This window comes from Microbacterium sp. NRRL B-14842 (assembly GCF_050470785.1).
Genome location: NZ_JBFLUM010000001.1, coordinates 1680080 through 1736819, shown reverse-complemented (window position 1 = coordinate 1736819; position 56740 = coordinate 1680080). Strand labels below are relative to the sequence as shown.

At 70.4% G+C, this 56740-nt stretch carries 53 protein-coding genes (2 of these 53 cut by a window edge); 41 read left to right on the top strand and 12 right to left on the bottom strand.

All coding sequences use genetic code 11. The features are described from left to right. The 16 genes from prmC to AB1285_RS08635 form a co-directional block, all read left to right on the top strand. On the top strand, nt 1-772 hold the 3' portion of the coding sequence (gene prmC, locus AB1285_RS08710; protein WP_187663816.1) for a peptide chain release factor N(5)-glutamine methyltransferase. It extends 89 nt beyond the left edge of the window; only the last 772 of its 861 coding nucleotides appear in the window; its start codon lies off the left edge, out of view; the stop codon is at nt 770-772. 52 nt (nt 773-824) lie between these two features. Continuing rightward, the gene (locus AB1285_RS08705; RefSeq protein WP_187663817.1) at nt 825-1520 is read left to right on the top strand and encodes an L-threonylcarbamoyladenylate synthase; all 696 of its coding nucleotides are present in this window, start codon (nt 825-827) and stop codon (nt 1518-1520) included. Further along, nucleotides 1517-2689: an MraY family glycosyltransferase gene (locus AB1285_RS08700; RefSeq protein WP_370428766.1), complete on the top strand. Its 1173-nt coding sequence runs from the start codon at nt 1517-1519 to the stop codon at nt 2687-2689. The genes AB1285_RS08705 and AB1285_RS08700 overlap by 4 nt, the downstream gene beginning before the upstream one ends. Next, nucleotides 2686-3204, top strand: a complete 519-nt coding sequence (locus AB1285_RS08695) for a hypothetical protein (protein ID WP_370428767.1) — start codon at nt 2686-2688, stop codon at nt 3202-3204. Before AB1285_RS08700 ends, AB1285_RS08695 begins: the two co-directional genes overlap by 4 nt. A gap of 144 nt (nt 3205-3348) precedes the next feature. Continuing rightward, nucleotides 3349-4137, top strand: coding sequence for a F0F1 ATP synthase subunit A (gene atpB, locus AB1285_RS08690; protein WP_187664137.1), 789 nt, complete (start codon nt 3349-3351; stop codon nt 4135-4137). Between the two features lie 43 nt (nt 4138-4180). Then, the gene (gene atpE / locus AB1285_RS08685) at nt 4181-4417 is read left to right on the top strand and encodes an ATP synthase F0 subunit C (protein WP_025103147.1); all 237 of its coding nucleotides are present in this window, start codon (nt 4181-4183) and stop codon (nt 4415-4417) included. A gap of 27 nt (nt 4418-4444) precedes the next feature. Beyond that, the gene (locus AB1285_RS08680) at nt 4445-5023 is read left to right on the top strand and encodes a F0F1 ATP synthase subunit B (RefSeq protein WP_060922506.1); all 579 of its coding nucleotides are present in this window, start codon (nt 4445-4447) and stop codon (nt 5021-5023) included. Next, nucleotides 5023-5814: a F0F1 ATP synthase subunit delta gene (locus AB1285_RS08675; protein ID WP_187663820.1), complete on the top strand. Its 792-nt coding sequence runs from the start codon at nt 5023-5025 to the stop codon at nt 5812-5814. The genes AB1285_RS08680 and AB1285_RS08675 overlap by 1 nt, the downstream gene beginning before the upstream one ends. A 47-nt stretch (nt 5815-5861) precedes the next feature. Then, a complete protein-coding gene (atpA, locus tag AB1285_RS08670) occupies nt 5862-7502 on the top strand; it encodes a F0F1 ATP synthase subunit alpha (RefSeq protein ID WP_370428768.1) in 1641 nt (546 codons plus the stop codon). 19 nt (nt 7503-7521) lie between these two features. After that, entirely contained in the window at nt 7522-8418 is an 897-nt protein-coding gene (locus tag AB1285_RS08665) for a F0F1 ATP synthase subunit gamma (RefSeq protein WP_187663821.1), read from the top strand. A 26-nt stretch (nt 8419-8444) separates the two neighbouring features. Beyond that, nucleotides 8445-9899, top strand: a complete 1455-nt coding sequence (atpD, locus tag AB1285_RS08660; protein ID WP_187663822.1) for a F0F1 ATP synthase subunit beta — start codon at nt 8445-8447, stop codon at nt 9897-9899. A 2-nt stretch (nt 9900-9901) separates the two neighbouring features. After that, entirely contained in the window at nt 9902-10162 is a 261-nt protein-coding gene (locus AB1285_RS08655) for a F0F1 ATP synthase subunit epsilon (RefSeq protein ID WP_370428769.1), read from the top strand. Between the two features lie 75 nt (nt 10163-10237). Next, on the top strand, nt 10238-10984 hold the full coding sequence (locus tag AB1285_RS08650; protein ID WP_370428770.1) for a YaaA family protein: 747 nt from the start codon (nt 10238-10240) through the stop codon (nt 10982-10984). 136 nt (nt 10985-11120) lie between these two features. Beyond that, nucleotides 11121-11930: a large exoprotein gene (locus tag AB1285_RS08645; RefSeq protein WP_370428771.1), complete on the top strand. Its 810-nt coding sequence runs from the start codon at nt 11121-11123 to the stop codon at nt 11928-11930. A 243-nt stretch (nt 11931-12173) separates the two neighbouring features. Continuing rightward, nucleotides 12174-12971, top strand: coding sequence for a PP2C family protein-serine/threonine phosphatase (locus AB1285_RS08640; protein ID WP_187663825.1), 798 nt, complete (start codon nt 12174-12176; stop codon nt 12969-12971). A gap of 57 nt (nt 12972-13028) precedes the next feature. Further along, nucleotides 13029-15794, top strand: coding sequence for an FtsK/SpoIIIE domain-containing protein (locus AB1285_RS08635; protein ID WP_370428772.1), 2766 nt, complete (start codon nt 13029-13031; stop codon nt 15792-15794). A 31-nt stretch (nt 15795-15825) separates the two neighbouring features. On the opposite strand, the gene AB1285_RS08630 is transcribed toward AB1285_RS08635, so the two are convergent. Then, on the bottom strand, nt 15826-16821 hold the full coding sequence (locus AB1285_RS08630) for an asparaginase (RefSeq protein WP_259953683.1): 996 nt from the start codon (nt 16819-16821) through the stop codon (nt 15826-15828). Between the two features lie 84 nt (nt 16822-16905). Here AB1285_RS08630 and AB1285_RS08625 point away from each other — a divergent pair, with 84 nt between their 5' ends. After that, entirely contained in the window at nt 16906-17403 is a 498-nt protein-coding gene (locus AB1285_RS08625; protein WP_370428773.1) for an OsmC family protein, read from the top strand. Between the two features lie 9 nt (nt 17404-17412). Here AB1285_RS08625 and AB1285_RS08620 read toward each other — a convergent pair whose 3' ends face one another. Beyond that, nucleotides 17413-18192: a lysophospholipid acyltransferase family protein gene (locus AB1285_RS08620; protein ID WP_259953685.1), complete on the bottom strand. Its 780-nt coding sequence runs from the start codon at nt 18190-18192 to the stop codon at nt 17413-17415. A gap of 124 nt (nt 18193-18316) precedes the next feature. On the opposite strand from AB1285_RS08620, the gene AB1285_RS08615 reads away from it, so the two are divergent. Continuing rightward, on the top strand, nt 18317-19279 hold the full coding sequence (locus tag AB1285_RS08615) for an FKBP-type peptidyl-prolyl cis-trans isomerase (RefSeq protein WP_187663830.1): 963 nt from the start codon (nt 18317-18319) through the stop codon (nt 19277-19279). 42 nt (nt 19280-19321) lie between these two features. Next, complete coding sequence (gene dxr / locus AB1285_RS08610; protein WP_187663831.1) at nt 19322-20404, top strand: 1-deoxy-D-xylulose-5-phosphate reductoisomerase; 1083 nt, start codon at nt 19322-19324, stop codon at nt 20402-20404. A 12-nt stretch (nt 20405-20416) separates the two neighbouring features. On the opposite strand, the gene AB1285_RS08605 is transcribed toward dxr, so the two are convergent. The 3 genes from AB1285_RS08605 to AB1285_RS08595 all read right to left on the bottom strand — a co-directional run bounded on the left by AB1285_RS08605 (nt 20417) and on the right by AB1285_RS08595 (nt 23476). Further along, nucleotides 20417-22033 (bottom strand): Mur ligase family protein, encoded by a 1617-nt coding sequence (locus tag AB1285_RS08605; RefSeq protein ID WP_187664138.1) that lies wholly within the window; start codon nt 22031-22033, stop codon nt 20417-20419. Nucleotides 22034-22127: 94 nt separating this feature from the next. After that, nucleotides 22128-22802 carry a YcnI family protein gene (locus tag AB1285_RS08600; protein WP_429977461.1) on the bottom strand — a complete coding sequence of 225 codons (675 nt, stop codon included), beginning with the start codon at nt 22800-22802 and terminating at the stop codon, nt 22128-22130. A gap of 89 nt (nt 22803-22891) precedes the next feature. After that, a complete protein-coding gene (locus AB1285_RS08595; RefSeq protein ID WP_187663833.1) occupies nt 22892-23476 on the bottom strand; it encodes a hypothetical protein in 585 nt (194 codons plus the stop codon). 66 nt (nt 23477-23542) lie between these two features. On the opposite strand from AB1285_RS08595, the gene AB1285_RS08590 reads away from it, so the two are divergent. Then, nucleotides 23543-24856 (top strand): M50 family metallopeptidase, encoded by a 1314-nt coding sequence (locus tag AB1285_RS08590; protein WP_259953691.1) that lies wholly within the window; start codon nt 23543-23545, stop codon nt 24854-24856. 15 nt (nt 24857-24871) lie between these two features. Here the strand turns inward: AB1285_RS08590 and AB1285_RS08585 are convergent, their stop codons facing one another. Then, nucleotides 24872-26755, bottom strand: a complete 1884-nt coding sequence (locus tag AB1285_RS08585) for a chorismate-binding protein (RefSeq protein WP_366236566.1) — start codon at nt 26753-26755, stop codon at nt 24872-24874. Between the two features lie 210 nt (nt 26756-26965). On the opposite strand from AB1285_RS08585, the gene ispG reads away from it, so the two are divergent. The 3 genes from ispG to AB1285_RS08570 are packed head-to-tail and all read left to right on the top strand — an operon-like array spanning nt 26966 to nt 29361. Further along, nucleotides 26966-28096, top strand: a complete 1131-nt coding sequence (gene ispG / locus AB1285_RS08580; protein ID WP_096714651.1) for a flavodoxin-dependent (E)-4-hydroxy-3-methylbut-2-enyl-diphosphate synthase — start codon at nt 26966-26968, stop codon at nt 28094-28096. Nucleotides 28097-28110: 14 nt separating this feature from the next. Continuing rightward, complete coding sequence (locus tag AB1285_RS08575; RefSeq protein ID WP_370428937.1) at nt 28111-28443, top strand: nuclear transport factor 2 family protein; 333 nt, start codon at nt 28111-28113, stop codon at nt 28441-28443. A 51-nt stretch (nt 28444-28494) separates the two neighbouring features. Next, nucleotides 28495-29361, top strand: a complete 867-nt coding sequence (locus AB1285_RS08570) for a hypothetical protein (protein ID WP_370428936.1) — start codon at nt 28495-28497, stop codon at nt 29359-29361. A gap of 89 nt (nt 29362-29450) precedes the next feature. Here the strand turns inward: AB1285_RS08570 and AB1285_RS08565 are convergent, their stop codons facing one another. Together AB1285_RS08565 and AB1285_RS08560 are read right to left on the bottom strand one after the other, a co-directional pair. Continuing rightward, on the bottom strand, nt 29451-30122 hold the full coding sequence (locus tag AB1285_RS08565) for a nucleotidyltransferase domain-containing protein (RefSeq protein ID WP_370428935.1): 672 nt from the start codon (nt 30120-30122) through the stop codon (nt 29451-29453). A gap of 103 nt (nt 30123-30225) precedes the next feature. Then, nucleotides 30226-31641, bottom strand: a complete 1416-nt coding sequence (locus tag AB1285_RS08560; RefSeq protein WP_370428934.1) for an RNB domain-containing ribonuclease — start codon at nt 31639-31641, stop codon at nt 30226-30228. Nucleotides 31642-31719: 78 nt separating this feature from the next. Between AB1285_RS08560 and AB1285_RS08555 the strand changes: the two genes are divergently transcribed. Then, a complete protein-coding gene (locus tag AB1285_RS08555; RefSeq protein WP_292794245.1) occupies nt 31720-32490 on the top strand; it encodes an isocitrate lyase/PEP mutase family protein in 771 nt (256 codons plus the stop codon). 39 nt (nt 32491-32529) lie between these two features. After that, entirely contained in the window at nt 32530-34290 is a 1761-nt protein-coding gene (locus tag AB1285_RS08550; RefSeq protein WP_370428933.1) for a proline--tRNA ligase, read from the top strand. A gap of 22 nt (nt 34291-34312) precedes the next feature. Here the strand turns inward: AB1285_RS08550 and AB1285_RS08545 are convergent, their stop codons facing one another. Continuing rightward, complete coding sequence (locus AB1285_RS08545; RefSeq protein WP_187663842.1) at nt 34313-34816, bottom strand: pyridoxamine 5'-phosphate oxidase family protein; 504 nt, start codon at nt 34814-34816, stop codon at nt 34313-34315. Nucleotides 34817-34950: 134 nt separating this feature from the next. Between AB1285_RS08545 and AB1285_RS08540 the strand changes: the two genes are divergently transcribed. The 6 genes from AB1285_RS08540 to AB1285_RS08515 all read left to right on the top strand — a co-directional run bounded on the left by AB1285_RS08540 (nt 34951) and on the right by AB1285_RS08515 (nt 43048). Continuing rightward, entirely contained in the window at nt 34951-35991 is a 1041-nt protein-coding gene (locus AB1285_RS08540) for a TIGR00730 family Rossman fold protein (RefSeq protein ID WP_370428932.1), read from the top strand. Between the two features lie 186 nt (nt 35992-36177). After that, on the top strand, nt 36178-37161 hold the full coding sequence (nusA, locus tag AB1285_RS08535; RefSeq protein WP_370428931.1) for a transcription termination factor NusA: 984 nt from the start codon (nt 36178-36180) through the stop codon (nt 37159-37161). A 62-nt stretch (nt 37162-37223) separates the two neighbouring features. Beyond that, entirely contained in the window at nt 37224-37478 is a 255-nt protein-coding gene (locus AB1285_RS08530) for a YlxR family protein (protein ID WP_083391685.1), read from the top strand. Nucleotides 37479-37572: 94 nt separating this feature from the next. Next, nucleotides 37573-40302, top strand: coding sequence for a translation initiation factor IF-2 (infB, locus tag AB1285_RS08525; RefSeq protein WP_187663846.1), 2730 nt, complete (start codon nt 37573-37575; stop codon nt 40300-40302). A 105-nt stretch (nt 40303-40407) separates the two neighbouring features. Beyond that, entirely contained in the window at nt 40408-40833 is a 426-nt protein-coding gene (rbfA, locus tag AB1285_RS08520) for a 30S ribosome-binding factor RbfA (RefSeq protein ID WP_187663847.1), read from the top strand. Nucleotides 40834-41041: 208 nt separating this feature from the next. Further along, nucleotides 41042-43048 carry a LuxR C-terminal-related transcriptional regulator gene (locus AB1285_RS08515; RefSeq protein WP_370428930.1) on the top strand — a complete coding sequence of 669 codons (2007 nt, stop codon included), beginning with the start codon at nt 41042-41044 and terminating at the stop codon, nt 43046-43048. A gap of 7 nt (nt 43049-43055) precedes the next feature. On the opposite strand, the gene AB1285_RS08510 is transcribed toward AB1285_RS08515, so the two are convergent. Further along, entirely contained in the window at nt 43056-43952 is an 897-nt protein-coding gene (locus AB1285_RS08510) for an A/G-specific adenine glycosylase (RefSeq protein WP_370428929.1), read from the bottom strand. Nucleotides 43953-44004: 52 nt separating this feature from the next. Here AB1285_RS08510 and truB point away from each other — a divergent pair, with 52 nt between their 5' ends. The 6 genes from truB to AB1285_RS08480 all read left to right on the top strand — a co-directional run bounded on the left by truB (nt 44005) and on the right by AB1285_RS08480 (nt 50283). Further along, entirely contained in the window at nt 44005-44898 is an 894-nt protein-coding gene (gene truB, locus AB1285_RS08505; RefSeq protein WP_268776456.1) for a tRNA pseudouridine(55) synthase TruB, read from the top strand. Then, on the top strand, nt 44895-45263 hold the full coding sequence (locus AB1285_RS08500; protein WP_268776455.1) for a hypothetical protein: 369 nt from the start codon (nt 44895-44897) through the stop codon (nt 45261-45263). Before truB ends, AB1285_RS08500 begins: the two co-directional genes overlap by 4 nt. 56 nt (nt 45264-45319) lie before the next feature. After that, the gene (locus AB1285_RS08495) at nt 45320-45757 is read left to right on the top strand and encodes a hypothetical protein (RefSeq protein ID WP_370428928.1); all 438 of its coding nucleotides are present in this window, start codon (nt 45320-45322) and stop codon (nt 45755-45757) included. Continuing rightward, nucleotides 45754-46704, top strand: a complete 951-nt coding sequence (locus tag AB1285_RS08490) for a bifunctional riboflavin kinase/FAD synthetase (protein WP_370428927.1) — start codon at nt 45754-45756, stop codon at nt 46702-46704. Before AB1285_RS08495 ends, AB1285_RS08490 begins: the two co-directional genes overlap by 4 nt. Nucleotides 46705-46905: 201 nt before the next feature. Next, entirely contained in the window at nt 46906-49050 is a 2145-nt protein-coding gene (locus AB1285_RS08485; protein WP_187663853.1) for a DEAD/DEAH box helicase, read from the top strand. Between the two features lie 204 nt (nt 49051-49254). Next, complete coding sequence (locus AB1285_RS08480; RefSeq protein WP_187663854.1) at nt 49255-50283, top strand: 6-phosphofructokinase; 1029 nt, start codon at nt 49255-49257, stop codon at nt 50281-50283. 197 nt (nt 50284-50480) lie between these two features. On the opposite strand, the gene AB1285_RS08475 is transcribed toward AB1285_RS08480, so the two are convergent. Together AB1285_RS08475 and AB1285_RS08470 are read right to left on the bottom strand one after the other, a co-directional pair. Then, on the bottom strand, nt 50481-51344 hold the full coding sequence (locus AB1285_RS08475; protein ID WP_187663855.1) for a DUF559 domain-containing protein: 864 nt from the start codon (nt 51342-51344) through the stop codon (nt 50481-50483). A 285-nt stretch (nt 51345-51629) separates the two neighbouring features. Next, nucleotides 51630-53723 carry a S9 family peptidase gene (locus tag AB1285_RS08470; RefSeq protein ID WP_259953726.1) on the bottom strand — a complete coding sequence of 698 codons (2094 nt, stop codon included), beginning with the start codon at nt 53721-53723 and terminating at the stop codon, nt 51630-51632. 154 nt (nt 53724-53877) lie between these two features. On the opposite strand from AB1285_RS08470, the gene AB1285_RS08465 reads away from it, so the two are divergent. The 4 genes in view from AB1285_RS08465 to AB1285_RS08450 are tightly spaced (at most 52 nt apart) and all read left to right on the top strand, a layout consistent with a single transcriptional unit that may run on beyond the window. Next, nucleotides 53878-55242 (top strand): inorganic phosphate transporter, encoded by a 1365-nt coding sequence (locus AB1285_RS08465; RefSeq protein WP_259953728.1) that lies wholly within the window; start codon nt 53878-53880, stop codon nt 55240-55242. Next, nucleotides 55239-55574, top strand: coding sequence for a peptidase (locus AB1285_RS08460; RefSeq protein ID WP_187663858.1), 336 nt, complete (start codon nt 55239-55241; stop codon nt 55572-55574). The genes AB1285_RS08465 and AB1285_RS08460 overlap by 4 nt, the downstream gene beginning before the upstream one ends. Nucleotides 55575-55621: 47 nt before the next feature. After that, nucleotides 55622-56551 carry a phosphodiesterase gene (locus AB1285_RS08455; protein ID WP_370428926.1) on the top strand — a complete coding sequence of 310 codons (930 nt, stop codon included), beginning with the start codon at nt 55622-55624 and terminating at the stop codon, nt 56549-56551. Between the two features lie 52 nt (nt 56552-56603). Further along, a protein-coding gene (locus AB1285_RS08450; protein WP_187663860.1) for an aspartate ammonia-lyase crosses the window boundary here: on the top strand, nt 56604-56740 show its start. The gene runs 1324 nt beyond the window's last position; only the first 137 of its 1461 coding nucleotides appear in the window; the start codon lies at nt 56604-56606; its stop codon lies off the right edge, out of view.

The following is a 56740-nucleotide window of genomic DNA, read 5'->3' as shown; positions in this document are numbered from 1 at the left end:
GCTGCTCGCCGGACACGTCCGAGGACAGCGCCGCGGGGAGGTGCAGGCGGCCATCGTCCGGGGCGACAGGCTCGACGACGACGACGCGACCGCCTTGGACGCGCTCGTCGCCCGACGCGCAGGCCGTGAGCCCCTGCAGCATCTCACCGGCACCGCACCGTTCCGGCATCTGGAGCTCGCGGTGGGCCCTGGTGTCTTCGTCCCCCGGCCCGAGACGGAGACCGTGGCGCAGTATGCGATCGACGCCCTTCTGGGATCGGGCGATCCGTCCCCCATCGGCGTCGATCTCGGCACGGGCAGCGGGGCGATCGCGCTCGCGATGGCGACCGAGGTGCCGCACGCCCGGGTGTACGCCGCGGAGATCTCCCCGGAGGCCCATGTCTGGGCCCGTCGCAACGTCGAGGGTGTCGAGAACCTCACGCTCGTGCTGTCCGATCTCGCCGATGCCTTCCCCGAACTGGACGGCACAGCCGCGGTCGTCATCTCGAACCCTCCGTACGTCCCCGCTCAGGCGATCCCGCGCGACCCCGAGGTCCGGCTGTTCGACCCCGCCCTCGCGCTCTACGGCGGAGAGGACGGGCTGGACGTCGTCCGTGTGCTCAGCACCAGGGCTCTGCGTCTGCTGCGGCCGGGGGGCACGCTGGTGATCGAGCACGGAGAACTGCAGGGCTCCCCGATCCGCGAGCTGCTCGCGGCTGACGGATGGCGGGCCGCAGCCACCCATCGCGATCTGACGCTGCGCGACCGCGCCACCACCGCCGTCCGCCCCTGATCAGCAGACGTCGAGCTCGTCCCGAACCCGCGCCGCGTAGAATCGAACCGTCATGTCCCCCATCTTCGACTGCAGCGACGAGGCGCAGCTGCTCGCCGGGATGCGCAATGCGCGCCAGGCGATCGGCCGCGGCGACCTCATCGTCATCCCCACCGACACCGTCTACGGCGTCGCCGCCGACGCCTTCTCGCCGCCTGCGGTGCAGCGCCTCCTGGACGCCAAGGGTCGCGGCCGCAATCAGCCGCCGCCCGTGCTCGTCGGCACGAAGGAGACGCTGACGGCCCTCGCGGAGGCTGTTCCGGAGCCCGTCCAGCGTCTCGTCGACGCGTTCTGGCCCGGGGGGCTCACGATCGTGCTGCCGGCGCAGCCCTCGCTGGTGTGGGATCTGGGGGAGACCAAGGGCACGGTCGCCGTCCGCATGCCCGAGGGGCGGGTGGTGCTCGAGCTGCTGGCCGAGACCGGACCGCTCGCGGTGTCCAGTGCCAACCTCACCGGCAAGGCGGCAGCGATCTCCGCGCTCGACGCGGAGAAGATGCTGGGCGACAGCGTCGCGGTGTATCTGGACGACGGCATGAGCAAGGACGGCGTCGCGTCCACGATCATCGATGCGACCTCGCTCGTCCGCCGCGCGGGTGACGCCGAGCAGGGCGTCGTCCGGATCCTGCGGGACGGCGTCGTGACCAGGGAGCAGCTGCGCGAGGTCCTGGGCGACCTGCTCGAGCCGGACCCGCAGGACGAGGATTCGTGAAGCAGTACCTCTTCACGATCATCGTCACCGCCGCGATCACCTTCGTGCTGACCTGGGCGGTGTGGCGGCTGAGCCTCCGCTTCAAGCTGTATCCCGGCATCCGCGAACGCGACGTGCACACCACGCCCACGCCCCGACTCGGCGGCGTCGCGATCTTCCTCGGCATCGTCGCCGCCTTCGCGGTCTCGGCCGTCAACCCGTTCTTCCAGAGCATCTGGACGCCGCCGCAGACCATGTGGTCGATCCTCGCGGCCGCTCTGCTCATCGCCGTGATCGGGGTCATGGACGACCTCTGGGACATCGACTGGATGATCAAGCTGGGCGCGCAGTTCCTCGCCGCCGGCATCATCACGGTGGGCGGCGGCCTGCAGATCCTCTCCCTGCCGTTCGGCGACCTGATCGTCGTGTCGAGCTGGCTGAGCATCACGATCACCATGTTCGCGATCGTGATCGTCATGAACGCCGTGAACTTCATCGACGGTCTCGACGGTCTCGTCGCCGGCGTCTGCCTGATCTCGAACGGCGTCTTCTTCGCGTACTCGTACATCTTCACGCGGGACTCGGGGGCGTCGAGCTACTTCAACCTCTCCACGTTCCTCGCCGCGGTCCTCATCGGCGCCTGCCTCGGTTTCCTTCCGCTGAACTGGAGCCCGGCGAAGCTGTTCATGGGCGACTCCGGTGCTCTCGTGATCGGTCTACTCATGGCGACCTCGGCCATCGCGATCACCGGGCAGATGGATCCGTCCGCCCTGGACCCGGAGCGCCTGGGACGTTCGCAGCTGGTCGGCGCCTTCCTGCCCATCCTGCTCCCGTTGCTGGTCGTGCTCCTCCCGCTACTGGACTTCGGCCTCGCCGTGCTGCGTCGGATGAGCGCGGGGCGATCGCCGTTCTCGCCGGACCGCAAGCACCTGCATCACCGGATGCTCGACCTCGGCCACCGCGACCGCGACGCGGTCCTGATCTTCTACGCCTGGACGGCCGTCATCTCCCTCGCCGTCCTCCTGATGTACGTCGGCGCCCGAGAGGACTGGCCCGGCCAGTACCTTCCGGGTGTCGCGTTCGGGGTCGTCGGCATCGCCGCATGCCTCGTCATCACCCTGAGTCCCACCCGCCGACGCAAGACCGCCGCGGGCGTCGCGCCCGACCCGATCCCCCTGGAGCCCCGATGAGTCCGAGCCCCGTTTCCAGCACCCCGATCCTGCGTCGCACCCTCGTCTGGTCGGCGGTGGCCACCGTCGTGCTGGCGCTCGTCGCCGGCGGGATCGGCTTCGCCGTCGCGCAGGGGGAGGGGCTGGTCAGCGGTCTCCTCGGTGTCCTCCTCGCCGCGCTGTTCCTCGGGATCACCGGGCTGAGCATCCTCATCGCCAACCGGTGGTACGGCGATCCGCTGTACGTGCAGCTCTTCTTCGCGATCGTGCTGGGCGGGTGGCTGCTGAAGCTCGGGGTCTTCGTCGTCGTGATGATCCTGCTCGCCGGACAGCCGTGGATCGAGCCGATGGTGTTCTTCCTGTCGATCGTCGCGGGGGTGCTCATGTCCCTCATCATCGACGTCGTCGTTCTCACCCAGATGCGGCTGCCGAACGTCAGCGACACCACGCTGCCCACCGAGGTGCCGGAGGACCGCGCCCCCGGAGTGGTGAACGATGCCTCCGACGGCCCTGCGGACGCGGCCCCGCGGTCTTAGGGCACCCTTGGATTCTGATAGTGTTGAGGAGTGCCCGCCGCTCGCCCGCGAGCGCTTGCGCTGTGTAGCACACCGACCATCGTCGCCCCGGTTCTGACCGGTGCCCCGAAGCTGGAGCCCGCGCTGTTTAATCTTGCTGCGACCCTGACCCCCCGACTCGCGTCCTCTGATGGCGAGTTCCACGGCCCTTCGATCGATGAGTTCTTCCCGGAGATCCTCTTCCACGTCGGACCCATCCCGGTCAACCGGATCCACCTGATCCAGTTGCTCTCGGTGATCGCCGTCGTCCTGATCCTCTGGCTCGGCACCCGCCGCATGAAGGTCGTGCCCGGCCGGTTCCAGAGCCTCGTCGAGATGGGCCTCGGCTTCGTCCGCGGCGGCATCGCGCACGACCTGCTCGGCCGCAAGGACGGCGACCGCTTCCTGCCGATCCTCACCACGATCTTCTTCATGGTGCTGTTCATGAACGTGACGGGAATCATCCCGTTCCTGAACATGCCGGGAACGGCGATCATCGCGGTGCCGCTCACGCTCGCCGTGGTCAGCTACGTCACGTTCATCTACGCCGGCATCAAGAAGAGCCCGAAGAACTTCTTCAAGAATGCGCTCTTCCCGTCCGGCGTGCCGTGGCCGGTCTACTTCATCGTCACGCCGATCGAGCTCATCTCGACGTTCATCATCCGCCCGGTGACCCTCACCCTGCGACTGCTGATGAACCTCGTCGTCGGCCACATGATCCTGGTCCTCTGCTTCGCGGCGACCCAGTTCTTCTTCTTCACCGCGGGCGGCGGCTGGGCTGCCCTCGGTATCGGAACCCTCGCCTTCGGCGGTGCCTTCACTCTCTTCGAGATCCTGGTCGCCGTCCTGCAGGCCTACGTCTTCACCGTCCTCACCGCGGTCTACATCCAGCTCGCGGTCGCAGAAGAGCACTGAGCGGGCGGGCAACAGCCCTCCCACCCAACGAAAGGAAAAACCCGTGGACGCAACTACGGTTCTCGCTGAAATCAACGGCCACCTCGCGGCGGTCGGCTACGGCCTCGCGGCCATCGGCCCGGCCATCGGTGTGGGCATCGTGGTCGGCAAGACCATCGAGGGCGTCGCCCGTCAGCCCGAGCTGGCCGGTCGCCTGCAGGTCCTCATGTGGATCGGTATCGCCTTCACCGAGGCGCTTGCGTTCGTCGGCATCGCCGTCGGATTCATCCCCTTCCCGTAATCCCCACCGACTTCTGAAGGAGACAGGATGCTGAACGCTCTTGTCACGAACCTCGCGGCTGAGGGTGAGGCGGCGAACAACCCGCTGATCCCCGCGTGGTACGACATCATCTGGTCGGGCTTCTGGTTCCTCATCATCCTCGCCGTCGTGTGGAAGGTCGCCCTTCCTCGTCTGACGAAGATGCTCGACGAGCGGTCCGCCGCCATCGAGGGCAACATCGCCAAGGCCGATGAGGCGCAGAAGCAGGCGGAAGCGGCTCTCGAGGAGTACACCCGACAGCTGGCCGAGGCACGCACCGAGGCCGGTGAGATCCGTGAGGCCGCCCGTGAGGACGGCAAGAAGATCATCGCCGAGGCGAAGGAGACCGCAGCCAGCGAGGCCGCGCGTCTGACCGCCACCGCGCACACGCAGATCGAGGCAGAGCGCCAGACGGCTCTCGTCTCCCTGCGCAGCGAGGTCGGCTCGCTCGCTCTGGACCTCGCCGGCGGCGTGGTCGGCGAGACGCTCTCCGACGACGCCCGCGCGGCCGCCGTGGTCGACCGCTTCCTCGCCGATCTCGAAGCATCCGACCTTCGACAGGCTCAGGTCCCGGGCGGGCAGTCGTAATGGGCAGCGCGACCGCTCAGGCACTCGCGGCATCCACTCAGACGCTTGCCGCAGCGAAGGACGTCACCCTCGAGACCGCGCGCGAGCTGTTCGCGGCCGCGCGGGCCGTGGGCGAATCGTCTCAGCTGAGCGGCGCGCTGGCTGACCCCTCGGCTCCGACCTCGGCGCGGCAGAACGTCGTGTCCGCGGTGTTCGGGCAGTACGGCTCCGCGGCGCAGGATGTCCTGCGCACCGCTGTCGCCGAACGCTGGTCGAACGCCTCCGAGCTGATCGACGGTCTCGAGGAGCTCGCGATCCGGGCGGCGACCATCGCCGAGCCCGGCGCGGACATCGAGGGCGAGCTCTTCGGCTTCTCGCGGGTGATCGCGGCGAACCCGGAGCTCGAGCTCGCGCTCGGCAGCCGGCTCGGGGGAGAGGACGCCAAGGCCGCCCTGGTTGAGCGTCTCCTCGTCGATGCCTCCGCCAGCGCTCCGACAGCCCTCATCGTCACGTCCCTCGTGCGTCAGCCGCGCGAGCGCCGGGTGCGGCAGCTGCTGAGCCGGGCGATGCGTATCGTCTCGAACCAGCGCGGTCGCCTCGTGGCCACGGTGCACACGGCGACCGAGCTCAGCGACGCGCAGCGCACGCGACTCGGCCAGACGCTCTCGCAGCGATACGGCGGCCAGGTGTCCCTCAACGTCGTCATCGACCCCAGCGTTGTCGGAGGCCTGCGTGTGCAGATCGCCGATGACGTCATCGACGGCAGCATCTCCGCACGACTCGCCGACCTTCGCCAGAAGCTCGCGGGCTAACACGACTTCGCGCGGGGAACCGCGCACCCAGATACAAAGGGAAGACAATGGCAGAACTATCGATCAGCCCCGACGTCATCCGTGACGCGCTGAAGGATTTCGCCGCCGCGTACGAGCCCACCGGGGCCGCGGCGACCGAGGTCGGCACCGTCATCGACGCCGCCGACGGCATCGCTCACGTCGAGGGACTTCCCGGCGTGATGGCGAACGAGCTCGTGACCTTCGCCGACGGCACCAAGGGTCTCGCGCTGAACCTCGACGAGCACGAGATCGGTGTCGTCGTCCTCGGCGACTTCACCGGCATCGAGGCCGGTCAGGAAGTCACCCGCACGGGTGAGGTCCTCTCCGTCCCGGTCGGCGACGGCTACCTCGGCCGTGTTGTCGACCCGCTCGGCAACCCGATCGACGGCCTCGGCGCGATCGCGACCGAGGGTGTCCGCGAGCTCGAGCTCCAGGCCCCCGGCGTCATGCAGCGCAAGTCGGTCCACGAGCCGATGCAGACCGGCATCAAGGCCATCGACGCGATGATCCCGGTCGGCCGCGGCCAGCGCCAGCTCATCATCGGCGACCGCCAGACCGGCAAGACGGCCATCGCGATCGACACGATCATCAACCAGAAGGCCAACTGGGAGTCCGGCGACGTCAACAAGCAGGTCCGCTGCATCTACGTCGCCATCGGTCAGAAGGGCTCGACCATCGCTTCGGTGAAGGGCGCGCTCGAGGAGGCCGGCGCTCTGGAGTACACCACCATCGTGGCGGCTCCGGCGTCCGACCCCGCCGGCTTCAAGTACCTCGCTCCGTACACCGGTTCGGCCATCGGCCAGCACTGGATGTACGGCGGCAAGCACGTCCTCATCATCTTCGACGACCTGTCGAAGCAGGCCGAGGCCTACCGTGCCGTCTCCCTGCTGCTGCGCCGCCCGCCGGGCCGCGAGGCCTACCCTGGCGACGTCTTCTACCTGCACTCCCGTCTGCTCGAGCGGTGCGCGAAGCTGTCCGACGAGCTCGGTGCGGGTTCGATGACCGGTCTTCCGATCATCGAGACCAAGGCGAACGACGTCTCGGCGTACATCCCGACCAACGTGATCTCGATCACCGACGGCCAGATCTTCCTGCAGTCCGACCTCTTCAACGCCAACCAGCGTCCTGCGGTCGACGTGGGTATCTCGGTGTCGCGTGTCGGTGGTGACGCTCAGGTGAAGTCGATCAAGAAGGTCTCCGGAACGTTGAAGCTGGAGCTGGCGCAGTACCGCTCGCTCGAGGCGTTCGCGATGTTCGCATCGGACCTCGACGCCGCTTCGCGTCGTCAGCTCTCGCGCGGTGCCCGTCTGACCGAGCTGCTCAAGCAGCCGCAGTACTCGCCGTACCCGGTGGAGGAGCAGGTCGTCTCGATCTGGGCCGGCACCAACGGCAAGCTCGACTCGATCGAGGTCGAGGACGTGCTGCGGTTCGAGCGCGAGCTGCTCGACTACCTGCGTCGCAACACGAAGGTGCTCGACAGTCTGCGGGAGACCAACGTGCTGGACGACGCCACCGTCGCCGAGCTCGACAAGCAGACCGACAACTTCCTCCTGGAGTTCCAGGGCGGCAAGGGCCACGCCATCGGCGCCCCTGGCCACGAGGAGCACGCTGCGGCCGAGGCCGAGGACGTCAACCAGGAGAAGATCGTCAAGGGTCGTCGCGCGTAACCGCGTGAGGTACTGATTCATGGGCGCTCAACTCAGGGTCTACAAGCAGAAGATCTCTTCTGCTCAGACGACCAAGAAGATCACGAAGGCGATGGAACTCATCGCGGCTTCGCGCATCCAGAAGGCGATGGCACGCGTCAAGGCGTCCACCCCCTTCGCGCGGGCCGTGACGAGGGCCGTGTCCGCCGTCGCGACGCACTCGAACGTCGACCACCCGCTCACCCGCGAGCCCGAGACGATCCGCCGCTCCGCGGTCGTGATCTTCTCGTCGGACCGCGGTCTCGCCGGAGCCTTCAACTCGCAGATCCTCCGTGAGGGTCTCGAGGTGGCGGAGCTCCTGCGCGAGCAGGGCAAGGAGCCGGTGTTCTACCTCGTGGGCCGCAAGGCCGTCGGGTACTTCCAGTTCCGTCGCATCGCGGCCGCTGCAGAGTGGACCGGCGACACCGACACCCCCTCGTTCCACACGGCGGAGGAGATCTCGCAGACGCTTCTCGAGGCCTTCAACCGTGGCGGCGAGGACGGCGGCGTCGACGAGATCCACCTCGTGTACAACCGCTTCGTCAGCATGATGACGCAGTCGCCGGAGTCCGTGCGCCTGCTGCCGCTGGAGATCGCGGAGGCCGACGACTCGGAGGCGGGCAGCACCGTCTACCCGCTGTACGAGTTCGAGCCCGACGCCGAGACGGTGCTCGACGCGATCCTGCCGGTGTACATCCAGAGCCGCGTCTTCAACGCCCTCCTGCAGTCGTCCGCCGCCAAGCAGGCCGCGACGCAGAAGGCGATGAAGTCGGCCAGCGACAACGCCGACAAGCTCATCACCGACTACACCCGCCTGCGCAACAACGCGCGTCAGGCCGAGATCACCCAGCAGATCGCCGAGATCGTCGGTGGCGCCGACGCTCTCGCATCGAGCTGACAGACCCTCAGGAAAGAGACGAAGAAATGACCACCACCGCCACGGCTGAGCAGCCGGCGACCGCGGTCGTCGGGCGCGTCGCCCGCGTCAACGGTCCGGTTGTCGACATCGAGTTCCCGCACGACTCGATCCCCGACATCTACAACGCCCTGAAGACCACCATCGTGATGGGCGAGGAGTCCACCGAGATCACGCTCGAGGTCGCGCAGCACCTCGGCGACGACCTGGTCCGCGCCATCGCCCTGAAGCCGACCGACGGCATCGTCCGCGGTCAGGAGGTGCGCGACACCGGTGAGGCCATCTCGGTCCCCGTCGGCGACGTGACCAAGGGCAAGGTCTTCAACGTGATCGGCGAGGTGCTGAACCTCGAGCCCGGCGAGACCATCGAGGTCACCGAGCGCTGGCCGATCCACCGCAAGGCCCCGAACTTCGACCAGCTCGAGTCGAAGACGCAGATGTTCGAGACGGGCATCAAGTCGATCGACCTCCTCACCCCGTACGTGCTGGGTGGCAAGATCGGTCTCTTCGGTGGTGCCGGTGTCGGCAAGACCGTCCTCATCCAGGAGATGATCCAGCGCGTCGCGCAGGACCACGGTGGTGTGTCGGTGTTCGCCGGTGTCGGTGAGCGCACCCGTGAGGGCAACGACCTCATCCACGAGATGGAGGAGGCGGGCGTCTTCGACAAGACCGCCCTCGTCTTCGGCCAGATGGACGAGCCGCCGGGGACGCGTCTGCGCGTCGCCCTGTCGGCTCTGACGATGGCGGAGTACTTCCGTGACGTGCAGAAGCAGGACGTGCTGCTCTTCATCGACAACATCTTCCGCTTCACGCAGGCCGGTTCCGAGGTCTCCACGCTGCTGGGCCGCATGCCCTCCGCCGTGGGTTACCAGCCGAACCTCGCCGACGAGATGGGCCTCCTGCAGGAGCGCATCACCTCGACGCGCGGTCACTCGATCACCTCGCTGCAGGCGATCTACGTGCCGGCCGACGACTACACCGACCCGGCCCCGGCCACGACCTTCGCGCACCTCGACGCGACGACCGAGCTCTCCCGTGAGATCGCGTCGAAGGGTCTGTACCCGGCCATCGACCCGCTGACCTCGACGTCGCGCATCATGGACCCCCGCTACTTGGGCGAGGACCACTACCGCGTGGCCACGACGGTGAAGCAGATCCTCCAGAAGAACAAGGAGCTGCAGGAGATCATCGCCATCCTCGGTGTCGACGAGCTCTCCGAGGAAGACAAGATCGTCGTGTCTCGTGCACGTCGCATCCAGCAGTTCCTCTCGCAGAACACCTACATGGCGAAGAAGTTCACGGGCGTCGAGGGCTCGACCGTGCCGCTGAAGGAGACCATCGAGTCGTTCGATGCGATCACCCGGGGTGACTTCGACCACGTCGCCGAGCAGGCCTTCTTCAACGTCGGTGGCATCTCCGACGTGGAGGAGCGCTGGGCGCAGATCCAGAAGGAGAACGCCTGACCATGGCGCTGCATGTCAGCCTCGTCTCCGCCGACGCGGAGGTCTGGACGGGAGAGGCGAGCCTCGTCGTCGCCAAGACCGTCGAGGGCGAGATCGGCTTCATGTCCGGTCACGAGCCGGTGCTGGCCATCCTCGCCGAGGGTCAGGTCCGGATCACCCAGACGGATGGCGCCAAGGTGCTGGCGAACGCGCAGGACGGCTTCCTCTCCATGGAGGGCGACCTCCTGACGATCGTGGCCGGCAACGCGGCACTCATCTCCTGACAGTCCTGTACATCGCGTCCGCCTCGACACCCGCCCGGGTGTCGAGGCGGACGCGTCTCTTTCCCCTGAGGTCCCATGAAGATCCTGCTTCCGCCGTCCGAGACCAAGCGCGAGGGCGGTGACGGCGGCCCGCTGGATGTGCCCGCGCTGGCACTCCCGGACCTCACACCGCAGCGGACCGCCGTGATCGACGCTCTCGTCGCTCTCGCCGCCGATGAGGACGCGAGCCGGCGCGTGCTGAAGCTGAGCGATCGGCAGCGGGGGGACATCGCGCACAACCGTGTCATGAGGAGCGCGCCCACGATGCCCGCGGTGGACCGCTACACCGGTGTACTGTTCGACGCCCTCGACGCGGCGTCGCTCTCGACCGCCTCCCGTCGCTGGCTGGACGCCCACGTGTGGATTCACAGCGCTCCGTTCGGCCCGGTCGCGGCCCTGGACGCGATCCCGACCTATCGCCTGGCAGCCGGCACCACGCTTCCGGGGATGCCGCCGCTGCGTCGCCACTGGGCCGATCCGACGGCGGCGGCGATCGCGGCCGATGCCCCGGCTTTCGTGCTCGATCTGCGCAGCGAGGCGTACGCGGCACTCGGACCCGTGCCGGCCGGGGTGCCGTCCGTGTACGTGCGGGTCGTCACGGCGCAGGGGAGGGCGCTGAACCACTTCAACAAGAAGTCCAAGGGGCTGCTCGTCCGGGCACTTTCCGAGGACCGGCCGCGTCTCGGCTCGCTCCGTGGGCTGCACCGGTGGGCGCGGGCGCACGACGTCGTTCTGCGGGAAGGCGCCGCACCGGGGGAGATCGAGCTGGTCGTCGCCGACTGACGGTCCCGAGGCCGGCGAATCGCCCCCGGCGGTCGTTGCCGCCCCCTGGGCGCACCGCTACCATGTCCAATGCGAGGCGGGGAGTCTCGTGGCGGGGGACGAGAGCCGTCTCCCCTGACCAGAGAATGTGAGCCTCATGGGTTACGACGACTACGGAGCGGGCTATCTCGGCCTGCTCTTCGCCTACTTCTTCGTCATTCTGCTGATCGCGGTCGCCGGGTACGTCCTGGTGTCGCTCTTCTACATGAAGATCTTCCAGAAGGCCGGCGTGCAGGGCAACTGGCGTGCCTGGGTGCCCGTCTACAACATGATGATCTTCTTCAAGCTCGGTGACCTGAGCCCGTGGCTCGTCCTGTACGGCATCGCCGGCACGGCCCTGCTGAGCTGGATCGGCATCGGCTTCCTGTTCTCGCTCGCGCTCTCGGTGCTCTCGGTCATCGCCGCGTGGCGCGTGGGCCTCAAGCTCCAGAAGGACGCCGTCTGGGTCGTCCTCTACGTCTTCCTCTCCGTCGTCTGGCTCGGTATCAACGCGTTCGACAAGTCGCGCTGGAACCCGAACATCCAGCCGGCCTCCTGGGCGGGTAACGGCTTCCTCGGCGACCGCACGGTGTGGGACGGCATTCCCGTCCAGCCGGCAGCGGCCGCCCCGCAGCAGGGCTACGGTGCGCCGCAGGGATATGGGGCACCGCAGGGCTACGGCACCCCGCCGCAGGGCTACGCGCCGCCGACGCAGGCGTACACGCCGCCTTCGGCACCCGGCTACGCGCCGCCCGCCGGCCCCACCGCCCCGGCGACGGGTGCGCCGATCCCTCCGGTGCCGCCCACGACGCCTCCGGCGCCTCCCGCGGCTCCGCCCACGACGCCTCCGGCCCCGCCCGCGGCTCCTCCCGCCGCTCCTCCGGCTCCGCCGACCACACCGAACGATCCCACGCAGCCGCCTGCGTGACGACATGAGGAGAACCCCCGGTCTTCGGATCGGGGGTTCTTCGCGTCCGTGGCTCCTCCGTGTCCCCACATGCCGCTAACGTGGAGACATGGACTCGTCGCAGCGGAGGGAAGTCGTCCCTCCTCCCGTCGCCCCGCGCCCCGTCCACCGCCATCCCGGTGCGGTCCCGAGGAGCGAGTTCCACTACGATGTGTGAGTATCCTGCGCCCGCCCCATCCGCCGCAGGTCCATCGGAGGCAGTTCGTGGCTGAGACCAAGACGCACACCCTCACGGTTGCGCATCGTCCGTTGCGGCTGTCCTGGGCCGGCGTCACCGACCAGGGGCGCCGCCGGGAGACGAATCAGGACGCCCTCCTCGCCGAGTACCCGCTCTTCATCGTCGCGGACGGCATGGGAGGTCATGCCGGCGGGGAGATCGCGAGTCAGAGCACAGTCGCGCGCCTGCGGGCGATGGTCGATGCCGACGACGTCACCCCCTCCGCGATCGAGAAGGCTCTCGCGCTCGCGGTAGACGACATCGCCGAGCACCCGGACACCACCGACGAGGGGACCGGCACCACGCTCACCGGCGTCTACCTGGACGAACAGGGAGACGAGCCGCACTGGGTGGCACTGAACATCGGTGACTCGCGCGTGTACCTGCTGCGCGACGACCGGCTGCTGCAGGTCACGACCGATCACTCCGTCGTGCAGGAGCTCATCACCGCCGGCAAGCTCAGTCCCGAAGAGGCGGAGGGCCACCCGTACAGCAACGTGATCACCCGCGCGGTCGGTGCGAGCGAGCTCACGGCGCCGGACTACGTCACCATCGACGTGCGGCCGGGCGACCGTTTCGTCATCTGCTCCGACGGTCTCACGAAGGAGCTCACGGACTACGGCATCCAGCACTTCCTCCGCGCTCATGCCGACCCCGCGGAGAGCGTCGACGCGATGCTCGCGGCGGCCCTCGACAACGGAGGGCGCGACAACGTCACCGTGATCGTGCTGCAGGTCGACGATCCCGAGGATCCTTCCTCCCCACCCGCGGACTCGGGGGAGTAGCGCTCCGGACCCTGTGGAGAGGCCCTATCCGCCCCGGCGGTGAGCTCCACTGGAGGCATGCACTCCTCGCCCCTGGTCCTCCCGTCCGCCATGGCGCCGGCCCGGCGGCGCCCGCTTCCCCTCATCGCCGCCGTCGTCCCCGTGGGAGTCGGTCTGGCTCTCTGGTTCACGACCGGTGCGCTGCATGCGCTCTGGTTCGCGGCTCTCGGGCCGCTGATGCTGGGCGCGTCGCTCCTCGACGCAGCCCGCGGACGTCGTCGCGAACGGCGAGCCGAGGTGCTCCGGATGGACGCCGCATGGGCAGAGGTCGAAGCCCAGCTGCACCGCCGCCACGCGGAGGAGCGCGCAGACGAGGAACGTCGTCACCCGGATGCCGCCTCGTGTCTGCGCAGCCGCCCGTTGCAGGATGCCCGGCCGCCCGACCACGACACTCCGCTCGTCGTGGGACGCGGATCCCGGGTCAGCACCGTGCGCTGCGAGGGCGGTGACGACGAGCGCACCGCTGCGTTCCGCCGCCGGTGCGGTGTCCTGGAAGACGCGCCGCGGGTCGTCCTCCTCGGTCGAGGAGTATGCCTGCGGGGCCCGCAGCCGCTCGCCAGGGCCGCCGCACGTGCGCTCGTCGTCCAGCTCTGTCTCCGCTTCTCCCCGACTGTGCTCTCCCTCGTCGGCGACCCGGCGCGGGACGGGGCGCTGGCGGGCTTCCCGCACATGCAGCAGGCGCGACGCGGTGGTTTCCGGCTCGCCCTCGCAGAGGAGGCCGCATCGGCCCCGAGCGCCGATGCGGTGATCTGGACCCTGCCGACCGGTGCGGACGTTCCTGACGGCATCACGACGGTGGTCGACATCGTGGAACCCGGTGCGGCGACTCTGCGCACCCCGGACGGCGAGGACGGGGTGGACGTCGAGTACCTGTCGTCGGCGCAGGCGACGGCGGCCGCCGAGCTGTGCGGCGGGAAAGGGTCCGCGACGGAGGCGACCGGGGCGGCGGTGGCGCTCCGGGACCTTCCGCAGCCACCGGTGGGCCCAGGCCTCCTCGTGGCGCTCGGTCGCGGAGCACACGATGCCCCGGTGATGGCCGACATCGTCGAGGACGGCCCGCACGCGATCGTGACGGGGATGACGGGGACAGGCAAGAGCGAACTCCTCATCACATGGGTCGCCGCCGTCTGCGCGGGGTACGGGCCGGAGCGGGTGAGTGTCCTCCTCGCGGACTTCAAAGGAGGGACGGCCTTCGATCGCCTGCGTGAGCTGCCGCAGGTCGTCGGCGTCCTCACGGACCTCGACGAGACGGAGGCGCGGCGCGGCGTCGCCAGCCTGGCCGCAGAGATGCGCCGCCGTGAGGGTGCCCTCGCGGCGGCGCAGGCGCGCGACGTGCGTGAGACCGACCTTCCCCGACTCCTGATCGTCGTCGACGAGTTCGCCGCCCTGCTGCAGGAGCACACAGAGCTGGCGGCGGTGTTCACCGACGTCGCGGCGCGGGGGCGCGCCCTGGGCATGCACCTGGTCCTCGGCACGCAGCGCGCCGCCGGGGTCATCCGCGATGCGCTCGCGACGAACTGCCCGCTGCGGCTGAGCCTGCGCGTCGCCGAGACTTCTGACAGCAGGGCGATGCTCGGCACCTCCGGCGCCGCCGAGCTTCCCGGCGGAGCGGAGGGCCGAGGCCGTGCGCTCCTCCGTCGCCCGCAGGACGACGAGCCGCTGCCGGTGCGCATCGCCCTCACCGATGACGACGTCATCCGACGGATTGCGCAGCGATGGGCGGGAGCGCCGACGTCTCCACCTCCGTGGCGACCCGCTCTCCCGACGCGCCTCCCGCTCGACGCGCTGCTGACCGCTCGGGCAGGGTCCGCGCCTTCGGAAGCCGGGCCCTGCCTGGTGCTCGGACGCGCTGACGAGCCCGAGAATCAGGCGCAGCCGCTGGAGGTTCTGCATCCTGGCCGCGACCGCGGGCTCGTGGTCCTCGGCGCCCCGGGAACGGGGCGGACGACAGCCTTGCGTGTGATCGCGGCGCAGCATCGCCACAGCGGGTGGTTCCCGGATGATCCCGAAGCGGCCGTCGACCTGCTCGCCGCGTGGGTCGAGGGCGGCACGGCGCCACCCGACGTCGTGCTCGCGGATGATCTCGATCTGCTCCACGCGCGCCTGCCTCTCGACGTCGGCCACGAGTTCGTCCAGCGGTGGGAGCAGCTGGTGCGATCATCGGCCACCGTCACCTGGGTGCTCGCGGCCGGTCGGGCGACGGGTCCGCTGGCCCGCGTGCTGGAGGCACTCCCGCGTCGGGCCCTGCTGCGGATGCCGACCCGCGTCGAGCACATCGCCGCGGGCGGCGAGGTCGCTCACTTCCGACGCGATCGTCCGCCGGGGAGGGCCGTGTGCGGAGAGCGGGAGATGCAGTTCGCCTGGGTCGAGGGTCCCGGGGTGGAGTCGCGCTCCGGAGAGCTGCGGGGGAGCACGCCGGTGTGGGTGCCGCAGGCGGAGATCACGGCGTTGGTCACCCCGGGCGTCGTCGGCGTCGTCGCGGCGTTGGCGGCCGCGCATCCCGACTGCGACGTACAGGCGGTGGGTCCGGAGGTGAGGGGAACGGGGCGACCGCTCGTGCTGGTGGGCGATGCCGAGAACTGGCAGCGTCAGTGGGCACTGTGGCAGCGGGTGCGATCGCAGGGGGAGGTGCTCATCCGGGCGGAGCGGCCCGGCGAGCTCCGCCAGCTCGTCGGCATCCGCGCTCAGCCGCCGTACGCGCGACCGGACGCCGGGCGGGCCTGGTCCGTGATCGGAGACCGCCCTCCCCGGCGGGTGGTCCTCCCGGCGCTGGACCGGCGATGACGGTCAGCGGCACGGGGACGACGAGGTCGGGTCAGATGCCCGCACCCGGACGGATCGCGCCGACGTTCGCGCCGCCTCCGAGCACCGTGAGCGGCAGGGAGTCGGCCAGTCCGGTCACGTCGGCGTCGCTGAGCCCGCCCGCGCGTGCCAGCAGCGTGGCGGCCACGATCGTGGACGCGCGTGCGCCGCCGTCGAGCATCTTCAGCGCCACCGTGGTCCCGTTCGGGGCGACCATCACCATGACACCCTCCGCGCCGCCCTTGGCGAAGACCCCGAGCCGTTCGATCGCGATCGTGTCAGGGCGCCCGGGGCCGTCGATGGTCCAGGGGTTCTCGCGCACCGCCTTCACCAACGAGCCCGCCACGCGGTGCAGCGCGAAGGGGGAGCGCTCGGAGGCGGTTCCGATGCGGTGGATCGCGCGGGCCAGTCCGGTGAGGCTGAGCGCGTACACGGGGGCACCGCAGCCGTCGATCGCGGTGTGGGCCATCTTCTCGCCGGTCAGCCGGGCGATCACATCGCGGATGTGCGCCTGGAGCGGATGCGAGGGGTCGAGGTAGCCGTCGGTCGGCCACCCTGTCGCGACGCAGGCGCGGAGCATCGCGGCGTGCTTGCCCGAGCAGTTCATGCGGATGCGCGCCTCCTGGCCGTGCTCGCGCACCATCTCATCGCGGGTCGCGGAGTCGCTCGGCCAGGCGGGAGGACACGCGAGGTCGTCCTCGTTGAGGCCGCCCGCGGTGAGCATCTCGCGCACGACCTCGGCGTGCCGATCGGTGCCGGAATGGCTCGCCGTCGACAGCGCCAGCTGCTCGCCCTCGAGTACCGCACCGGCGGTGAGGCAGGCGACCGCCTGCAGGGGCTTCAGGCTGGAACGGGGGAGGATCAGCGCATCCGCATTCCCGTGCCGCGCGACCACCTCGCCCTCGGGGGAGAGCACCACGGCCGCCCCGGCGTGACGCGACTCGATGAACCCGCTCCGCTCCACGACGGCGAGCTCGACGGAATCCTGAACGGTGAGAGTCTCCAGCACCCGACAACTCTACCGGCGGGTCCGGCCCAGCCTGGTCGGGTGCCGAGTCGGCGCCGTGTCGGCCGCACCTGGCAGACTGAGCGCATGCCAGAGCAGACGACTCCGCGGTCCCTCGGCGAGCATCGCTACGCCCTCACCTCCACCTGGACCGGCAACACCGGATCCGGCACGAGCGGCTACCGGGACTACCGCCGCGATGTCACGATCGAAGTCGCGGGCAAGCCCGAGCTGCTCGCCTCCTCCGACAAGCCGTTCCGCGGCGATCCGGCGCGGTGGAATCCGGAGGATCTGCTGCTGGCCTCGCTCTCCGAGTGCCATCTCCTGTCGTACCTGCACGCCTGCGTGACGGCCGGAGTGGTGGTCGTGTCCTACCGGGACACCGCGAGCGGCCTGATGCGCGAGAGCGGCGCCGGCGGCGGTTCCTTCGTCGAGGTGCTGCTGCGCCCGGAGGTCGTCGTCGCCGAGGCCTCGATGATCGAGGCGGCCGAGCGCGCGCACGCTCAGGCGAACGAGTGGTGCTTCATCGCCAACTCGGTCAACTTCCCCGTCCGGCACGAAGCGACGGTGACGGCCGCCGGCTGAACGGACTCCTCAGCGGCGTTCGTGCGGGAGCGCCTGCTTGATCTTCTCGATCGTGTTCTGAGCCGGCGCCTCGTTGTAGGTGCCCGCGAGCTCCTGTCCGGAGAGCGCGTGGATCGCGGCCATGATCTCGTCGGTCGCGAGCCGGCGCGCGCGGCCGCTCGTGGCCGGTCCGTGCGGCGACAGATCCAGGGGCTCGCCGAAGCGCACGGTGATCCGCTCGGACAGCGTGGGCATCTTGGCGCCGACCGGCATCACCTTGTCGGTGCCGATGAGTCCCACGGGGACGACGGGTGCTCCCGTCTGCAGAGCGAGGAAGGCCACGCCCGTGCGGCCCTTGTACAACCGGCCGTCGGTGGAGCGGGTGCCCTCAGGGTAGAGCGCGACGGCGAGGCCCTCGTCCAGGAGCTGACGCTGCAGGTCTAGGGCGTCCAGCGCCGCCTGGCCGGCGCCGCGGCGGACCGGGATCGCACCGATCGCCTCGAAGAACGTCTTGGACGCCCAGCCCTTCATGCCGGTGCCCTCGAAGTAGCTCGACTTGGCGAGGAAGTGCACGGGACGCGGAGCCGCCACCGGGATGGCGATGGAGTCGATGAACGACAGGTGGTTGCTGGCGAAGATCACCGGGCCGGTGGTGGGGACGTGCTCACGTCCTTCGATACGCGGCCGGTAGACGAGCCGGGCGAGCGGGGCGATGAGGCTGCGGCCCAGCGTGTAGGTGAAGCCGGCGTGCCGGGGCTTCGGGGAGTCCTCTGAGGGGGTTTCGGGGTCCACGGACTGCTCAGAGCTCATCAGAGCAGGCTACTCCCGGATCCATGCCGACGTGGGAATGAAGACTCGCGCCGCCGCTTCCCAGCGCGAGCAAAGGGCGATGAGGCAGGATGGAAGCTCCCGCCCGCGATCGTGAGGTCTTCCTGTGCGCACCCGTCCGCTGCTCGTCCTGTCCACCGTCGCTGCGGCGACCCTGCTGCTGGCGGGATGCTCCGGGAACGGCGATCCGCAGAGCACCTCCTCTCCGGACGCTTCCGGGTCGAGCCAGTGCCTTGTGAACGCGAAGGCCGGCGACACCTCGGACGCCATCGAGGTGGACGGCGAAGGTCTCGACGCCAAGATCACGGTTCCCGCCGATGCGGAGTTCGCGAACGTCGAGCGGACCGTCGTGTCCGAGGGCGAGGGAGACGACCTCGCGGCGAACGACCTCGTCTCCGTCCAGTATCAGATCGTCGATGCCGCCAGCGGCGACGTGGTCGACTCGTCGGCGCGCGGCGAGGACGGCACGCTCCCCGTGCTCCTCGACCCGAACCAGTCGTCGCTGTTCGTCGCCGCGCTCGAGTGCGAGCCGGTCGGATCCCGCGTCGTCCTCGCCATCCCCGGCAGCGCGCTCGGTGAGGGGCAGAGCAACATCGTCGTCTACGCGGAGGCCGTCGACCGGCTCCCCGAGGTCGCCTCCGGCAAGGAGGTCGAGCCGACCGCCGGCATGCCCGAGGTCGAGCTCGACGACGATGGCAAGCCGTCCGTCACGATCCCGGACGGCGATGCGCCGACCGAGACGAAGGTCTCCGTCCTCAAGCAGGGCGACGGCGCAACGGTGGCGTCCGGCGACCTCGTCGTGGTCCAGTACCTCGGGGTGAAGTGGTCCGACGGCGAAGAGTTCGACTCCAGCTGGAGCCGCGATGCGGCCCCCGCCCAGTTCCAGACGACGGGAGTCGTCGCCGGGTTCCAGAAGGCGCTCGAGGGTCAGAAGGTCGGTTCGCAGGTTCTCGTCGTCATGCCGCCGTCCGATGGCTACGGCGCGAGCGAGGGGCACGAGCTGCAGGACGAGAGCCTCGTGTTCGTCGTCGACATCCTCGCCACGACTCCGGTCCAGCCGCAGCAGTAGCCGCGGCCCGGGAGAGCCGGCGGCGTGTCCTAGGCTGGCGTCATGCGTCGCGTCATCATCCTCGGCTCCACCGGTTCCATCGGCACGCAGGCGCTGGATGTGATCCGCGCCAATCCGCGACGCTTCGAGCTCGTCGGTCTCGCCGCGGGGTCGAACGCCACGATGGTGGCCGAGCAGGCGGCGCAGTTCCAGGTGGAGCACACGGCTCTCGGCGCGGTCGAGGCGGAGCAGCTGGTCCGCGACGTCGAAGCCGATGTGGTGCTGAACGCCATCACCGGCTCGATCGGTCTCGGCTCGACGCTCGCTGCGCTGGAGGAGGGGCGGACCCTCGCGCTGGCGAACAAGGAGTCGCTGATCGTCGGCGGTGATCTCGTGCTCGCCGCCGCGGCACCCGGGCAGATCGTCCCCGTGGACTCCGAGCACTCCGCGCTCGCCCAGGCCCTGCGCTCCGGCACACACGATGAGATCCGCCGTCTGGTGGTCACGGCCTCGGGTGGCCCGTTCCGCGGCAGGTCGCGCGACGAGCTCACCGGAGTGACCCCGGAACAGGCGCTGGCGCATCCGACGTGGAACATGGGTCGCACGGTCACCACGAATTCGGCGACCCTGGTCAACAAGGGGCTTGAGGTCATCGAGGCGCACCTGCTGTTCGACGTGCCCTACGACGACATCGACGTCGTCGTGCACCCGCAGTCGATCGTCCACTCCATGGTGGAGTTCGTCGACGGCTCGACCATCGCGCAGGCCTCGCCGCCGGACATGCGTCTGCCGATCTCGCTGGGCCTGGACTGGCCGCACCGCGTGGGCGGTGTGGGCCGTCCGCTGGACTGGACCACGGCGACGTCCTGGACCTTCGAGCCGCTCGACGACGACGCCTTCCCCGCGGTGGCGCTCGCAAAGGCCGTCGGGCGCGCCGGAGGCACTTTCCCCGCCGTCTACAACGCCGCCAACGAGCAGGCCGTGGACGCGTTCCACGAAGGGCGCCTGCCGTTCCTCGGCATCGTCGACACCGTGCAGCGGGTCGTCGACGCGCACGACGCTCCGGACGCGTTGACCGTGGAATCGCTCGCGGCGGCCGAGGACTGGGCGCGGCGGAAGGCCGACCAGCTCATCGCCGCCGTCTGACGCGGCGCGGGCTCAGTCCTCGTCCGGGTACGGCACGGGCCAGCGCGGCTCCGGCACCGGCCAGCCGGCGGCCTTCAACGCACGCCGGGAGAGCTCGCGGGCCGAGTACGGCGTCCGCACCCCTCGGATGTCGCGGTAGTCCTGGTGCCCGGGGCCGGCCCAGAGGATCGCGTCGCCGTCGCCGACGAGTCCGACGGCGGCCACGATCGCGGCCTCCGGCGGGGAGTACTCGTGGATCTCGGCGTCGGGACGGGCGCGACGCGCGCCGTCGACGAGCGTCGCGCGGATCGACGCCGGGTCTTCGAATCGCGGGTGGTGATCCGTCACGACGAGGATGTCGCTGCCCTCCACCGCGGTGCGGGCCATGTCGAAGCGCTTGCTGGCGTCCCGGTCCCCGTCGGCCCCGAAGAGCATGAGCACCTTGCCGGGAGTCACCCGCCGCACGGCGGCCAGGGTCTTCTCGAAGGCGTCGGGCGAGTGGCCGAAGTCGACGAAGACGGCCGGCCCCCGCGCGCCTGAGACGAGCTGCGTGCGCCCTGGCAGGTAGGCGTGGATGCCGCCGTCGCGCTGCAGGGCCTCGACGATCCGCTCCCAGGCATAGCCGCCCTCGAGCAGCATGACGATCGCGAGCGCCGCGTTCGCGGCCATGTGGGGGCCGATCACCGGGACGGTCGTGGTGAGCGTGCCAGCCGGTCCCGTCATCGTGAACGTCGTTCCGGTCGTCCGCTCGTCGTCGATGACGACCACCCAGTCCGCTCGCGATGCCTGATCGGCGTCGGCGGCGATGGAGGGCGTCCCGACGGTGATGACGGGGATCTCGGAGCGCTCCACGACCAGGGCCCCGGAGGAGGAGTCGAGGCACACGACGCCGCGGACGGCGCGATCGGGCCGGAAGAGCGGCAGCTTCGCCTCGAAGTACTCCTCCATGTCGGCGTAGTCGTCGAGGTGGTCGTGGCTGAGGTTCGTGAATCCCGCGACGTCGAACCGGATGCCGTCGACACGGTGCCGGGAGAGGGCCTGGGCGCTGACCTCGACCGCGACGGCCTCGACCTCGCGCTCCCGCATCAGCGCGAGCAGGGCGTGCATCTCCGACGCCTCAGGGGTGGTGAGCCGCGAGACGATGACCTCACCCGCGATGTGTCGTTCGGCCGTGGAGGAGAGCCCGGTGACGACGCCCATCTGTTCGAGGATGCCCTCGAGGAGGTGCGAGACGCTCGTCTTGCCGTTCGTCCCGGTGGTCGCGAAGAGGAGGGGAAGCGGGTCCTCCGCTCCCGTGCCGTACACCCAGGCGCTCAGCGCGCCGAGAACGCCGCGGGGGTCGTCGACGATGAGGATCGGGAGGCCGGCGTCCGCGGCGATGTCGGCGCCCGCCTGGTCCGTGATCACGGCGACCGCCCCCTTCTCGGCAGCGGTCTTGGCGAAGTCCGCGCCGTGGCGGTTCACGCCGCGGATCGCGACGAACGCCTCGCCGGGACGCAGGTCCGCCGTGGCGAGGGTGATGCCACTGAGAGCGACGCCCTCCACGTCGCCGCGCACGGAGCGGGCGAATCGGGAGGCGAGTTCGGACAGCTCGCGCCGGGGCGGGTTCGCGGGGCGGAGCACGGGGGGCAGGGTCGGCTGTTGTTCCATCGACATGTCGTCTCCATGTTCTCATGACGGCGGTGTCGCCCCGGGCGGGTCGGTCCGCCGCGCGCCGGAGCAGGGCGCGGCGGACCCGGGACGCTCAGGCGCGGCGGCGGAACGCGAGCACGGCGACCACGAGCGCCGCGACACCGGCCAGGAGGCCACCGGCGCCCAGCGCGATGACCAGGGCGTCGTCGCCGGTGTCGGCCGTCGCGGGCTGCGGTGCGGTGCTCGTGCCGTGACCGCCCTCGACGTTGTCCGTCACCGTCACGACGGGAGCGGGGGAGTCGAGGTCGTGCGGGTCCTCGCCCTTCTCGGCGAGCTGCGTCCACTCCGTCGCCCCGTCGACGCACTGCTGGACCACCGGGAAGGCGAGCGTCTCGGGCGTGTCCTCGTCCAGTCCCACCGACATGCTCACGGCGCCGCGGAGGTCGGTCGGCACGGGCGTGAGGGCGGCGTAGGTGACCGCGCTCACGAGACCGTCGTCGCCGCGTTCCACCTGGATGCTCCAGTCGCCGTCGAGCGTCGGGGCGACGGAGGCGAGGCCCTCCGGCATGGTGACGCGCAGGGCTGTGGTGGGCGAGGTGCCGCACCCGTGCGAGAAGGAGAAGGTCAGCACGCCGTGGTCGCCGGCGGCGAGCTCGTCAGGGCTGACGGTGACGTGGGCGCCGGCCATCGCCGGGACGGCGAGGGCGAGGGCGAGTCCGCCGATGATGCCGGTGGCTCCGAGGAGGGCGCGGCGCGGACGGCGGGGGTGGATGGTGGGGTTCGACATGGGGTCTCCAGATGCTCGTGTGGGGGCGCGCGGGAACAGCGCGGCCCGAAGGGGCCGTCTCTCGAGGACGGCAGGGTCGGCGGGGCGGCTCAGCCGCCGACGGGCACCGGCGGACCGCGCCGCGACACCACCACGGTCATCGCGGCATCGAGCGGAGAGCGGAGAGCGGAGCGCAGCGGACGCGGCGGTGCGGGAGGCGCGGAGGTGGGAGTCGCCGCGCGCCGGAGCGCGGCCTGGAACCAGCGGGCGATCGCGCGCAACACGCTCTCGCCGTGCCACAGCAGCAGCGTGGTCAGCACCGCGCAGGCGAGGTGCGCCGACAGCATCAGCGTGTCCGGGCCGGGAGCCGGGGACAGCGGTGCGAGCGCGCCCAGGTCGAGGTGATGCGCGTGCGTGCCGATGACGGACGCGCCCCCCGCTGTGGGCGCACCCAGAAGCTGGAAGAGCAGGTGGAACGCGGCCTGCGCCAGGAGCACGGCCACGGCGACCCGTGCGCGTGACGGCCGACCGCCGGCCACCGCGGCGGAGAGCGGGACGAAGAGCACCGCGACGGCGGCGATGAGCAGGGGGTGCGGAGCGGCGCCGCCGGCGAGCGTGTGCGACACGGCTGCGAGGAGCGTGGCGATCGCGGACACGGCGGCGGCGCGGAGGAAGCGCAGCTGCCGGGACGTCATCCCGCCAGCCTAGCCATGCTGTGCGAGCCGGGCGGATTCCTAGGCGGTGGGCAGTAGCGTGGGCACGTGGAATTCCTGCTCTATCTGGGCGGCATCGTGTTCATGCTGATCGGCCTCGGGCTCTCGATCGGTCTGCACGAGGTCGGTCACCTCGTCCCTGCGAAGCTCTTCGGCGTGCGTGTCGGCCAGTACATGATCGGCTTCGGGCCGCGCCTGTGGTCGAAGCGGATCGGCGAGACGGAGTACGGCTTCAAGCTCCTGCCTCTCGGCGGCTTCATCTCGATGTCGGGGATGTACCCGTCGTCGAAGGACAGCGGACCCGCGTCCGGCGCGTTCCGCACGCTCATCCAGGATGCGCGCTCGGCCAACGACGAGACGATCGCCGAGGGCGCCGAGGATCGGGTCTTCTACAAGCTGCCGGTCTGGAAGCGCGTGATCGTCATGCTCGGCGGACCGCTCATGAACCTCGTGCTGGCCGTGGTCATCTTCACCGTCCTCGTCAGCGGAATCGGCGTGCAGCAGGGCACCACGACGGTCGCGGCGGTGAACGAATGCGTGGTCCCGGCCTCATCGTCGGCGACCGAATGCGGTGCCGACGATCCGGAGTCTCCGGCGGCGGCGGCCGACGTGCAGCCAGGGGACGTCCTCGTCTCGATCGACGGGACACCGGTGGCGACCTTCGCCGAGGCGACGGCGATCGTGCAGGCCTCGCCGGGGCAGCCCCTCGATCTCGTCGTGCGCCGGGACGGCACGGAGCAGACGCTCACCCTCACGCCGATCGCCGCGGAGCGCACCATCACGGATGCGAGCGGGCAGCCGGTGCTCGACGACGACGGCGAACCCGTCGTGAAGGAGGTCGGCTACGCGGGCATGATCGCGCAGATGGGCTACGTGCAGCAGCCGCTCACCGCCGGACCGCAGATGGCGGCGGACACGGTCGCACGGGTCGGCTCGCTGATCGTCACGCTGCCCGTGCGGCTGTGGGACGTGGGCGTGTCGTTGGTGACGGGTGGGGAACGCGATCCGAACGGGCCGCTGAGCGTCGTCGGTGTCGGGCGTCTGGCGGGCGAGGTGGCCGCGACGGACGCGCCGGTTCTCAACCGCTTCGCCGTGCTGCTCGGCCTCCTCGGGTCGCTCAACGTCGCGCTCTTCGTGTTCAACCTCATCCCGCTGCTGCCCCTCGACGGCGGTCACATCGTCGTCGCGCTCTGGGAAGGGATCAAGCGGGCGTGGGCGAAGCTCTTCCGGCGGCCGCCGCCGGCTCCGGTCGACGCCACGAAACTCGTCCCGCTGACCGTCGTCGTCGCGACGCTGCTGATCGCGATGGGAGCTCTGCTGCTGGTGGCCGACCTCTTCAACCCGGTCAAGCTGCTGGGCTGAGCGACCGGGACGCACTCAGCGCAGGGCGTGCGCGACCAGACGCTCCAGCGTGCGGATGCCGTCGCGGGACAGGATCGACTCGAGGTGGCCCTGCACCGATGCGAACCCATCGCCGCGGAGGGCGTAGACGTCTCCGGTCGCCGGATCCGCGGAGACCTCGGCCGCGCCCACCGTCGTCACTCCGGGGTCGACCCGTGCCGTGAAGGTGTTGTAGAACCCGATCGAGGCGTCCTCGCCGAACACCGGCACGGCCTTCTGCAGCCCCTGGTGCGGAGCGTCGAGGGGCGTCAGCGCGATCCCCATCCGGTCCGCCAGGATCTGGTGGCTCAGGCAGACCGCGAGCAGCGGGGCATGCGCCTGCAGGCGGGCCGCCACGACCTCGCGCATCCGGGCGATGCGCGGGCTCGCGTCGCCTCGGGGGTCGCCGGGGCCGGGACCGGCGACGACGAGATCCGCCGTCTCGACCGCCTCGTCGTCCACGTCGTCCCAGGACGCGATGGTCACGTCGAGCCCGAGGTGCCGCAGCTGATGCGCGAGCATCGTCGTGAAGCGGTCCTCGGCGTCGACCACGAGGGCGGAGCGGCCGGAGAACGGCCCCGTGAAGTCCTCACCCTGCGGGTTCAGCCAGAACTCGGCGAGGCGGGCGTTGCGCGAGGAGAGGAGCGCGGCGACGTCCGGGTCGTCGGCGAGACGCCGGGGCTCACCGGGGGCGTCGGCGTCGCTGCGGGCCTCCGCCACACGGTCCCGGTCGATCGCGCCGATGGCGCCGAGCACACCCGCTGCCTTGCCGTGCGTCTCGGAGACCTCGCCGTGCGGGTCGGAGTGGCGGACGAGGGTGGCGCCGACGGGAACGCTCAGCTCGCCGTCCTGCAGATACACCGTGCGGATGAGGATCGGCGCGTCGAGGTCGTGGCCGCCGTCGGCGTTGGGGGTGAAGAGCGCGGCGACGCCGGAGTAGTAGCCCCGCGGCTTGCGCTCGTGCCGCCGGATCACGGCGCAGGCGTTCTGCATGGGGGAGCCGGTGACGGTCGGGGCGAACATCGTCTCGCGGAGGATGTCCCGGGGGTCCAGAGCGCTTCGACCGCGCAGCATGTACTCCGTGTGCGTCAGCCGCGACATCTCCTTCAGATGCGGGCCCGTGATGCGTCCGCCGTCGGCACAGACGGCGCTCATCATCTTGAGCTCCTCGTCCACGACCATGAACAGCTCCTCGGTCTCCTTGGTCGAGGCCAGGAAGTCGGTCAGCGTCTCCTTCGTCGCGCCGCCCGCCGGATGCCGGAAGGTCCCCGAGATGGGGTTCATGGTGACGACGCCACCGCGGGCCACGACGTGCGCCTCCGGGCTCGCCCCCACCGCGATGTGGCCGGGGGTGAAGACCGCGAACGTCCAGTAGGCCCCGCGCTCATGGGCGAGAAGAGCCCGGAACCAGGTGAGGGCCGCCTGCCGTTCGTCCGCCTCGACGGTCGCCGTGAAGTCGCGACGGATGACGAAGTTCGCCCCCTCGCCGCGGCCGATCTCGTCGGCGATCACGGTCTCGACGATGGCGGCGTACTCCTCGTCGGCGATGTCGAAGCCCTCGTCGCGCAGTGGGATCGGCGCGGTGGGAAGCGCATCGAGCACAGCCGCGGTCGGCAGATGGAGGTGCTCGTCCACGACGATGCAGCGCAGCGGCGCCCCGTCGTCCTGCGCGACGAATCCGCGCTCTCGGACCTGCCGGTAGGGGACGAGGGCGAAGACCTCCCGGGGCTCTCCCTCGGACGTCAGAGGGATGTCGGAGAGCAGCTCGACATCGGTCACGGCGCCGGTGAGCAGCTCCACGGTGTCCGCGCCGTCACGGGCGATCAGCACGAAGGACGCGGTGGGATCGGCGCTGAGCTCGTCGAGGCGAGAGAGGGTCATCGATGTCTCCTGTGCGAGGGCTCCGGCTCGGCGCAACGAAAAGACCGCCCCGGAGGCGGTCTGGATTCGAGGGAACGCGAACACACCGCCTAGGAGGCGGGCCACCAGGTGATGTGCGCGATCATGGGGCGAAACTACCACACCCGCCGCATCCAGCCCTTCCGCATCCTGGCGGCGTAGGCTGGGATCGTGCCAGCAGTGAATCTTGGGATGCCGAAGGTCCCCGAAGTCCTCGCCCCGCGTCGCAAGTCCCGTCAGATCAAGGTGGGCAAGGTGCTCGTCGGCGGCGATGCGCCCGTCAGCGTGCAGTCGATGACGACGACGAAGACCACCGACATCAACGGGACTCTGCAGCAGATCGCGGAGCTCACCGCCTCCGGCTGTGAGATCGTCCGGGTCGCCGTGCCCTCGCAGGACGACGCCGACGTGCTGCACATCATCGCGAAGAAGAGCCAGATCCCGGTCATCGCGGACATCCACTTCCAGCCGAAGTACGTCTTCCAGGCGATCGACGCCGGCTGCGCCGCCGTGCGGGTCAACCCGGGCAACATCCGCAAGTTCGACGACCAGGTCGGCGAGATCGCCAAGGCAGCGAAGGACGCGGGTGTCTCGCTCCGTATCGGCGTCAACGCGGGCTCCCTCGACCGTCGCCTGCTCGAGAAGTACGGCAAGGCCACTCCGGAGGCCCTCGTCGAGAGCGCTGTCTGGGAGGCGTCGCTGTTCGAGGAGCACGACTTCCACGACTTCAAGATCTCGGTGAAGCACAACGACCCCATCGTCATGGTCAAGGCCTACCGCCAGCTCGCCGAGCGGGGCGACTGGCCGCTGCACCTCGGCGTGACCGAGGCGGGACCGGCCTTCCAGGGCACGATCAAGAGCGCGACCGCCTTCGGCATCCTGCTGGGGGAGGGCATCGGCGACACCATCCGCGTCTCGCTGTCCGCGCCGCCGGCCGAGGAGGTCAAGGTCGGTCACCAGATCCTCCAGTCCCTCAACCTCCGGGAGCGCAAGCTCGAGATCGTCTCGTGCCCCTCGTGCGGTCGGGCTCAGGTCGACGTCTACACGCTCGCGGAAGACGTCACCGAGGGGCTCAAGGAGATGACGGTGCCGCTGCGCGTCGCCGTCATGGGCTGCGTCGTGAACGGCCCGGGTGAGGCACGCGAGGCCGACCTCGGCGTCGCGTCCGGCAACGGCAAGGGCCAGATCTTCGTCAAGGGCGAGGTCATCAAGACCGTCCCGGAGGCTGACATCGTCGCCACCCTCATCGAGGAGGCGAACCGCATCGCCGCCGAGATGGGCCCGGACGCTCCGCTCGGCACCGCCCAGGTCGTCACGGCCTGACTCGAGGAGCGCCTGTGTCCGACTTCCTGTTGCCCGCGCCGGTCCAGACGATGATCGACGCGATCAATGCCGGAGACACCGAGGCCTTCGTCGCCGCGTTCACCGCGGACGGCTTCGTGAGCGACTGGGGCACCGTGAAAGCCGGTGCCGACGGCGTGCGCGGCGGGGCGGACAGCGACGCGATCGGCGCCGGGGCACGGATGACCGTGCTCTCCGCCACCACGGACGGCGACATGACGCGCATCCGCTTCGGGTGGAGCAGTCGCGTCTTCAACGGCGAGTCCGATGGGATCTTCGTCGTCGACGGCGACCGGCTCGCCAGCTTCACGATCCCACCGTCCCACTGACACCCCGTGCCTGATCGGCACCATCGTTCCGTCGTCTCTCCGAGGAGCCCCATGACAACGCCCACGATCGTCACCTTCCCGGACGGCAGCCTCCGCGGAGACGCCGTCGTGACCCGCGTGGCGGACGATGCCGACGGAGCCGTGGTCGTCGTCGACGCCACGCCGTTCCACCCCGTCGATCACACCTGGCCCGATCAGCCCGGCGATACCGGCGAGATCTCCGGCGAGGACGGAGCCGTCCACGTGACCGAGGCGCTCATGGCGGCGGTCTCGGATGACGGCGCGTTCGCGGTGGGGAGTGCGATCCCCGTCAAGCGCGGGACCGAGGGGTGGACCTGGCTGGTGGGCCAGCGGCTCGATGGTGCCGCGCCCGCCTGGCTCGCGGAGGGGACGCGCGTGGCCCTCTCGGTCGACGAGGCGCACCGTGCCGGCCTCAGCCGCGGTCACACCGCGTGCCATCTCGCCTCCCTCGCCCTGGATCTCGCGGTCGCGGACCTCTGGCGCAAGGACCCGGGGGAGGATGCGCTGGGAAACCCGGACTTCGAGGGACGGGCGAACCAGTCCAGCCGCATCCACGAGGACGGCGCCGTCGACGAGTACCGCCTGGGCAAGAGCCTGCGCCGCGCGGGATTCGACACCGAGACGTTCGCGGCGACGCTGTCCGACCGCGAGCACCGCATCAACGCGCAGCTCGCCGCGTGGGTCGCCTCGGCTGCCGCGAGCCGCATCGAGGCGGACGGACCGACGATCGTGGACCGGCGGCGCTGGCACTGCGAGCTCCCGGAGGGCGAGGCCGTCATCCTCTGTGGCGGCACCCACGTCCGTTCCCTCGCGGAATTCGCCGCCATCACGGTGGCCCTGGACCTGTCCGACCCTCAGCTGCTCGTGATGACGACGACTGCGACCCCCGCCTCCTGAGCCCTCGCCCGCGTCAGGCGATCACGCGAGGACAGGCGCCAGCCGCCGGTGTCGCCTGCTGTCGCGTGACTGCCTGTGAACGAGTGAGGTCAGCGCACGAACCCCGCCTGCACTCGACCACCCGCCATCGTCAGCTCCTCATCGACCCGCGCCGCGAAGCCGGGGAAGTCTCCAGCGAGCAGCGGAGTGCTGAGCTGGTCCGCGCGCTCGGGGCTCCACGCGCGCAGACGTCGGGGGAGCCACTTCCCGGATCCGATCCACTGCCCGCTGGACAACAGCATCAGCTCGGCCATGCGCTCGAACAGCAGGCCGGCGACGACGCGCTGCTCGAGAGGGTCCGTCGCGTCCTGGAGGTCGTCGAGGAGATCGGTGATCACGTACCGCCGGATCCGCGACTCCGTCTCACTCAGCACAGAGCCGAGAGCGAGCACAGCGGACCACCGCGTCCGCGACCGGATCGCGGCTCCTTCCACGAGCATGTGCGCGATGACGGGGCGGTGCTGGGCCACGCCGCGGTCCGCCCACTCCCGGAACCCTTCCACGGTGTACGCGAACACCTCGAAGATCTCGTCCTCGAACGCGTGGGTGGCGGCCTCGCTCACCTGTGACACGTCGGCGAAGAGGTCGTCGTCGATGAGGAGGAGGTCGATGTCACTGGTGGGCGTGCGCTCCCCACGGGCCGTGCTCCCGGCGACGATCGCGATCCCTGCACGCGGATACCGCGCCGCGAGGAAGCGCTCGATGCGCTCTGCCTGATCCATCTCGACAGGGTATCCGGCGCGGACGCAGGCGGCCGCTGCGGTACAGGCAGTCCTGCCCGGGAGCGCCTGATTCGACGTCTTCGCCTGATCCCCGGCGGCGGGCTCAGAGGGCGAGCTCGATCTCACCCGTCCCGATGTCCACGCGCACGACGCGCACCTGCACCACATCGCCGGGCTTGGTGTCGGGGGCCACCGGCGCGGTCGTGGTCACTGCAGGGTCCGCGATCTGGACGGCGGCCCGCTCGCCCCGGAGCTCGATCACCGTGGCCTCGATGGTCTGTCCGACAAGCGGAGTGAGCAGCGCGGCCTCGACGCGGTTCACGGTGTCCGCGTCCAACTGCGACGCCCGCCGACCCGATTCCTGCATGAGCGCGGGGAGCTCTCCGAGGGAGGAGCGGACCCATCCCGGCACCGGCTGCCCGGTCGACACGGCGAGGCAGATGGCGAGCACCCAGCGGTCGACCAGTCGGCGCAGGGGTGCGGTCGCGTGCGCGTACGGTGCTCCGATCGCGGCCTGCACGGCGTCGGCGGGTGGTTCGCCGTCAAACACCAGGTACCCCGCGCCGCGGAACAGCGAGGCGGCGGCCTCCAGCACCGGGAGCGTCATCGGGTCGGAGCGGTCGAGGCCCCGGAGGTACTCGCCGTAGGTGCCGTCGGTCCACGGGCGCCCGAGTGCCTCCGTCTGGTGCCGGAAGGCAGTGAAGGCCGCCTCGTCGGGTTCCGGCATCGTGCGGAGGATGCCGACGCCCGCGTCGATCATGAGCGCGGCGGCCGCCATCCCCGTCATGAGCGACAGCTGCGCGTTCCACTCCTCGACGGGCAGCGGGCTGCGGCGCTCGATCGCATAGGAGCCGTCGTCGGTGCGCACGACCTCCTCGTCCGGCATGTTCAGGCTGGCGCCACCGCGGCGGCGCTCCTGCTCCAGACGGAGGGAGCCGATCTCCGGCAGCAGGGCCGCGTGACCGCCGTCGCCCCGGTCGAGCGCCTCCTGGGTGGAGGCGTAGTCGAGCTGGGCCCGGGAACGGATGAGGGCGCGCTCCAACCGGAAGTCGATCACGGATCCGGCCGCATCCAGGTGGAACGTCCACACCAGGGCGGAGCGGTCGACGTCGGGGAGCAGGGAGGCACGGTCCTCGCTCAGCACGGGTGGGTGCAGCGGGATCGAGCCGTCCGCGGCGTACAGGGTCTGTCCGCGCCGGCGGGCCTCCGCGTCCACGGCACCACCGGGGGTGACGAAACCCGGCACGTCCGCGATCGCGTAACGCACCCGATAGCCGTCGCCGTCCCGTTCCAGGTGGAACGCCTGGTCGAGGTCGCGGGCACCGGCCGGATCGAGGGTCGCGAACGGCACATCCGTGAGGTCGAGGTCGGGGAGAGTCGCCGTGGCGGCTTCCGCCTCCGCGAGTACGTCGGCGGGGAACTCCGTCGACGCGTCCAGATCCTCCCGAAGGGCCGAGAGCGCCGCGGCGAGCTCGGTCTTGGCGGCGGAGGGGGCGACATGCGAGCGGCGCTGGGGCATGCTGCCAGCCTAGGTCGACCGCCGCAGGGAACCCGGGCATCCGGCCCGCGTGCCCGCACCGGCCGCTAGCGTGGGGACATGACCACTGCTGCCAAGGCCCAGACCCTCGTCGGACTCTATGACGCCCCGGAGATCCTCCGCGTGGTGAACGTGTGGGACGTCGTCTCCGCGCGTGCCGTCGCCGCACTGCCGGAGACCACGGCGATCGCGACCGCCGGTCACGGCATCGCGGCGTCGTTCGGCTACGACGACGGGGACACCCCGCGCGACGTCATGATCGACATGGTCGGACGGATCGCCGCGGCCGTGTCCGTTCCCGTCACCGCAGACCTGGACGACGGATACGGGGACGCCGGGGAGACCACCCGCCTCGCGATCGCGGCCGGCGTCGTCGGCGCGAACGTCGAGGACCGCCTCAAGCCGCTCGACGAATCGGTCGCCGTCGTCGAGTCCATCGTGAAGGCTGCGGAGACCGAGGGCGTGCCCTTCGCCCTGAACGCCCGCACCGATGCGTTCGTGCGTGCCGGGTCGCGGCCCGTGGAGCAGAGCATCGCGGATGCCATCCAGCGCGGCCGCGCCTTCCTCGACGCCGGTGCCACCGCGGTGTTCGTCCCCGGCATCCTCGATGCGAACGTCACGCGACAGCTGGTCGAGGGCATCGGGGAGCGCAAGGTCAGCGTGATCGGGATCCCCGGGGCGCTCGCCGCGTCCGAGTACGAGAAGCTCGGCGTGGCCCGCATCTCCTACGGTCCGCTGCCGCAGCGGGTCGCGCTGACCGCGCTGCAGGAGCTCGCCGAGAGCCTCTACCGCGGCGGCGTCGTGCCGCAGGGGCTGCCGGCCCTCAACTGAGCGACGAGGCGGGTGACCGCGGCTCACTACACTTGAGCCGTGGTCACTCGTCTTTCGAACTTCTTCCTCCGTACGCTCCGCGAAGATCCTGCCGGTGCCGAGGTCGCCAGTCACAAGCTGCTGATCCGCGCCGGGTACATCCGACCGCAGGCAGCAGGCATCTTCGCGTGGCTGCCGCTCGGGCTGCGCGTCAAAGCGAAGATCGAGACCGTCATCCGCGAGGAGATGGCCGCCGCCGGTGCCCAGGAGGTGCACTTCCCCGCACTGATGCCGCGCGAGGCGTACGAGGCGACCGGGCGCTGGGACGAGTACGGCGACCTGCTGTTCCGCCTCCAGGACCGCAAGGGCGGCGATTACCTCCTGGCGCCGACGCACGAGGAGGCCTTCACGCTGCTGGTGAAGGACCTGTACTCGTCGTACAAGGATCTGCCGCTGACGATCTTCCAGATCCAGGACAAGTACCGCGACGAGGCCCGGCCGCGCGCCGGTCTCCTCCGCGGGCGCGAGTTCACGATGAAGGACGCCTACTCCTTCGACGCCTCGGACGAGGGGCTGGACGTGAGCTACCAGGCGCAGCGGGACGCCTACGAGCGCATCTTCCAGCGGCTGGGCCTCGAGTACGCGATCGTGCAGGCCGACGCCGGCGCGATGGGCGGTTCGCGGAGCGAGGAGTTCCTGCACCCGACGCCCGTCGGGGAGGACACATTCGTCCGCAGCGCCGGGGGGTACGCGGCCAACGTCGAGGCCTTCAGCACGCCCGTGCCCGCTCCGGTCCCGTTCGACGCCGATGGCGCTCCGGTGATCTTCGATTCGCCCGACACGCCCACCATCGAGACGCTCGTCGCGCACTGCAACCGAGAGCTCGACGGCGAGTACACCGCCGCCGACACGCTCAAGAACGTCGTGCTCGCCCTGAAGCACCTCGACGGCACCCGTGAGCTCGTGATCGTCGGCATCCCCGGCGACCGCGAGGTGGACGAGAAGCGTGCCGAGGTGGCCTTCGCCCCTGCCGAGGTGGAGACCGCGACCGCGGACGACTTCGAGAACAACCCGCTCCTGGTGAAGGGGTACATCGGTCCCTGGTCGCCTACGGGTGCGGTGCTCGGCGAGGAGTCCGCCACGGGCATCCGCTACCTCGTCGACCCCCGCGTGAGCGAGGGGACGAGCTGGGTCACCGGCGCGAACATCGACCAGAAGCACGCGCACTCGGTCGTCGCCGGGCGCGACTTCGAGGCGGACGGCATCGTGGAGATCGCGAACGTGCGCGCCGGCGACCCGGCGCCCGACGGCTCCGGTCCGGTCGAGCTCGCCCGCGGCATGGAGATCGGTCACGTCTTCCAGCTCGGGCGGAAGTACGCGGAGGCGCTCGGCCTCAAGGTCCTCAACGAGAACGGCAAGCTCGTCACGGTCACCATGGGGTCGTACGGCATCGGCGTGACGCGGATCCTGGCGATCATCGCCGAGCTCAACAACGACGACAAGGGCCTCATCTGGCCGGCCTCGGTCGCGCCGTTCGACGTGCAGGTCGTCGCCGCCGGCCGTGACCAGGTCGCCTTCGATGTCGCGGAGGGCCTGTCCGCGCAGCTGGAGGCGGCCGGCCTCGACGTGCTCTACGACGACCGCCCGAAGGTGTCGCCCGGGGTCAAGTTCGGCGATGCCGAGCTCGTCGGCGTCCCGAAGATCGTCATCGTCGGCCGGGGAGCCGCCGACGGGCAGGTGGAGTTCTGGGACCGTCGGACGGGCGAGCGTGAGGCCGTCTCGGTCGCCGAAGCGGTGGAGCGGCTCTCCGCCGCGCCCTGAGCCGGCGCTCGGAGCGGGCCGCTCAGCAGGTGATGCGGCCGTGGTTCATGATGTCGTCGTCCGGGGTGTCTCGGGTCACGAGCGCCTTGAGCGCCCCGGCGGCCATCGCGACCTTGCCCTTCGCGGGCTCCCAGAACTCGGCGACGACCGGAGTGACTTTGAGCAGCGCGATGCCCGGGGTCCCCAGGCCGTCCTCGAACCAGATGTCGAGGGAGGGGGAGTAGAGTTCCTCCATCTTCGCGCGGTCGTGGACGATCTCCGCGGTGCCGGCGACCGACACGTAGCGCATCCCCTTGGCGTCGCAGTAGGCCAGCCCCACGTCGTGATGACGACGGGCCTCCTCGACCTTCTCGGTGTCCTCCGCGGTGAAGAACCAGATGGCGCCGGCATCGTCCATCTGCCTGGTCGACATGGGGCGGCTGACGAGGTTCCCGTCCGGGTCGGTGGTCGTGAGCATGGTGAAGTCGATGTCCTCCACGAGTTCGGCGACGCGGGCGAGGGCTTCGGGACCGGTGATCTCTGTCATGTCGCCATGGTGACGCCTTCCCCGGCGGCGGGCACGGGTGTTGACACCGCTCCTTCTCCGTGCTCCGGAGCCCCGGGGTACGGTCCCTCGGCGTTGCGTCCCGCCGACCGGATGCCGCGTGGGACGCTGGGGGCATGACCGAGGAACCGCTGCCGGCAGCCCTGAGCGACGAGATCAACCGTGTGCTGGACGAGGCGGGTGTGGCCACGGACCGTCGCCTCGTGATGCGGATGCTCCGCACCGCGCTGCTGCTGGGGGAGGACGGCACCGACCGCCTCGACCTCAAGATCGCTTCCGCCGCCCTGGCCGAGATGCGGGACGCGTTCCGCCTGTTCGCGCCCTTCCGCGGGGTGCCGAAGGTGACGGTGTTCGGGTCCGCCCGCACCCTCCACGACGACCCGCTGTACCTGCAGGCGCGTGATGTCGCCGCGGCCCTCGCGAGCGACGGCTGGATGGTGGTCACGGGCGCCGGGCCGGGGATCATGCAGGCCGCGGCCGAAGGAGCCGGGCCCGCGCTGTCGCTCGGTGTCTCCATCCGTCTCCCCTTCGAGGAGAAGGCGAACAGCCTGGTCGCGGGAAGCGATCAGGTCGTCGCGATGAAGTACTTCTTCACCCGCAAGCTCATGCTCATCAAGGAGTCGAGCGGCTTCATCTGCCTCCCCGGCGGATTCGGCACGCTGGATGAGATGTTCGAGCTGCTCACCCTCCAGCAGACGGGCAAGGCCGAGCCCACGCCGATCGTGCTGCTCGACGAGAAGGGCGGATCGTTCTGGCAGGGCATGCGGCGCTTCGTCGACGAGCACCTCGCGCCGATGGGGGTGATCTCCCCCGGTGACTTCGATCGGGTCGTCGTCACCGATTCCGTGGAGCAGGCTCGCGCCGAGATCACGGGGTTCTGGCGCAACTACGATTCGCTGCGGTGGGTCGGCGACACCCTGGTGCTGCGCCTCAAGGCCGAGCCGACGGACGCCGAGATCGAGGAGCTCAACGCCGGCTTCGCAGGGCTGCTGTCCACCGGGCGCATCGAGCGCACGGCTCCGCGGTCCCCGGAGGTCGCCGACGACGACCGGCTCGACCTCCCGCGCCTCGCCCTGCACCTGAATCAGCGTCAGGTGGGCAATCTCTTCCGCCTGATCGGGGCTCTCAACGCGCTCCCGTCCGCGCCGAAGGTCTGACCCCGCGACGCATCCCACGACGCAACAGGCTCCCACGCGGAGTCAGGCTGTTCCCGCGGTGGGCGCCTGCTGCCGCGCGAATGCCTGTGCCCGGGCGCGGATGGCCCGGGGGCGCGGCACACGGTATCGTGGTACGGATGTCGCGCGTGCATTCGGGCGCGACGAGAGCTGAATAGGGAGGCCGTCATGGACATCGAACTGAGTCTGCTGCGAGGGATCGAGAAGGAGAAGGCGATCCCGTTCGACGAGCTCGTCGCGATCATCGAGCAGGCGATCCTGACCGCGTACTCCAAGCACGTCTCGCCCGAGGGCGCCGCGCCGGAGGGCGTCCGCGTGCACCTCGACCGCAAGACCGGCCACGTCGCCGTCGTCCAGGTCGTCCGCGACGACGAGGGTGCGATCATCGGCGAAGAGGAGGCGACGCCCGACGACTTCGGGCGCATCGCCGCGTTCGCCGCCAAGCAGGTCATCAGCCAGCGCCTCCGGGACATCGCCGACGACGCCGTCCTCGGCGAGTTCAAGGGCAAGGAGGGCGACATCGTCGCCGGCGTGATCCAGCAGGGGCCCAACCCGCGCATGATCCACGTCGACCTCGGCTCCGTCGAGGCGATCCTCCCGCCCGAGGAGCAGGTGCCCGGCGAGGAGTACACGCACGGGTCCCGTCTGCGCGTCTACGTCACCAGCGTCGCCAAGGGGCTCAAGGGTCCGCAGATCACCGTGTCGCGCACGCACCCCGGCCTCGTCCGCAAGCTCTTCGCCCTCGAGGTGCCGGAGATCGCCGCCGGACTCGTCGAGATCGTCGCGCTCGCGCGTGAGGCGGGCCACCGCACCAAGATCGCGGTGAAGGCCAACGACCCGGCGATCAACGCCAAGGGGGCGTGCATCGGTGAGATGGGGCGCCGTGTGCGAGCCGTCACGGAGGAGCTGGCGGGGGAGAAGATCGACATCGTCGACTACGACGCCGACCTGCCGACGTTCGTGGCGCACGCGCTGTCGCCCGCCAAGGTCACGAGCTCGTTCGTCCTCGACGCGAGCACCAAGGCCGTCCGCGCCCTCGTGCCCGACTACCAGCTGTCGCTCGCGATCGGCAAGGAGGGTCAGAACGCGCGTCTGGCCGCCAAGCTCACGGGTGCGAAGATCGACATCCAGCCGGACAGCGTCCTCGACTGATCCCGGTCCGTCCTCGACGCCACGCCCGGTGGCGGCGAGGACGGACGGAACGCAGGTGTAAGATGGAACCCGTACGAACGTGCGTCGGTTGCCGCACGCGTGCTCCCCGCTCCACTCTGCTCAGGGTGGTTGCCCAGAACGACACCCTCATCCCCGATGAGCGTGCTGTCCTGCCGGGGCGCGGCGCGTGGGTGCATCCGACACCCGAGTGCATGGAAGCCGCTCTGCGGCGTCGAGCTTTCGGAAGAGCACTGCGTGTGACCACTCAGCTGGACACACGGACCTTCGAACAGCACCCACCAAGAAACAAAGGCTGAACAGCTATGGAAACAAAGTGAACGGCTCGAAATGAGACCCGTCCGCGACTAGTGGTCTGCCCTGTCTGGGCAGACCGACCCAGACAGGAGAATTGTGGCTGGTAAACCACGCGTACATGAGATCGCCGCCGAACTCGGCGTCGACAGCAAGGTCGCACTTGCGAAGCTCAAGGAACTCGGCGAGTTCGTGAAGAGCCCGTCTTCGACGGTCGAGCCCCCGGTGGCGCGCAAGCTGCGCGCCGCGATCGAGGCCGACCCGTCCCTCAAGGCCGGGTCCGAGCCCGCTGCGGCGAAGCCCGCCGCGAAGCCGGCACCGAAGTCCTCGGCGCCCACCCCTGGCCCGAAGCCCGGACCCAAGCCGGGTCCTGCGGCTCCGGCCGCCCCGGCACCGGCGCCCGCCCCCGAGGCGGAGAAGGCTCCGGCACCGTCGGCGCCCGCGAAGCCCGCGGCTCCGGCCCCGGCCGCGCCGTCCTCCGGTGACGGCAACGCGCCGAAGCCCGGCGCGCCCCGTCCCGGCAACAACCCGTTCTCGTCCGCTCAGGGCATGGGCCAGCGTCCCGCCGGCCCTCGTCCCGGCAACAACCCCTTCGCCTCGGCGCAGGGGATGGGCCAGCGGCCGACCCCCGGCAACATCCCGCGTCCGCAGGCGCCGCGCCCCGGTGCTCCGCGCCCGGGTGCCCCGCGTCCCGGCTCGCCGCGTCCCGGTGCTCCCCGCGGCGGCCAGGGTGGTCGTCCCGGTGCTCCGTTCCAGCAGCGTACGGGCGGTCCCGGTCGCCCCGGCGGCGGTGGCGGTCCCGGTGCGGGTCCCCGTCCCGGTGGCGGTTTCGCCGGTCGTCCGGGTGGCGGCGGCGGCCGTGGCCGTGGTCCCGGTGGTGGTACCGCCGGTGCCTTCGGTAAGGGCGGCGGCAAGAGCAAGCAGCGCAAGTCGCGGCGGGCGAAGCGGCAAGAGTTCGAGATGCGGAGCGCCCCGGTCGTCGGTGGCGTCAACGTCACCCGCGGCAACGGGGAGATCATCCGCATGCGTCGCGGTGCGTCCATCGCGGACTTCGCCGACAAGATCGAGGCCCTGACCGGCTACACGGTGCAGCCGGGCACCCTCGTCACGATCCTCTTCAACCTCGGCGAGATGGCCACGGCCACCGAGTCGCTGGATGAGGCCACGTTCGAGGTCCTCGGTGAGGAGCTGGGCTACAAGGTCCAGATGGTCTCGCCCGAGGACGAGGACAAGGAGCTCCTCGAGGGCTTCGGTCTCGACCTCGAGAAGGAGCTGGAGGAGGAGAGCGAGGACGACCTAGAGATCCGTCCCCCGGTCGTCACCGTCATGGGTCACGTCGACCACGGTAAGACGCGCCTCCTCGACGCGATCCGTCAGACCAACGTCATCGAGGGTGAGGCCGGCGGCATCACCCAGCACATCGGTGCTTACCAGGTCTGGACCGAGCACGACGGCATCGAGCGGGCGATCACGTTCATCGACACCCCGGGTCACGAGGCGTTCACCGCCATGCGTGCCCGTGGTGCGCAGGTCACCGACCTCGCGATCCTCGTGGTCGCGGCCGACGACGGCATCATGCCGCAGACGGTCGAGGCGCTGAACCACGCCCAGGCGGCGAACGTGCCGATCGTGGTCGCGGTGAACAAGGTCGACAAGCCGGAGGCCAACCCGGCCAAGGTGCGTCAGCAGCTCACCGAATACGGTCTGGTGGCCGAGGAGTACGGCGGCGACGTCATGTTCGTCGACGTGTCGGCCCGTGCCAACACCGGCATCCAGGAGCTCCTGGACGCGGTGCTGCTCACCGCCGACGCGGGACTCGACCTCACTGCCAACCCGAACAAGGCCGCTCGCGGTGTCGCCATCGAGGCGAAGCTCGACAAGGGCCGCGGTTCGGTCGCGACGGTGCTGATCCAGTCCGGAACCCTCCGGGTCGGCGATGCGATCGTGGCGGGCACCGCCTACGGCCGTGTCCGCGCGATGATCGACGAGAACGGCGAGGTCGTCGAGGCGGCTGCGCCGTCCCGACCGGTCCAGGTGCAGGGTCTGAACTCCGTGCCGCGCGCCGGCGACGTCTTCATCGTCACCGAGGAAGACCGCATGGCGCGTCAGATCGCGGAGAAGCGCGAAGCCGTCGAGCGCAACGCCCAGCTGGCCAAGGCCCGCAAGCGCATCTCGCTCGAGGACTTCACCCGTGCTCTCGAAGAGGGCAAGGTCGAGTCGCTCAACCTCATCATCAAGGGTGACGTCTCCGGTGCCGTCGAGGCGCTGGAGGAGTCCCTCCTCAAGATCGAGGTCGACGATTCGGTGCAGCTGCGCATCATCCACCGCGGTGTCGGTGCGATCACCGAGTCCGACGTGAACCTGGCGACGATCGACAACGCGATCATCGTGGGCTTCAACGTCCGCCCCGACACGAAGGCGCGCGAGCGTGCTCAGCGTGAGGGCGTGGACATCCGCTTCTACTCCGTCATCTACAACGCGATCGACGAGATCGAGAGCTCGCTCAAGGGCATGCTCAAGCCGGAGTACGAAGAGGTCCAGTCGGGTGTCGCCGAGATCCGCGAGGTGTTCCGCTCCTCGAAGTTCGGCAACATCGCCGGTGTCATCGTGCGGTCCGGGACGATCACGCGCAACGCGAAGGCCCGTGTCATCCGAGACGGCGTCGTCATCGCCGATGGCCTCGCCATCGAGTCGCTGCGCCGGTTCAAGGACGACGTCACCGAGGTGCGGACGGACTACGAGGCCGGTATCGGCCTCGGCAAGTACAACGACATCCAGATCGGCGACGAGATCGAGACGACCGAGATGGTGGAGAAGCCGCGCGGCTGATCCGCACGGCTCCGGCGGCTGCCTCCTCCTCCCATGACGGGGGAGGGGGCAGCCGCCTCCGCGGTTCGCTGGGAACCGCGATGCACAGAGGTGGGAGAAGGAACAATGGCTGGTGAACGACAGGCCCGACTCGCGGATCGCATCCGCGTGATCCTCGCCGAGCGCTTGGAGAAGGGGCTGCGCGACCCGCGTCTCGGCTTCGTGACCATCACCGACGTCCGCGTGAGCGGCGACCTGCAGCACGCTTCCGTGTTCTACACGGTGCTCGGGACGGAAGAGGAGCGCCTCGCCAGCGGTGCCGCGCTCACGTCCGCGACCGGAATGCTGCGCAGCGAGGTCGGTCGACAGCTCAGCACGCGACTCGTCCCCACGCTCGAGTTCATCCCGGACGCCCTCCCGGAGAACGCGGATCACATCACCGCCCTGCTCCGTGAGGCGCAGGAGCGGGACGCGGAGGTCGCCAAGCTGGCCTCTTCCGCGACCCACGCCGGTGAGGCCGACCCCTACCGTGCGGACGACGACGAGGACTGATCCCGTCTGATACCCTCAGGTCCGCGGCGGGACGACCGGTGGATCTGGGGGGATCGACATCGAGTCTCGGAACGCGCCTGCGGGGTCGTCCGTCGCGCCCGGCGACGTCGAGGCGCTGCTGGACGAGCTTCGGGCTCGAGAGCTCGCGTGTGCCCCGCACGTAGCCGCGCGGCTCGTCGCCGCGCTTCCGGAGGATCAGGCTGCCGTCATGGCGGTGGCGGCCCGCCTCACACCGGAGCAGCGGCGAGGTCTCGGCCGGCTGCCGTGGCCGCTGCCGTCCGCCGCCGATGCCGTCCCTCTCGGCATGCTGTCGACCCCGGACCGGCTGCTGCTGCTCACCGTGGCGTTGGCGTTCGAGGATGACCTCTATCCGGTTCTCGCGGTGGACGGGCGCGGCGTGGAGGAGGTGCGGGCGAGCGGCGCCTCGCCTTACCTGGTGATCCACGCGGGACGCGTCCGGTTCGCCGATCCCCGGATGGAGACGCGAGTGCACGCGACCGCGTCGGCGGCTGAGGTCGCGCATACTCACGCGCGCCTCGCCGCGGTCGCCGTCCGGCGGCGAGATCGGGTGGCTGCGGCCTGGCATCGCGCCCGTGGAGGCGCCGCCCGCGATCGTCTGTCCGCGGCGGCGTTGACGGCGGGTGCCCGCGCCGCGGCCGCAGAGGGACGCACGGAACGCGTGCTGCTGCTCGCCGCCGAGGCCGCGAAGCACGCGGCCGGCGACATCGGCGAGGAAGCGCGAGTGCTCGCCGGGTGCGCGGCGCTCGCATGCGGTCATGCGGCGGATGCCGAAGAATGGTTGGGAAGCCTCGTCTGCGGTGCCGCCGAGCACCGTCGGGGGCGAGCGCTCGGACCGTTCCTCGTCGCCCGCACGTTCCGGTACGGAGCGGTGCCGGCCGTCGATCCGCAGCGGCTCGCTCCGCTGCGTACGGCGGACGGCGACTCCTGGGCGCGGTCCGCGGCGCTCCTGGCGATCCTGTGCGCGGAGCGCGGTGACCGCAGGGCGGGGCGCCGCTGGCTCGCCGATGTCCGTGACGGTGCCTCGCGCGTCGGCGGGGACGGCGTCCTGCGGGACGCGGTCGAGTCGCTGTGCGGCCTCCTCGCCGGGGAGGTCGTCACGGGTGACGTGCCAGGAGCCGGCGGGCTGCTGGGCGCCGTGTCGGGGGCGCTGTTCGCCGCGTGCGGCGGCGACATCGACGAGGGCCTGCGGCTGCTGCAGACCGCGGATCTCCCCGGGGTGGGGGAGCGCGATCCGATGATCCCCGGTTTCGAGCACAGCCCACTGGGCCGGGCCTACCGGATCGTCACCGAGGTGCTGCTTCTGGTCTGGCGGGGAGACATCGGTCGCGCCAGGCTGCTGCTGCGGCGGGCAGCGGTCGAGCTCCCCGTTGCGATCCCGTTCGCGGGACTCGGCGTGGTGCTGGCGCGGCGGCTCGATCTCGCGGTCCTCGGCGCTTTCAGCCCGATCGCCAGGGCTCTCACCGCCGTGCTCCCTCCGGCCGCAGACATGGACGTACTGGTGGACCGCGCTGTCGAGGCGTTCCTGAACGGCTCCTTCGAGGCGGCCGCCGGTGCGATCGGGCTGTGGCGGGATCGCGGGGAGCCGCAGGCGCGCTTCGCGGTGCCGGGGGTGGAGGAGGTCGTGCTCGTCCCCGAGGCCGGACGGGCGTCACCGGCGGTGCGCCCACCGGAGACGGAGTTCGCCGACGCCCTGCGTCACGCCGTCGCGGCGTCCGGCGACGGTGCCTGGCGCACGGAGCAGGAGACCCTGCGAGAGGCGGCACGACGGCTTCGGTCGCCCTTCGCCCGCGGCCGTGTCGAGACGCTGTTGGGGGTCAGGTCCGGGCTGCACGGGGATCCGATCGAGGCCCGCAGTCACCTCGCGCAGGCCGAGATACTGTTCGAGGCCGCCGGGGCGAGCGCGTGGGGGCGTGCCGTCCGTCGGCGTCTGCAGCGGCTGGAGAGCGACCCGCACGTCACGGGCGGCGCGTATCTCCCCGTGTGCCGGAGCGCCTGGGCGCAGCGGCTGACGTCGCGGGAGCTGGAGGTCGCGATGCTCGCCGTCGAAGGCACGGGGAACCGCGCGATCGCGGAGCGCCTGTCGGTGTCGATCCGGACGGTCGAGGTGCATCTCGGACGCGTGTTCGCGAAGCTGCACGTGCGCAATCGTGTCGAGCTGACTGTGTTGGCGCACCGGACCGAGCAGTACCTCTGAGCAGCGCTCACCGCGGCAGCGAGAGGCCCTCCCCGTCCGCTTCCGCGAGTCCGTCTGCGATCAGGGAATCGATCGCCCGATCCCGCTGACGCAGGTCGGGCCATTCCGGAAGGACCGCCGCGAGGGGAACCGGCTCGGGGGCCGCGTCGCGCAGGAGGCGGAGCACGGCGCCGCGGGCCTGCCGGTCCGACCCCTCGAACGTGGCCTGTCGCCGTCGCTCGTCTCCGGTATCGGGTCGGCCGGCTGCGAGCCACGCGCAGGTGTCAGCCAGCGGGCAGCGTTCGCACCGCGGCGCGCGGGACGTGCAGATCGTCGCGCCGAGCTCCATCGCCGCGGCGTTGAGGACGGACGCCTCGGCCGGGTCCTCGGGAAGCAGGGAGGCCATGAGCGCGAGGTCGCGGCGGGACGGCGCTCCCGGCTGCGCCCGTCCTTCGACGGCCCGTGCCAGGACGCGGCGGGTGTTGGTGTCGACGACGGGATGTCGGTCGCCGTACGCGAAGACGGCCACGGCACGGGCGGTGTAGTCGCCGATGCCGGAGAGGGCGAGGAGGGCGTCGACGTCGCGCGGCACGACGCCTCCGTGCCGTTCGACCACCTCGATGGCGGCCCGGTGCAGCCACAGGGCCCGCCGCGGATAGCCGAGGTTCGCCCACTGGTGCACGACGTCCGCCGTGGACGCTGTCGCCATCGCGCGGGGCGTGGGCCACCGTGTCAGCCACGCGTCGAGATGCGGGATCACCCGGGTCACGGGCGTCTGCTGCAGCATGAACTCACTCACCAGGACGCCCCAGGCGCCGAACGTCGCATGGAAGTCCGGCCGGCGCCACGGGAGGTCGCGCGCCGCCTCGGCGTACCAGCCGAGCAGGGGCGTCAACGTCGCAGGGGACGGTGCGGGCGCGGCCATCCCTCCAGCCTAGGCGAGCGGTCGCCGCTCTCGGCCTCGGTAGGCTGGAGGGATGGCGACCCCCGGTATCCTCCTCGTCGACAAGCCCGGCGGGCTGACCAGTCACGACGTGGTCGCCCGCACCCGCCGGGCCTTCGGGACCCGCAAGGTCGGCCACGCCGGGACTCTCGACCCGATGGCCACGGGGCTGCTCGTCATCGGCATCGAGGGCGCGACCCGCCTCCTCACGTACATCGTGGGCGCCGACAAGACCTACGAGGCGACCATCCGGCTCGGTGCCGTCACCTCCACGGACGACGCGGAGGGCGAGATCCTCCACACTGCGGACCCCGCCGCCCTCGTCGCGGTCGAGGACCCGGCGATCGATGCCGGGGTGGCCGCGCTGACGGGCGCGATCTCCCAGGTCCCGAGCGCGGTGTCGGCGATCAAGGTCGACGGTCGTCGCGCGTACGACCGGGTCCGTGCGGGGGAGGAGGTCGTCCTCGAGCCGCGGGAGGTCGTCGTCTCCCGGTTCGATGTCCTCGCCCGTCGCCGCGACGACCACGCCCTCGACCTCGATGTCGTCGTGGACTGCTCGTCCGGCACCTACATCCGCTCGCTCGCCCGCGACCTGGGCGCTGCCCTCGGCATCGGCGGTCACCTGACGGCGCTCCGCCGCACCCGCGTCGGCCCGTTCGACGTGCGCGACGCGGTGTCGATCGACGCGCTCGACACCGCTCCCGTGCTCACCCCCGGCGAGGCCGCCGCTCGCGTCCTCCCCGTCCTCCCCGTCACGGCGGACGAGGCCCGCGATCTGCGCCACGGCAAGCGTCTGGCGGGGCAGGCGATGCGCCTGGACGGTCCGCTCGCCGCGGCCATCGAGGACGACGGCGTGCTGGTGGGGATCGTCGAGAAGCGCGGCGCCGATGTGAAGAGCGCCATGAACATGCCGGAGGTCTCCCGATGATCCTGTGGTTCACGATCGTGCAGATCGTCGTCGCCGTCGCCGCCGGGCTCTTCTGCCTCGGGGCCGGGTTCGCCGGTCGGCGCCCCAGCGACTTCTCGGTAGGCGCACTTGCGCTCGTCGAGGTGCTGCTGCTCGCGCAGGTCGTCGTCGCCATCGTCGCGCCCCTCGCGGGGAATCCGCCGACCGGGGACCTGCTGGAGTTCTGGGTGTATCTCGTCTCGGCGGCTCTGCTCCCGATCGGTGCGGTGCTCTGGGCCCTCATGGAGCGCAGCCGGTGGAGCACTGTCGTTCTCGGCGTGGCCGCCCTCGCGATCGCGATCATGCTGTGGCGCATGCAGGTCATCTGGACGATCCAGGTCGCCTGAGCGCGGACCGGGAGCGGACGCCGGGCGGCTCACCCGGCTCTAGGATGGAATGCGCTATGAGCTCCACCGCCCCCTCCACCCGGATGACCGGCATCGGTCGTGTCCTCGTGATCGTCTACGCCGTGATGGCGCTGGCGGCCACCGGGCGCAGCTTCGTGCAGATCGTCCGTCGATTCGACGAGGCTCCGCTGGCCTACACGCTGTCTGCCCTGGCCGCGGTCGTGTACGTCCTGGCGACGCTGGCGCTCGTCTTCGCGCGGCGTCGGGGCTGGTACACCGTCGCCTGGGTCGCGATCGTGTTCGAGCTCACCGGTGTCCTGGTCGTCGGCGTCCTCAGCCTCGTCCTCCCTGAACTCTTCCAGCACGAGACCGTGTGGTCGCTGTTCGGGCGCGGCTACCTCTTCATCCCTCTCGTCCTCCCGATCTTCGGGATCTGGTGGCTCCGCACGCACCGGCCCATCGAGGCCACGCGTCCGGTCGAGGTCGCCGCGTGATCGTGTTCCGGAATCCGGACGAGGTGCCGGACGGCTACGGCCCCAGCGCCGTCGCCATCGGGAAGTTCGACGGGGTGCACGAGGGGCACCGGGCGGTCATCCGCCGTCTGGAGGAGGCCGCCGCGGCCTCGGGGAGCCGCGCCGTCGCGGTGACGTTCGACCGCAACCCGCTCGCCGTGATCCGTCCGGACCGGTGCCCCGAGAACGTCGTGACCGTCGACCGCAAGCTGGAACTCCTCAGCGAGCTCGGACTCGACGCGACGCTCGTGCTCACGTTCGACGAGACGCTCGCCGCCCGCAGCGCCGAGGACTTCGTCGTCGACATCCTCGTCGGCGCGCTGCACGTGTCCACCGTGCTCGTCGGTGCCGACTTCCGCTTCGGGCACCGGGGTGCAGGAACGCCCGAGCTGCTGCGCGCACTCGGCCCCCGCTACGGCTTCTCGGTCGAGGTCGTGGACGACGTCTACCTTCCGGGTTCCAGCCGACGGGTCTCGTCGAGCTGGATCCGCGAGCTGTTGATGGCGGGGGATGTCGCCGAGGCCACTCGCGCGCTCGGACGGTATCCCGACGTGCGCGGCGTCGTGGTCCACGGTCTGAAGCGCGGACGCGAGCTCGGCTTCCCGACCGCGAACCTCTCCACGATCGTCGATTCGTTCGTGCCCGCCGACGGCGTCTACGCCGGATGGCTCGTCGACCACGACACGGGGATCCGGCATCCGTCGGCGATCTCGGTGGGAACGAACCCCACCTTCGACGACGTGCTCGTGCGTCAGGTCGAGGCCCATGTGCTGGGGGAGACCGGTCTCGACCTCTACGGTCATGACGTGACGGTCGAGTTCGTCGAGCGGCTGCGCGGCATGGTCGCGTTCGAGGGCATCGAGAAGCTGATGACGCAGATGGCCGCCGACGTCGCGCAGGCCGCGGCCATCCTCGACGAACCCGTGTAACACGGCGGCACCCTGCTTCCGCGGCCCGGGGCCGGGATGGCATAGAATGGCATCAGGCTCCCACCGGTCCCGCACGTATCGCGTGCTCCGGCGGGAACACCGATCCACAGTCCGCACGGTCCTGGCTCACGCCACACGCGGACGACGAGAACGGCTCACGGCTCCCTGAGGGAGCCGGAGCCCTTCAGGCTCAGGAGGAGCATGCCGACCACGGCAACCGCCGCCCCGCGGCGCAAGAAGACGTCCCGTCGCGATGACGAGGCACCCCTCATCCCGATCCTCGCGCGCAAGGTGCGCGAGATCGAGGCGAAGTCCCAGCGCGGCAAGCTGGGCCCCACGAACCGCACGAAGTTCCAGGTGATCGCGTTCCTGGTGCGCGAGGAGCGCGCCAGGGTCAAGGCCGACACCGAGATCACCGATGCGGCCCGCGCCGAGCTGCTCAAGCGGCTCGACGGCGTCGCGACGATCCTCGCGAAGACGGCCGCTCGGGACACCTCGCTCATCCAGCTGCTCGAGGCCGACCAGGCCACCTCGCCGGTCGCCAAGCGGATGCGTCGCGACTGGCTGCTCGAGTCCGGTGCCGAGCTTCCCCCCGAGGAGCTCATCATCGCCGACCCCGCGCCCGTACAGGTGTCGGTGGTGCCCGCGGCCATCGCGGAGCGTCAGGTCACCCCGCCGTCGGTCGAGGCCCGCCAGCTCGCCAACCCGTTCCTGGCGCCCGACCTGACGCCGCGTCCGGCCAGCACGCCGCGCCGCCGTCTCGACGGCTGGGAGCTCATGGGGCCGCTGTACAAGGCATTCGAGACGGGTGCGGGCGGTGCCGCGGCGTCGATGGAGCTTCCCCCGGCCCCCGAGTTCGATCACCTCTCGCCCAAGGGCCGCGAGATCATGGTGCACCAGTCGCGCTTCCTCGAGGCCGTCCGTGCCGGGCACCGCAGCTTCCTGCTCGCCGACGAGCCGGGCCTCGGCAAGACGGCGCAGTCGGTGCTCGCGGCCTCCGTCGCCGGCGCCTATCCGCTGCTCGTCGTCGTGCCCAACGTCGTGAAGATGAACTGGGCGCGCGAGGTCGAGCGGTGGACGCCGCAGCGTCGTGCCACGGTCATCCAGGGCGACGGCGATGACATCGACGCCTTCGCCGACGTGTTCATCGTGAACTACGAGATCCTCGACCGTCACATGTCGTGGCTGGCGTCGATCGGCCTGCGCGGCATGGTCGTCGACGAGGCCCACTTCATCAAGAACCTCTCCTCCCAGCGCTCGCAGAACGTGCTCTCGCTCGCCGCGCAGGTGCGCGAGCGCACGCCGGGGCACGATCCGCTCATGCTCGCGCTCACCGGTACCCCGCTCATCAACGACGTCGAGGACTTCGACGCCATCTGGCGTTTCCTCGGCTGGACGAACGGCGAGAAGCCCGGACCGGAGCTCATGGAGAAGCTCGACGCGACGGGACTGACGCCTGCCGACAAGGCCTTCTACCCGGAGGCCCGCGACGCGGTGATCTCGATGGGCATCGTGCGACGGAAGAAGAAGGACGTCGCCGCCGATCTGCCCGACAAGCTGATCGCCGATCTGCCCGTGCAGCTCGACGACGAGTTCGGCCGCAGCATCCGCCAGGCCGAGCGCGAGCTGGGGGAGCGGCTGGCCGCCCGTTACCGTCGCATCATCGAGGCACGCGGCGACCGCGGCCTCGCCCCGGGCGAGATCGACGACGACATCGTCCGTCTCGTCGCGCAGAACGAGCTCGAGGAGTCGAAGGCTGCCGGCACCGGGGGAGACAACGTCTTCACGATGGTGCGCCGCATCGGTCAGGCGAAGGCTCTCCTCGCGGCGGACTACGCCGCGCAGCTGCAGCGTTCGGTCGGCAAGGTCGTGTTCTTCGCGAAGCACATCGACGTCATGGACCAGGCGGAGGCGCACTTCGCTTCTGCCGGCATCCGCGCGGTGTCCATCCGCGGTGACCAGACGAACACAGCACGGCAGCAGGCCATCGACGACTTCAACGGCGACCCCGAGGTCGGCATCGCGGTGTGCTCGCTCACGGCGGCCGGCGTCGGCCTCAACCTGCAGGCGGCGTCGAACGTCGTGCTCGCGGAGCTGTCGTGGACCGCGGCCGAGCAGACGCAGGCCATCGACCGCGTGCACCGCATCGGACAGGACGAGCCCGTCACGGCGTGGCGGATCATCGCCGCCCACACGATCGACACGAAGATCGCGGAGCTCATCGACCAGAAGCAGGGGCTCGCGGCCCGCGCGCTGGACGGCGAGGCGACGGAGGAGACCGCCAGCGAGTCGGTGCAGCTGGCCGCGCTGATGCATCTTCTGCGCGAGGCTCTCGGCGGCCGCTGAGCGAGCGTCAAGAACAAGAGTTCTTAACGCTGCTGCAGGCGGAAGTTCCTGTCGCGGCGCGAACTTCGTCGGCATCGGTCGCTGCGGCCGTCAAGATCGCGGGTTTTCGACGCGCTCGAATGGCCACGCGAGGGGGCGGCGCGCTAGTGTCGATCGCAGGCACTGTCGCCTCACCCCCATCCCTCGACCTCCGAAGGCAGCAGCATGAAAATCGGCATCCTGACGAGCGGCGGCGACTGCCCCGGACTCAACGCGGTCATCCGCGGCATCGTGCTCAAGGGCACCACGACCTACGACCTCGAGTTCGTCGGCATCCGCGACGGATGGCGCGGCGTCGTCGAGGGCGACTTCATGCCCCTGACCCGGCACGAGGTGAAGGGCCTGTCCAAGGTGGGTGGCACGATCCTCGGCACCAGCCGCACCAACCCGTACGAGGGGGAGCGCGGCGGTGCGGAGAACATCGCGAAGACGCTCTACGGCCACAAGATCGACGGCATCGTCGCGATCGGCGGCGAAGGCACCCTCGCGGCGGCGGACCGTCTCGCCAAGGACGGCATCAAGGTGCTCGGCGTTCCGAAGACGATCGACAACGACCTCCGGGCCACGGATTACTCCTTCGGCTTCGACACCGCCGTGAACATCGCCACGGACGCCATGGACCGGCTCCGCACCACGGGTGACTCCCACCAGCGCTGCATGGTCGCCGAGGTCATGGGTCGTCACGTCGGCTGGATCGCGCTGCATGCCGGGATGGCCGCCGGGGCCCACGTCATCTGCATCCCCGAGGTGCCGATGTCGCTGGACGAGATCACCGCTCTCGTCACGAGCGCCCACGATCGCGGTCGTGCACCGCTCGTCGTCGTCTCCGAGGGCTTCAAGCTCGCCGGCATGGACGAGGCCTACAGCGACAAGGGCCTGGACGCGTTCAACCGACCGCGGCTGGGCGGCATCGGCGACCTGCTCGCCCCCGAGATCGAGCGGATCACGGGCATCGAGACCCGCGCCACGATCCTCGGCCACATCCAGCGCGGCGGCTCGCCGTCGGCGTTCGACCGCGTCCTCGCGACCCGCCTCGGCCTGCACGCCGCAGACGCCATCGTTGACGGCGCCTGGGGGCAGATGGTCGCGATGCAGGGCACCGACATCGTCCGCGTCCCGTTCGCCGATGCTCTCGGCGAGCTGAACACGGTGCCGCGCTACCGCTACGACGAGGCCGCCGCCCTCTTCGGCTGACCTCCGCCCGGCTTCAGGCTCTCGCGCCGCTTCAGGCCTCTTGCTGTCTTTCTCGCCTGAACTTGCGTGAGAGCCTGTGTCCGCGTGGCCGCCTGTTCTCACGGCCTCACGCCGTGTCAGGCTCTCGCGCGGCTTCAGGCATCTTGCTGTTTTTCTCGCCTGAACTCCCGTGAGGGCCTGTGCTTGTGTTCGGTCCGCTATCCGCGACCCGTCGCTCGATGGTCTGCGCGATGGAGCCCCTGCGCGAGCGCGGCCAGGACGGTGTCCTCGACATGACGGTCATCGACCATGACCTGGTGATAGTCGAAGCGGAGGACGGTGTAGCCGCGGAGTGCGAGCCTTGCGTCGGCAGCGAGGTCGCGTCGCCGGTCGCCCGCGGCGCTGTGGTGGCGGAAGCCGTCGATCTGGATGGCGAGCCGTTCGCCGATGACACCGTCGAGCGGATGGCCGTCGACCCACACCTGCTGTCGCACGTCGATGCCGACCGCGCGCATCCGTTCGACGAAGACCGTCTCGGGACCGGAGTCCGACCGGCCGCGGACGGTTCGAGCGAGGCGGTTCGCGGCATCGCACCGCCACCGGACGCGTGCGAGGGTGTCCAGTTCCACGGCCCCGTGGCGGACGGCGGACTCCCAGATCGCGCGGGCCTCGATCAACGGCCGGCATCGCGCGACCTGGAACAGGACGCCTAGGACAGGATCGACCGCCGCCCGCGGATGCACCGGAACGGGCCCCTGTGCGCAGTGCACCTGGACGCCGACGCGATCGAATCGAGAGGCGGTGCGGGGGAGGGCGACGTGCACCTCCGCGGCCCCGACATCCCACCATCCGGCGAGGGCCGCCGCGCTCACGCAGGTGACCCTCCCGCCCACGGATGCTGCGGCCCTGCGCCGTGGATCGACCTCAGGGACGAGCAGCCACGACCGGCGCACGCGCTCGAGCGTCCCTTCCCGCACCGCCCGACGCATCTGGTACTCGGTGAAGCCCGCCTCGCGCACGCGCGACGAATGCGCGGATCCTCCCTGCTCCCGGACCCAGCTCTCCACCCGTGTGCGTGTCACCCCTCCACCCTGCGGGCTCCCGCTGCCGCGCTTCACCACGCCACCGCGGATGGGGAGGCGCTTCCCGGAACTCTCTGCCTGTGCAGGAGCAGTGCTCGGTCGTGAGCACAGGCCATCACGCGAGTTCAGGCTAGGACAGGCATGGGCGCCTGACGCCCCGCGCGTGCCTGACTCCGCGCCGATGCCTGTGCCGGCGTCGCGCCCCGTGAGCACAGGCGCGCGCGCGAGTTCAGGCCAGGTCAGCGCGCAGGCGCCTGATGCCGCGCGAGCGCCTGATGTCGCGGGTCAGGCGAGGTGGAGGGTGTCCAGAAGCCAGGCGATCTCGAACGCCCGCTCGCGCCAGGAGTTGTACCGTCCGCTCACGCCCCCGTGCCCCGCGACCATCTCGCACTTCAGCAGCACGTCCTTCGCGCCGGCCTCCCGCAGCCGGGCGACCCACTTCGCCGGCTCGACGTAGAGCACCCGGGTGTCGTTCAGCGAGGTCACCGCGAGGATCCGCGGATACTCCACGCCGTCGCGCACGTTCTCGTACGGCGTGTACGACTTCATGTACGCGTAGACCTCGGGGTCGTGCAGCGGGTCGCCCCATTCGTCCCACTCGATCACGGTGAGGGGGAGCGACGGGTCGAGGATCGTCGTCAGCGCGTCGACGAACGGCACACCCGCGAGGATGCCGGCGAAGAGCTCCGGGGCGAGGTTGGCGACCGCGCCCATCAGCAGACCCCCGGCACTGCCGCCCTCCGCGACGAGCTGGGCCGGGGTGGTCGTCCCCTCGTCGACGAGGTGCCGGGCGCAGGCGACGAAGTCCGTGAAGGTGTTCCGCTTGTGCAGGAGCTTGCCGTCTTCGTACCACTGCCGACCCATCTCGCCGCCTCCGCGCACATGCGCCACGGCGAAGACGACTCCGCGGTCCAGCTCCGAGAGCCGTGCGACCGAGAAGCCCGGGTCGATGGAGTGCTCGTACGAGCCGTAGCCGTAGAGGTGGACGGGACGCGTGGTCGCACCGGGCTCGCCGAAGGAGCGCTTCCACACGAGGGAGATCGGCACGCGGGTGCCGTCCTCCGCGGTGGCCCACTCCCGACGCTGTCCGTAGTCGGCGGGGTCGTAGCCGCCGAGCACCGTCACCTGCTTGCGCAACACGAGTTCCCGCGTCGCGAGGTCGAGCTCGTACACCGTGCCCGGCGTGACGAACGACGTGTACCCGAGTCGCAGGAAGGGGGAGTGCCACTCCGGGTTGCCGCTGACCCCCGCGGAGTAGAGGGGCTCGTCGAACCGCAGCTCCTCCACCGTGTCGGTCGCGTAGTCCAGGAGGCCCACGCGCTCGAGGCCCTCGCTGCGATACTCCACCGTGGCGAAGTCGCGGAAGGCGTCCACTCCGAGCAGTCGCCGTCCTGGCTGATGGGCGACGACGACGCGGCGCTCGCCCTGCGGGTCGTCCGCCGCTACGGAGACGAGTTCGAAGTCCAGGGCGTCGTCGTTGTGCAGGATGAGGAGCCGGTCCTCACCGTCCACCACCGCGTGCTCGAGCGAGTACTCCACGCCTTCGCGCCGCGGCCACACCGTGCGCGGCTCCGCCGTGATGTCGCCGGCGAGGTCGACGAGGTACTCCTCGCTCGTGATGCTGGAGCCCACACCGATCACGAGGTAGCGCCGGCTCCGCGTGATCCCGGCGCCGAGCCAGAACTTCTCGTCGGGCTCGTGGAAGAGCGTGATGTCGTCCGACACCGGGGTCCCGAGCCGGTGCAGCCACAGGGTGTCGGGGCGCCACGCATCGTCGCGGGTCGTGTAGAGGATGCCGGTGCCGTCCGGGGTGAAGAACGCGCCGCCGGTGTTCGGGATCTCGTCGTCCAGCGTGACGCCCGTCTGCAGGTCCCGCACGCGGACCGTGTAGAGCTCGTCGCCCTCGAAGTCCGTCGACCACAGCAGCTTCGTCGCATCATCGGAGGTGTCGAACGCGCCGAGCGAGAAGAACTCGTGCCCTTCGGCCTCGACGTTGCCGTCCAGCAGCACCACCTCGCCGGGCACGGGCACCCCCGGCTCGAGACGCGGCGGCGTCCAATCGCCTTCGACGGCGGCGGCGCGACAGTGGATGCCGTACTGCGCGCCTTCCTCGGTGCGGCTGTAGTACCACCAGTCTCCACGCCGTGTCGGCACCGAGAGGTCGGTCTCCTGAACCCGTCCCTTGATCTCCTGGAACAGCGTCTCGCGGAGCGCGGCGAGGTGCGCGGTCTCGGCCTCGGTGTGCGCGTTCTCCGCCTCCAGGTGTGCGATGACCTCGGGGGAGTCCTTGGCGCGCAGCCACTCGTACGGGTCGTCGACCGTGTCGCCGTGATGCGTGCGGAGGGTGGAACGGCGGGCGGCGATCGGGGCGTCAGTCACCGTCCCACGCTATCCCAGGTCGAGTTGACCGGCACGGGGGACGGTGGCAGGATTTACCGGGGCCGGTAAACGGAAGTCAAACCCACGGTGAACTCTTCGTTCGTCACGTCGATCCCGTCGACATCTCCCTCTTCCTCAAGACCGAAAGCGAACGGTGGAAACCGCAGCCCTCATCGTCGTGCTCGTCATCGCGCTGGCACTCTTCTTCGATTTCACGAACGGGTTTCACGACACCGCGAACGCGATGGCCACGCCCATCGCGACCGGAGCGCTCAAGCCCAAGACAGCGGTCCTCCTGGCCGCTCTCCTCAACCTCGTCGGCGCCTTCCTGTCGACCGAGGTGTCCAAGACCATCTCCGGCGGCATCATCCAGGAGGATGCGATCATCGCCGCGGGAGCGGAGCTGTTCCTCTCGTTGATCTTCGCCGGACTCATCGGCGCCATCACCTGGAACATGCTGACGTGGCTGCTCGGCCTGCCGTCGAGCTCGTCCCACGCGCTCTTCGGCGGGCTGATCGGCGCGACGCTCGTCGGCGCCGGTCTCGGCGGCATCGACTTCGGCGCCGTGCTGTCGAAGATCGTCCTCCCCGCCCTCATCGCCCCCATCACGGCCGGCATCATCGCGTACGTCGCGACGAAGATCGCCTACTCGGTCACGCGTCGCTACGACGGCAAGCCGGACGGACGGGACGGATTCCGCTGGGGTCAGATCTTCACGTCCTCCCTCGTCGCCCTCGCACACGGCACCAACGACGCGCAGAAGACGATGGGCGTCATCACGCTCGCCATGATCACCGTCGGCTGGCAGTCCGGTGCGCACCACGAGCCCGAGCTCTGGGTCATCATCGCCTGTGCGTTCACTATCGCCCTCGGCACGTACCTCGGCGGCTGGCGCATCATCCGCACGCTGGGCAAGGGCCTGACCGACGTCAAGCCGGCTCAGGGCTTCGCGGCGGAGAGCTCGACGGCCGCGACGATCCTCGCCTCCAGCGCCCTCGGATTCGCGCTCTCCACCACCCAGGTGGCCTCGGGCTCGGTCATCGGATCCGGCCTCGGTCGTCGCGGGTCGACGGTCCGCTGGCGGACGGCAGGACGCATCGGCGTCGGCTGGCTGCTGACGCTGCCCGCGGCCGGAGGCGTCGGCGCCCTGGCGGCACTGCTCGTCGTGTGGCTCGGCCCGTGGGGCGTGGCCATCGACGCCGTCCTCGCGGTGGCGATCATCCTCGGGCTGTACATGCGCTCTCGGCGCAACGCCGTCACGCCGGCCAACGCCATGAGCGACGTCGCAGAATCCCACCTTGCCGTCGAGGTTCCCGACACCCCGCCGCCCACGCGTCGCCAGCAGCGCATCGCCCAGGCGAAGGCGGAGGCGAAGGCCCGTGCCGAGGCCAAGGAGAAGGCGAAGGCCGAGGCGAAGGACAAGGCGAAGAAGAAGGCCAAGGCCAAGGCGGACGCGAAGGCCGCGAAGACCGGCAGCGCCTCGTCGTCCGACGCGTCGCAGAACGGGGACTCGGCATGAACGTCACGATCGACTGGATCGCCTTCCTGCAGGTGTTCGCCGCCGCGCTCATCGGCGCCGCCGCCATCGTCACCTTCTACGCCCTGGGCCTGCGTCTGCTCGTGCGCAGCGGGCGGGCGCCCGTCGTGAGCCCCGCGGAGTTCACCGACGCCATCACGGTGATCTCGGAGAAGGAGCTCAAGCGGGCCGCCAAGCAGGCGGCGAAGGCAGCGAAGAAGAGTCCGCTCACCGAAGGACAGAAGACCCTCGCGCTCGTGGGCGCCTACGGCTGCTTCGTGCTCTGCGCCGCCGCGGTCATCGCCGGCATCCTCCTGATCGTCATCGGCCACTGAGTCCGCGGTGCGCCGGGTGCGTCGGTGACCGGCCGTAGGCTGAGGACATGTCCGCAGCGAAGGGAACACCACCGGTCTTCGGTCGGTACGCCCCCGCCTCCCACGTCCTGATCCATGTGAGCGATCCGCACTTCCTCGCCGGAGGTGCGGCGCTGGGGGGACGGTACGACGTCGAGCGCACGTTCGCGCGGACGCTCGAGGCGATCCGCGCCGTGCATCCCGCTCCCGCCGCGATCGTCGTCACCGGGGACCTCGCAGACCTCGGCGAGCCGGATGCGTACCGCCGGCTGCGTGCGGCGATCGAGCCGGTCGCCGCCGAACTCGGCGCTCCCGTGGTCTGGGTCGCGGGCAACCATGACGAGCGCCCGGTGCTGCGCGAGGTCCTCCTCGATGCCGAGCCCACGGAAGAGCCGGTCACCGGGGTGTGGGATCTCGACGGGCTGCGTCTGGTGGCCCTCGACACGAGCGTTCCCGGGTGGCATCACGGCGACCTCGACCCGGCGCAGCTCGCGTGGCTCGCCGAGGTCCTCGCCGAGCCGGCGCCGCACGGCACGCTCCTGGCGATGCACCACCCGCCGCTGCCCAGCCATCTGCCGCTGTTCGACATCCTCGAGCTGCGGCATCAGGACGAGCTGGCCGCCGTCATCCGGGGCACCGACGTCCGCGGCATCCTCGCCGGTCACCTGCACTACTCCTCGCACGGGCTGTTCGCCGGCGTCCCGGTGAGCGTGGCGTCCGCCACCTGCTACACGATGAACGTCGCGCGCCCCGCGTCTGAGGTGAACGGCATGGACGCCGCCCAGGCGTTCCAGCTCGTGCACGTGCGGCCGGAGACCATCACGCACACCGTCGTCCCGGTGGTCGATGCGCCGACCGGCGACTACTTCTCCGAGGAGTGGGTCGCCCGCATGGCGGCGCTGACGCCGGAAGGGCGCCTGGAGGCGTTCTCCAGAAAACCCCCGCGGGGACCGGCGTAGACTGGACGCATCCCCCGACCTTTCCGTTCGCCACGACCCACGAGGATGTGACATGGCTTCTGCCGCGCCCGCCAATACCCGTACCGAGACCGATTCGCTGGGGAGCATGGAGATTCCCGCCGAGGCGTACTGGGGGATCCACACCGCCCGCGCCGACGCGAACTTCCCGATCACGAAGCGCCCCATCTC

What these genes read in the sequence shown, in the direction of transcription:
- AB1285_RS08620 (WP_259953685.1), bottom strand. Translation starts at nt 18,192, where the DNA reads ATGAGCTCTGAGCAGTCCGTGGACCCCGAAACCCCCTCAGAGGACTCC.
- AB1285_RS08705 (WP_187663817.1), top strand. Translation starts at nt 825, where the DNA reads ATGTCCCCCATCTTCGACTGCAGCGACGAGGCGCAGCTGCTCGCCGGG.
- AB1285_RS08500 (WP_268776455.1), top strand. Translation starts at nt 44,895, where the DNA reads ATGATCCTGTGGTTCACGATCGTGCAGATCGTCGTCGCCGTCGCCGCC.
- AB1285_RS08555 (WP_292794245.1), top strand. Translation starts at nt 31,720, where the DNA reads ATGACCACTGCTGCCAAGGCCCAGACCCTCGTCGGACTCTATGACGCC.
- AB1285_RS08650 (WP_370428770.1), top strand. Translation starts at nt 10,238, where the DNA reads ATGAAGATCCTGCTTCCGCCGTCCGAGACCAAGCGCGAGGGCGGTGAC.
- AB1285_RS08495 (WP_370428928.1), top strand. Translation starts at nt 45,320, where the DNA reads ATGAGCTCCACCGCCCCCTCCACCCGGATGACCGGCATCGGTCGTGTC.
- ispG (WP_096714651.1), top strand. Translation starts at nt 26,966, where the DNA reads ATGCCGAAGGTCCCCGAAGTCCTCGCCCCGCGTCGCAAGTCCCGTCAG.
- AB1285_RS08460 (WP_187663858.1), top strand. Translation starts at nt 55,239, where the DNA reads ATGAACGTCACGATCGACTGGATCGCCTTCCTGCAGGTGTTCGCCGCC.
- AB1285_RS08510 (WP_370428929.1), bottom strand. Translation starts at nt 43,952, where the DNA reads ATGGCCGCGCCCGCACCGTCCCCTGCGACGTTGACGCCCCTGCTCGGC.
- AB1285_RS08570 (WP_370428936.1), top strand. Translation starts at nt 28,495, where the DNA reads ATGACAACGCCCACGATCGTCACCTTCCCGGACGGCAGCCTCCGCGGA.
- AB1285_RS08665 (WP_187663821.1), top strand. Translation starts at nt 7,522, where the DNA reads ATGGGCGCTCAACTCAGGGTCTACAAGCAGAAGATCTCTTCTGCTCAG.
- AB1285_RS08680 (WP_060922506.1), top strand. Translation starts at nt 4,445, where the DNA reads ATGCTGAACGCTCTTGTCACGAACCTCGCGGCTGAGGGTGAGGCGGCG.
- truB (WP_268776456.1), top strand. Translation starts at nt 44,005, where the DNA reads ATGGCGACCCCCGGTATCCTCCTCGTCGACAAGCCCGGCGGGCTGACC.
- AB1285_RS08530 (WP_083391685.1), top strand. Translation starts at nt 37,224, where the DNA reads ATGGAACCCGTACGAACGTGCGTCGGTTGCCGCACGCGTGCTCCCCGC.
- AB1285_RS08455 (WP_370428926.1), top strand. Translation starts at nt 55,622, where the DNA reads ATGTCCGCAGCGAAGGGAACACCACCGGTCTTCGGTCGGTACGCCCCC.
- AB1285_RS08480 (WP_187663854.1), top strand. Translation starts at nt 49,255, where the DNA reads ATGAAAATCGGCATCCTGACGAGCGGCGGCGACTGCCCCGGACTCAAC.
- AB1285_RS08695 (WP_370428767.1), top strand. Translation starts at nt 2,686, where the DNA reads ATGAGTCCGAGCCCCGTTTCCAGCACCCCGATCCTGCGTCGCACCCTC.
- AB1285_RS08540 (WP_370428932.1), top strand. Translation starts at nt 34,951, where the DNA reads ATGACCGAGGAACCGCTGCCGGCAGCCCTGAGCGACGAGATCAACCGT.
- AB1285_RS08545 (WP_187663842.1), bottom strand. Translation starts at nt 34,816, where the DNA reads ATGACAGAGATCACCGGTCCCGAAGCCCTCGCCCGCGTCGCCGAACTC.
- AB1285_RS08645 (WP_370428771.1), top strand. Translation starts at nt 11,121, where the DNA reads ATGGGTTACGACGACTACGGAGCGGGCTATCTCGGCCTGCTCTTCGCC.
- AB1285_RS08635 (WP_370428772.1), top strand. Translation starts at nt 13,029, where the DNA reads ATGCACTCCTCGCCCCTGGTCCTCCCGTCCGCCATGGCGCCGGCCCGG.
- rbfA (WP_187663847.1), top strand. Translation starts at nt 40,408, where the DNA reads ATGGCTGGTGAACGACAGGCCCGACTCGCGGATCGCATCCGCGTGATC.
- atpA (WP_370428768.1), top strand. Translation starts at nt 5,862, where the DNA reads ATGGCAGAACTATCGATCAGCCCCGACGTCATCCGTGACGCGCTGAAG.
- AB1285_RS08595 (WP_187663833.1), bottom strand. Translation starts at nt 23,476, where the DNA reads ATGACGTCCCGGCAGCTGCGCTTCCTCCGCGCCGCCGCCGTGTCCGCG.
- AB1285_RS08675 (WP_187663820.1), top strand. Translation starts at nt 5,023, where the DNA reads ATGGGCAGCGCGACCGCTCAGGCACTCGCGGCATCCACTCAGACGCTT.
- atpD (WP_187663822.1), top strand. Translation starts at nt 8,445, where the DNA reads ATGACCACCACCGCCACGGCTGAGCAGCCGGCGACCGCGGTCGTCGGG.
- AB1285_RS08585 (WP_366236566.1), bottom strand. Translation starts at nt 26,755, where the DNA reads ATGACCCTCTCTCGCCTCGACGAGCTCAGCGCCGATCCCACCGCGTCC.
- AB1285_RS08560 (WP_370428934.1), bottom strand. Translation starts at nt 31,641, where the DNA reads ATGCCCCAGCGCCGCTCGCATGTCGCCCCCTCCGCCGCCAAGACCGAG.
- AB1285_RS08515 (WP_370428930.1), top strand. Translation starts at nt 41,042, where the DNA reads ATGGCGGTGGCGGCCCGCCTCACACCGGAGCAGCGGCGAGGTCTCGGC.
- nusA (WP_370428931.1), top strand. Translation starts at nt 36,178, where the DNA reads ATGGACATCGAACTGAGTCTGCTGCGAGGGATCGAGAAGGAGAAGGCG.
- AB1285_RS08655 (WP_370428769.1), top strand. Translation starts at nt 9,902, where the DNA reads ATGGCGCTGCATGTCAGCCTCGTCTCCGCCGACGCGGAGGTCTGGACG.
- AB1285_RS08485 (WP_187663853.1), top strand. Translation starts at nt 46,906, where the DNA reads ATGCCGACCACGGCAACCGCCGCCCCGCGGCGCAAGAAGACGTCCCGT.
- AB1285_RS08605 (WP_187664138.1), bottom strand. Translation starts at nt 22,033, where the DNA reads ATGGAACAACAGCCGACCCTGCCCCCCGTGCTCCGCCCCGCGAACCCG.
- AB1285_RS08625 (WP_370428773.1), top strand. Translation starts at nt 16,906, where the DNA reads ATGCCAGAGCAGACGACTCCGCGGTCCCTCGGCGAGCATCGCTACGCC.
- dxr (WP_187663831.1), top strand. Translation starts at nt 19,322, where the DNA reads ATGCGTCGCGTCATCATCCTCGGCTCCACCGGTTCCATCGGCACGCAG.
- AB1285_RS08565 (WP_370428935.1), bottom strand. Translation starts at nt 30,122, where the DNA reads ATGGATCAGGCAGAGCGCATCGAGCGCTTCCTCGCGGCGCGGTATCCG.
- AB1285_RS08600 (WP_429977461.1), bottom strand. Translation starts at nt 22,802, where the DNA reads ATGTCGAACCCCACCATCCACCCCCGCCGTCCGCGCCGCGCCCTCCTC.